This window comes from Alphaproteobacteria bacterium (genome assembly GCA_037200005.1).
Lineage (GTDB): Bacteria > Pseudomonadota > Alphaproteobacteria > UBA9219 > RFNS01 > JBBCGY01.
On the sequence record JBBCGY010000001.1, the window covers coordinates 955502 to 1012523 of the forward strand.

Sequence of the window (57022 nt, forward strand, 5' to 3'; positions counted from 1 at the left end):
GCATAGCGATTTATCATTCTCAACAGCGACAAAATGAAATCATTGCTAACATTGCGGGAGGAGATAATTATCCTTATGTGTTGCCTCTTAATATAGATATTCTGCCCTTTGCCTCGAAGTCGTTGAGACTAATAAACCCAGGCGATACACCGCTATTCGATATTGATTTGGCGGTTTTCAAAAAAGATGAATGTTGCCCTGCTCCATTAAAAAAACTCAAGATCGACATACTAAGACCAACCGATGTTTATCTCATTATGAGAGATGATATGCCTTCCAAAACTCTCGATTTAGATGAAGGAAACTACGATATATTCATGAAGGCAAGAAACGGTGATTTTATTCAAAACTTGACCCTAAAAAAGACAGATAGAGAGCTGATCCCTACTTTTACAGTATGGAAACATCCTCCTTATTCTCATCAAATGACACTTATTTATAGCAAGCCCCCGCTTGAGTTCACCTTACTACAAAGATTGGCACAGAGCATCGGTTTTGCTCCCCAATAGAGTGAACCAACCGTAATCCTAGCCTAATTGGAGTTTAGGACGGCTTCTTATAACGGCCTTAAAAGCAGAGTCGAGCTTGGCGACGGCATCATTCTGCATGGTATCGACCACATGGGAATAGAGGTCAAGAGTTGTTGTGATCGTGCTATGCCCTAAGCGTTCTTGAGCAATTTTAGGGTGTATAGCAAAGCGAATCTTCTCCGGCAATTCATAGCCAAGCTTGCTAAAATAGGGCCGCAGCTCATTCGTGGCCGAGCGCAACCAGCTCTCGCGCGTCGTATGTTCTCATATGCTTTCCTTTCTATGTGTGGGGGAGAAATTGCTTGGTGAATCGGCGCATGGTTAAGCGCCGCGTTGCCGTTGTCAGCGGCAAAGCGTTCGTAAGGGCATTGGCAATAAAAGCGTGGTGCAGCCTATGGCGCTGGGCTGCATTAAGGTGCGGGGGCAATGCCGCTATGCCGGGAAAAAGAAAACCCCCAAAGTTGATGTCCAACTTTTAGGGGCTAGTTCAAATTCTGACGGCAATTTCCGGTCGATGGGCTTTTCTTACACCTATCGCTACGATAACGAATTCATACCAAAAAACGTGGGTTCGGTCAACAAGAAAAATGCATTTTCTACAAAATAATTACATGTAATGTAACTCAATGTAATATCTGACATATTTACGCCAGCCTCCATAAATCGATCATTTTCTCCAGTCCGCGATGCAGGGTTTGCAGCTTGTAAAAGCCTCCTGCCCATTCATCGTGGCCGCAAACGGCGATGATAAGAGCCTTCTGTGAGGCTGAAAGAACGCTATATGCCTCGCGCAAAATTCTTTCGCTATAGATCGGTGTCAGGAATGCCATTTCGGGATCGCCGTGGGAACCGGAGTCTATATCCTCGACTCTGACTTTCAAGACCGCCCGCAGATAGGCATGGCGAAATTTCATTCCCGCCATATATTCGGTCTGGGTGAGAACGCCACGTTGAAAATAGGCGTCCAGGGCGCAATCAATAGCGGCCTTGAATCGGAACATCATGGCTTCGCCGTGATTGTCACGGGCGATGACTTCTCTGGCTATGCCGCCGTTCCGGCGCTGGCGTTCTGGAGTGGAGGCGTCTCCGGTGAGAATGGCCGGAATCTTCTTTCTGCGCTTATACTTAGCCATATGATTCCTCCCGAAAATCGCCTTTGAAAACGGCCTTAATGTCAAATATTGTTTATCTAAATACCAAATAGTGGTAGTTATGTCAAACATTATTGTACATTATGAGCAATATATTATTTACTTTCGGGCATTATGCTGTATAAAGGGGTATATTAATTGACGAAAGGCATGGTTTGAAAATGATTACAGGACGGCAAATACGCGCCGCGCGCAGCCTGCTGGAATGGACGGCTGACGATCTTGCCACCAAGACCGGCCTCACCCGCGCCACGGTAAGCAATATTGAGGCTGGTGCGGTGCAGCCTCATGAAAAGTCTCTCTCCGGCATTCTTGCCGCTTTCGATAAGCACGGCGTCGAATTTACGGAAGACGAAGGCGTGAAGCTGCGGAAACATCCGGTCAAGGTATTCAGCGGTAAATTAGGGTATCGGCAATTTCTCGATCACGTCTATGAAACCCTTAGCGAGGCAGGCGGGCGCATTCGCCAGTTCAATCTAAGCGATGCCAATAATCTGATTTTCGCCGATGATTACGGACAGGCGCACCTTATCCGCATGGCGACGGTCGATAACCTGGATGCCCGCGTTTTGACGGCGGAAGGCGATGCGACCTTCCCGGCCCCCTACTGCGAATATCGCTGGCTTAACAAGGACGCCAAGACCCTAGCTCCGTTTTATCTCTATAACGATTATGTGGCCCTGCCGATGTATGAATCCAACAAGAGGGAATTGCTGGTTATCCGTTCCAAGCTTCTGGCGGAACGCTATTGCGCCCAGTTCGATCCGATTTGGGATAAGGCGATTATTCCGCCTAAGAAAATTGTAAGCAAAAAGACAAAAGGCTCATTCTGATTGGACGATCACATTGAATTTCCGCGACAAGCTTATCCTTAAGCGCGACCGCAAATTGCCTGCGGATTTGTTCGCGCCACGTTCCATCAAAGGAACGGCGGAAATCGATCCCCGTTTCTTCGTCGATGGGCGCATACCGCTGTTGCTGCCCGATAAAGCGGCACTGCCCCGCCCGCTCTTTTCGGGCGGCGTGGAAAAAGACGGCGAAGGCGCTTTCGTCCGCCATGGCGCGGCCATCGATTTTGCGCTTCTAAACGATTTTCTGCCGTTCGTCGCCCGCCGGATGATCGTGCCGATTCTCGGCGAACTCATTCCCATCACGTCGTGGGGATCGAGCCTTGCCAATCTCCTGACCAAGACGACCTGGAACGACTTGCGCCGCCAGACTTTCTCCAAAACCGGCTTTCGCTGCGAGATATGCGGGACGGCGGATAAGCTCGAATGTCATGAGCTTTGGGAATATTACGAGCCGCTGCCTGATTTTGTGGCGAAAGGAGCCTGCGGCTTACAACGCCTTGTGCGCATGATGGCGCTCTGCGACGAGTGCCACGAAACGCAGCATCTCGGTCTTGCGAATGTAAAAGGAAGGCTTTCAATCGTCCAAGACCGCATTCGCGCCTATAACCGCTGGAATGCCGCGGAAATCGACCAATATTGCAATTTCATCAGCGCGCGCTGCGAGCGCCGCAGCGCATATGGCTGGGTGCTGGATGTTTCCCGCGTTTCTCATGCGCGTTTGGTCGTTAGTAATAAGTGGAAATCGCAAGACAATGGCTTTCTGCTTGCCAATACCGGCAGCGGGCCATCCGAAACAATGATCCTCGGCGCTCCATGGCAGCGCGATGGCGTGTCTTATCCCGCCATATCCCCCTTGCTGGCGCATTTCGAGAATGCAGCGCCGCTCGCCGCCGAGTGGAAATATGTCGCGGGCTGTTTGTCGGGATCGGCGACGGTTTTTCGGTGAAGCCGGATTATGTCTCCCCCATGTGCCGCCTGACGGCAATCTGCATCTGGACATTTAATTACAAATAAAGTAATGTTATGTTACACTAACATACTGATTCACCTGGAAAATAAAAATGCGGCATTTGTTGCTTGGAACGCATGAGAAAACTTTGGTAATATCCAGCAGTCATTTCATTCTTTCAAATCGCTTGAGGATCAAACACTATTATGAAAACCAAGATTCCAAAGAACAAAATCAGGGAACTCGCTGACGAGCGCGGCATATCGGGCCGTGAACTTGCCAAAATGATCGGCACCTCCGCGCCGCATATGAGCCGCCTTGAAAAAGGCCAAACCCCCTTGACGATTGACTGGATTTTGAAGACCGCCAAGGCGCTCAAGGTCAATACGCATGAAATCATCGATCTGCCGCTTGATCGGAAATTCACCGGCAGTTGCGACGATGCCCTCCTTGGCTCGATCCTCGGCTGGCTTCTCGAAGCCGCCGACAAGCATAAGGTCAAGCTGTCCCCTAAAGACCTCTCCAAATGGGCCAGCTATGTCTACAAGGAAGCCGTTGATCAGCCGCTGAATTTTAAGGAGACGCGGTATTTGGCTTCTATCGTAGTAAGAATTCTTTCAAAGAAATAAGGATATTCCTTGTCACGGCGCACACCAGCGGATATCGCAAGACAGCTTCGCCGAGAAGCAGGGTTCGGCTGTTGTATTTGCGGTAACCCCATCTTCCAATATCATCATATCATTGAATGGAAAGATGATCAGCATCATCGGCCAGAAGACATGATGGTCTTATGTCCAAATCATCACGATCAGGCGACCAAGGGGGCAATGACCGAAGCCGAGCAGCGGAAGTTCAAAGCCAGTCCCCGCAACATTCAAGATGGACTTGCAAAGGGACGATTAGCTGTTAGGCAGAATTATTGTGCCGCAAGCTTCGGATCAGTTACCGTTGTTGGCGAAGGGCCTTTCTTGCGGATGGCTGACGAAGACATAATCGAATTCTCTTTAGGAGAAGATGGAAACTTAGAGTTATCGATCAAGCTATATAGTGAAAATGATGACCTGCTATTGAAAATTGAAAGAAACGAGTGGACTTCCTGCTGCGTGAATGGTGGGGACGTGAGCACGATTTTCGGCCTATTGCGAACCGATACAATCAAACTCGAGTTAAATTGGACGGACTAGGGGGTTTTAGAGAAGCTAAAACTATCGATGCAGGTATCACCCATGCTGAAATAGAGATGGTTAAGATTATTCAGCCTTATGATAAATTCTAACTGTGTCTAGCAGGAAATCGGGAAACCGGAGAGTTATATATGCGTTTTGAAACTTTTGGCCCATTTCCAATAGAATTAAACGAATACGGCAACCTTCCTCGCCGAATGCGTTCTTTCTGGAACGATATTGAGAAAGGCGACGAAGGATTAAGTCATGCGCGTGGTTGTTATGTATTCGGAATTAAATCCAGCGGAGGTCCTAGTATCTTTCCTTGGTATATAGGAAGAACCCACCTTCAAGGCTTCCGAAAAGAATGTTTCGGATCACACCAGCGATCTCTCTATTTAGAGGCAATTAATCGCTACGACAGAGCGGTTCCCTATTTATATATAGCTGCACAAATAACTATGCAGGATCGATTCTATCAGGGAAAAAGTGGCGCATCTATAGCATTCCTTGAGACTTATTTGATTAGCTTGGGGCTTCAAGTAAATAAGAACCTACTGAATAAACAATCTACCAAAATGTACAGAGAAGTTATCATGCCTGGAATTTTAAATTCTAGCCTAGGGAATCCGGGCCGCCCAGCTATGGAATTGCGCCAAACTTTTAGATTCTAACTAGGTCTTCTGACCCCCAAATTGACCCCCAAATTAAAAAACATTGGGGGTCAGAGGCGAACAGCCAAAAACATGATTTGGAAAAACTCTTTTAGATCAATCAATTACGAACAATGGAGAATGACGGCAAACATGCGATTACGCATTTCGAGACCGCCGCATTCAACCGCTCTGCCACCTCTCCGTGCCGGAAACAGATAACAGAGGACGGGGGACAGATAAAGAGCCTTAATCTCTGTCAAAACAGGCCGATATCATGCGCCAAGTCAAAGACAGACTATACTATACAATAAGCTTATGACTACCAATAAATACATTTGTATGCAAGTAATACTACAATAGTATACACTACTATTATTATTTATACTTGTAAAATTTGCAGTTATGCGAGTAGAATTACATAAGAAACTTGCAACTATCCGGCTATATTTCGATTTCCGTTCCAGCATAGAGGGCACCCCTATGGTCATCGCATGCGCCAACCAACTGGAACCACATGCCTTCCGCGAACAACGCCCATCAGGCGCGCCGCAGCCTGCTTCGCCGCATCATGCGCCCGATCATGGCGGCATCATCACATCGCTTCATATATTCGCGCGCAACGAGGAAATTTACGGCGAGGGCGAGGACGCGCATTATTGGTACCGGGTGGTTTCAGGCACGGTGCGCTCCTGCAATCTGCTGGCGGACGGACGCCGCCATGTCGCCGAATTCTTTTTTCCAAACGATTTCTTCGGTTTCAGGGCGGAGGAGCGATACCTGACCTCCGCCGAAGCCGTGGATGAAGTGATTCTGACACGCTATCCCAGCGCAGCGCTTAAACATCTGTCTCAAACCAATCCCAATCTGGCGCGATGGCTGCATGAACTGGCCGCGAGGAATCTCGCCGAGACCAGCTCGCGGATGGTTCTTCTCGCGCGCAAGACGGCGCACGAGCGCGTGGCCTCGTTCCTCCTCGATCTGGCGGACCGGACCAATAGCGGACGCCGCGTCGCGCTGCCGATGGCGCGGCATGATATCGCGGACCATCTTGGGCTGACATACGAAACCGTCTGCCGCGTGATCTCGAAAATGAAACGCTCGGGCACGATCAAGGTGCTGGAAGACGCGCATCAGATCGAGCTTGTCGATTGCCTCTCTTTGGAAATCATGCGCGCGGGCGGCGGGCAGGCGCGCGACGCCGCCGCGGCGTGACGCGCGGCTGCATACGGCGGTTCCAAGGGCAACGCGGAAGCGTCGCGATCATGAGCGGTTTTCTGATCGTCGTCTTGATCGGCGCCGCGGCGCTCGGAACCGAGATCGTATTTCTGCTCACGGCGCACCGCCGGATGCAGGCGGCAGCGGATGCGGCGGCGCTGGGCGGCGCGGTAGCCATAGCGGCGGGGTATCCGGCCAATTTCCGCACCGAAGTTACAGCTATCGCCGCGGCCGCCGGATACACGTCCGGGGTCAACAGCGTCACCGTCACGATCAATCAGCCGCCTGCCGTCGGCCGTTACGCCGGCAACGCGACGGCCATAAGCGTCACGATCGCGCAGCCGCAAACATTGAGCATGGCCAAATTATTCCGGTCGGGCACTTTTGACGTCTCCGCAAGCGCGGTCGCCATATATGGCAGCGCGGCCGGTTATTGCGCGCTCGCAACCGATCCATCCGCCTCAGGCGCCATCAACGTTAATAACGACGCGATCGTGAGCAATTCCAAATGCGGGGTCGCGTCCAATTCAAGCAGCAGCTCGTCAATCGTGCTGACCAACAACAGCGCCATTAACGGTCCCGTGACGACCGTAGGCGATTGGGTGCTTTACAATACCTCTAAGCTTAACGGCAGCCCGAACAAAAATCACGCGGCGGCAACGCCGGATCCTTATGCCAATGTGCAGCTTCAATCCATCCCCGCCTGCACCAGCCAATCGGGCGTCGGCTACGGCACGAATACGCTCAATCTTTCGCCGGGGCATTTTTGCAGCGGATGGAGTTTCAGCGGCAATTCGACGATCAATCTCGCGCCCGGAACCTATTATGTCGATCAGAGCATGGTATTCGCCAACTACGCCGTCATCAACGGAACCGGCGGCGTCACGCTGGTCGTCAACGGGGATTACCGGCTCAGCATCAGTAATAACGCGAAAGTGAATCTGACGGCTCCCTCGGCGGGGGCTTATGCCGGTATCGCCATATTCGGCAAGCGTACCGGCACGCCAACGGTGAATCAGGAATTCGCGAATTTCGTGACGGCCAAAATTCTGGGGGCCATCTACTTCCCGAACCAGATCGTTTCGTTCGACAATGATGTGACGATCACCCCCAGCGGCTGCACGCAGGTCATCGCCCGCATCATCAACTTCAACAACGATGCGCAACTGGACAATAATTGCGCCGGGACGGGCGTATTGCCTATCGGCGGCACGCCAAGCCGTCTGGTCGAGTGACGGAAACTATGCGGGGCATCATGAAACCGACGAATCCCGTCTTTAGCCGAAAAGGCACCGCTGCGATCGAGTTCGCTTTCGTGTTACCGCTTTTTCTTCTGCTGCTGTCGGGCATTATCGAGGTGGGCTTTTCCGCCTATAATGCGATGCTCGTGGCGAATTCGGTGGAAGCGGGTGCTATTTACGCCGCCAAAAATGGCTGGAATGCCTCGGGCATTACCGCCGCCGTCGCCAATGCCACGGGCGTCAGCGGCATTTCCGCCAGTCCCGCGCCCGCATCTTTCTGCGGATGCCCGGGAAGCGGCGGCATTACGACCATCACCTGCACTTCCACCTGCACGGGCGGAATTTCGCCCGGACAATATATCCGGATCAGCGCAACAATGACCCGCCAAACGATTTTTTCCTATTCGGGACTGGTCGTCCCGGCAACATTCACCAGCCAGTCGATCGTAAGGGTGAAATAAATCATGCCGCGCCGTAACGGAAAGCAGCCTTCTTTTTCGAGCGGCGAGGTGATCGTCGAATATGCGATTTTGCTGCCCGTCCTGCTGATGTTCGTTCTGGGCATTACGGATACGGGGCGGTTGATATGGACGCAAGCGACGCTCGATCGCGCCGTCGACGCGGCCGCCCGCTGCGGAGCTATCAATAGCGCGGATTGCGGAACCGTGTCGCAACTCCAGAATTACGCCGTCGCCCAGGCTTATGGCCTGGTCATTGCCTCCACGGCGTTCACGGCTTCCACCGCAAGCTGCGGCGTGAAAATCGTCGCGAGTTTTCCGTTCACTTTTATCACGCCGTTTATCGGCCTCACCAACCTCACGCTCAGCGCGACGGCTTGTTATCCGGCCTAATTATTTCTGGTTCGGACGAGATCGAAAAAACGCAGATTTGTTTCGGTTTCGGCCGGGCTGAGATCGACAAGGTACAGCTCTTCGGCGCGCTCTCTTTCTCCCATGAGGCCATAGATCAGCGCGAGATTCTGCCGGGTGCGCGGCGTCGACGTGGTGGATCTCGCGATGGGCGTCATGATGCTGGAAGCTTCCTCGAATTTTCCGCTCAAAGCCAGCGAAAGCGCCAAGTTATTGCGCGCCGCCAGACTGTGCGGCTCAGACGCGATCACGGCGCGATAATAATCCTGAGCTTCCTCATGCAGGCCCAGCCGATCCAACGCCACGCCGCGTCCGATAAGCGCTCTGGCGTCATTCGGCGCCAAAGCCAGCGCCTGTCCCGCATAGTCGAGCGCCTTGCTGTTCTCGGCAAGCGCGAAATACGCCCGCTCGAGCCCAAGAAGCGCGCCAAGCCTCGCGCTCGATGTTTCCGGTATTTGCTTATAAACGTCGATGGCGTCGTCAATCGAGCCCGCGTCGACCATCGTGTCCCCAAGCTCCACCATGAGCGCGGGATCGGCCGGCTTCATCGCCGTGACGCCGCGATAAAGGTTGATCGACGAGGCAAAATCGCCCGCGGAGCGCGACGCGCGCGCGAGGCGCAATGCGGGCTCGCGCTGTTCCGGCGCAAATTGAGCCTGTTCCGTTTTCTGCTCGTTCGCCGCGCGGTTTTCCGCATAGGACTCGGCGCATCCCGCCAGCGCCAGCGCCGCGGGAATGATGACAAGCATAAGGCGCCCGCAAGATGTCTGCATACTGCCATACGTCCCCAAGTTAAGGTTCTGTACCGGCATATATCGCAAAGAACAATGACCTAGGTCATAGAGAAAAAAGCGCGAAATCGGCAGAATTCCCAGTGTTCAAAATTCTCCATCTTTCATGAGGTTCGCCATGAGTCAATTTGCCAATGCCGTCATTCGCTGGTTTTCGGTTAAATCGGAACGCGGCGTTACCGCCATCGAATATGGGCTGCTTGCCTCGCTGATCGCGGTCGCCATCATCGTTGCCGTCACGCTGGTCGGCACGAACCTCACGGCCACCTTCAATACCGTCGCCGGGAAACTCTGATCCCGTCCATACAAGCGATGGCCCTCTCATGGAAATCTTGTTTCGCAAAGACAGCGGCAAGCTTCTGGATTATCTGCCGCGTATTCAGTCATCGCTTAGGGAATGGCGCCTCATCGACGTCCGGCTCTTAAGTCCCGACAAGCATTTTACCCCGGCCGACGCGGCGAATTCGATCGACGCCTTATTCAAGGACAAGGACGGGAAAATCTATATATGCAACGACAACGAAGCGCTCGCATTGCTGCATTGGGGCGAGAATGGCGCGCTCGCCGAAATTACCGAAAACGTTCAGCGCTGCCTTCTTGCGGACAGGTGCGAAGTTCACGCGCGCGAGCCGACGCCGGAAGGATTAATCAAGCTCAAGACGCTGGCCGAATATAAGGAGCCTAATGGCCCGCCATCCATGGCGGATATACGCGGCACGCGGCGGCAGAACGTCATCCTGCTCGCCGACGACGATATGTTCATGCGCATCCTCGTGAAGAATGCCATTTCTTCCCAGGCCGCGACGCGCGAAGTGGAAGATGGAAATGAAATTATGGCGGCCTACATGCAATATGTGCCGGATATTCTCTTCCTGGACATCCATATGCCGAATAGAGAGGGCACTGTTGTTTTGGGAGATATTCTGGCCGCCGATCCGGCCGCGTATGTCGTCATGCTGAGCGCCGACGGCTCGCAGGAAAATATAGAGACGGCCATGCGGAAAGGCGCCAAAGCTTTCCTGACAAAGCCTTTCACGAAAGATCAATTGATGGAATATATTCAAAAATGCCCGACGATTTCTTAGGCTACGCCGCCATCAGCCCTATTTTTTTAAGATAGTCTTTCACGCGGCTATATTCGCCGTCGATCTTCTCGAAAAGTGCCGCCTGGTCTGCCGGCGCACCGCTGAAATGCTGGGCCTGGCTGCACAATCCGGCAAGCAGGCTCGCTCCTATGCCTGAAGAGCCGCCCTTGAACATGTGAGCGGTCTCATGCCACGCCCTGGCGCTCGTGTTCGTGCGGTTTTCGGCCAGAACCTTCAGATTCTTATCCGACTGGTCGATATAAGCGCCCACGAGTTTCTTTTCCACCTCCACATTCCCGTCCGAGAAGGTTTTCAGCACCGACAAATCCAGCGGATCACTGTCGCCCGGCGGCGGCGGCGCTTCATCCGCGCCATGCTCTACGGTATCCTTGAACGCGACCCACTGCCCCAAGACTTCCTTCAATTCCTCGATATTGACCGGCTTGCTGATATATTCGTCCATGCCGCAGCGCAGGCATTTCTCCTTATCCCCGGCCATGGCGTTGGCGGTCATGGCGATGATGGGGATATGCGTCCCGGTTCCTTTTTCGAGAAAGCGTATTCTTTCGGTCGTATCATAACCGTTCTTTTCTGGCATATGGCAATCCATGAGAATGACATCCCACGACGCTTCGCTGATGCGTTTGAGAACCTCTACGCCGTTTTCCGCGATCTCGAAACGGCCGATGCCGAAGCGTTCGAGCAGTTTGGTCATGAGCATCTGATTCAGGGGATGATCTTCCGCTACCAGGATGCGCGACTTCTCGGGAGGGATAACGCCGGAAAATCTCTTTTTCTTGCGGATGCGTTTCTCTTCGCTCAATTTATCGGCCACATCGAAAGGAATCGAAAACCAGAAGGTGGAGCCTACGCCCACCTCGCTGGTCATGCCCATCGTGCCCCCCATCAATTCCAGCAACTGCTTGGTGATGGCGAGTCCAAGGCCCGTGCCACCATATTTGCGCGTCGTCGATGTGTCGGCCTGAGAGAATTTTTCGAAAATTCTTTGCTGTTTCTCTTTCGGTATGCCGATTCCGGTATCCGATATTTCGCAATGAAATTCTATGTGCCTGTCGTCCACCGTTTTGAAAGAAGGGCGGATATCGATGCGACCCACGTCGGTAAATTTTATGGCGTTGCCGATGAGATTATTGAAAACGCGCCCGATGCGGGTCGGATCGCCCATCACATACGGCAGTTTCCCTTCTTCCTGATGCCGGATCAGAGGCAGGTGCTTTTCCCTGGCGAGATGATCCACCGCGTCGACGATGCTGTCGAGCACATAACCAAGATCCATGCCGAGAAGCTCGAGCTTCATCTCCCCCGCTTCGATTCTGGACAGATCGAGAATATCGTTGACGATATCCAGCAAATTCGTCGAAGAGCGGAACGCCATATCGACCAGGCCATGCTCTTCGTTCGCGATTCTTGATTCTTTCAGCAGCTGAAGCATGCCCAGAATGCTGTTAAGCGGCGTGCGCAGTTCATGCGACATATTGGCCAGAAATTCGCTTTTCGCGGCATTGGCTCTTTCCGCCGTTTCCCGGGCCGTTATGGCGTCGGATCGGGATTTTTCGATCTCCTCGATAAATTTCTGCAGCTGCCTTTCATTAGCCAATAGGCTTTTGCGCGTATTCTCAAGCTCTTCGCGCCATCTGCCTATGCTGCGGAACGAAGAATACCATGCGACGGGCAGGATAAGAATGACGATGAACCCCAGATACAGCGTATAGGATACCGTGCGGGCAAGAGATAGGAGGGTATGGGACAGGACGTCATTCGCGTCTTCGGCAAGCTGATGGACATTGTCCGAATAATCCTGCTTGCGCGCCGTATATTCCTGGCCGTCCAGCAAGGCGCGGGCATCCTTGAGGTTGCCGGCGCGCGCCAGGTCGAGGGCCTTGATCTCCAAAGCCCCAAGAAAGAAATCCGTGCTTTTGTCGATCTTCTGCACCCGATTATATATATTTATGTTTTCGCTTGCGTCGCGTATGTCCTGCTCGAACGTCATTACTTTCAATTTGCTGATCGTATCGTTCGCGAGTTGCGTATTATTCTTGTATGCGGCCTCCCATTTCGGATCGCCTGTCGTCGCGAACATTCTCAAGGCGCGGAAGATAACCGTGTCGAGATAAGCGATGCCATTCCCCATATGGCTGATTTCGAGATCCCTGCGGATGTCATCCTTCATCCTTTGGTTTATGTACAAACTATAGCCGCTGACCCACAGCACGATCGACAGCGTCAGCAGCAAGGCGGTCGTAAGAAGCCTGACGGGAAAAGGATAATCTCTCTCCGGAGAGACGGGATTTTCCTGGAAGCCGGGAGGGGAAATATCGAGCATGCCCATGTATGGCTAAGTGGAAGGGGCGCGTGACGGAAATGGCCAGGCCCATCGCCATTCAAACCTCGCGATGATTATATAATGGCGCATTATTAATCGAGCGCCATGACCTATCTCATATAAGGCGGTTGTCATTCATGCAATGTAGCGGGCTGCTTTTCCAAGAAGAGTCCCGGAATGAAACGGATGCGCTCCCCGAGCATCGCCTGCTCGCTGATGTTCTGCCTGCTTGTCGCGCGCCCTGTATGGGCGACCGACCAGCAGGATTTATCCGTGGCGCTTAAAACGCTTCCGCTGCTGACGAATAAAATGACGAGTCCCACGGCCATCGCCATCGTCTACAATCCGGCCAGCGCCGCGTCGAGGGAAGACGCGGAATCGATAAAATCCATCATCGACGGCGGTCTTGAAGCGCCCGGCGGCATCAAACTCCTGGCGCGGCTGACAAGCACGGAAGAATTGTCGGGACTCTCGGCGGTCAAGATAGCTTTTATGGCTCACGAACTTCCCGAAACGGACTACGGCCGTGTCAATGAGGCTGCGTCCAAGGCGGGCGTGCTGACAATTTGCACGGATATCGGCTGCGTCAAGGCCAACAAATGCGTGCTCGGCGTGGTCTCCAGGCCGCAGGTGGTGGTCTATTACAGCCCTGTCGCCGCCGAAGCCGCGAAAATCGGTTTCGCGGCCGCCTTCACGATGCTGGTGAAGCAAGTCGGTTCCATGTGATGGAGACAAATATGAAGAAATGCCTCTTCCTGGTTCTTGTGCCTGTCATCGCGGTCTGGAGTCTTGGGTTCAGCTTGCCGGTTCATGCGCAAGAGATAGATTACGACTCTCTGGCGTCGCTTTTCGGCGAACCGGTGACGACCGGCGCCACCGGGACGCCGCAACGCGCAAGCGACGTGCCCGGAGACATGACGATCATCACGGCGGATGAGATACGCCAGTCCGGCACCCGCAATATTCCGCAAATCATCGGAAATCTATGTGCCGGGCATCGACATATTGCAAAGCAGCAGCACGACATTCGATGTCGGCGTGCGCGGTTATCAGCAGCCCTACCAACCGCGCCTTCTGGTGCTGGTCGATGGAAGACAAGCATTTATCGACGACTATGCGCGCACCATATGGGACAATATTCCCGTCAATATCGATGACATTCGGCAGATCGAAGTGGTTAAGGGCGCGAGTTCAGCTTTGTTCGGCTCGAACGCGGCGGGCGGCGTCGTCAATATCATTACCTATAGCCCTCTTTACGACAACGACAACGTCGCCAGTCTTTCCTATGGAACGCAGAATACGCTGTCGGGCAGCGCGACGGCCACCGTCAAGCTGAAGAATTGGGGAGGAGTAAAAATCACTGCCGGCGGCATGAACGCCAACGAATTCAATACGCCCCGTTCGGCCGCCGACACTTCCCTCGCCATGGACCCTTCTCATCGTTATTTGATGGAAAATTCGGTATTCCAATTGACTCCCGAACTGCAGGCGCAAACGGAACTGACTTATTCCGAAAGCCGTGACATAGGGGCGGAGCTATTGAATTCTCTCGCGTCGCAGGTGGCCACGACCTACTCCGTGCGCGGCGGCTTGGGCTGGCAAACGCCCTACGGCTATATCACCAGCAACAATTACCTCAATCACACCCGCCTGCAGCTCCACTTCGGCAGATTCGGGACGCATCCCGCCCATTCCGCAGAGGTGATCATCAGCCAGTTGCAGGATCAGTTTAAGCTGGGCAACGATCATACGGTTCGTCTCGCGCTCGAATACCAGCATAGAACATTCAGAATGGACACGCCCTCCACGCCGATTCCGCAAATGCCCGTCACCGACCAGGACGACTATGCGGTCAGCGGAACATGGCTATGGCAAATCAGCGACAAATGGTCATGGACGAATGCGGCCCGCTTTGACCACCAAGATCAGGCGCAAACCGGAGAGCTGTCGCCCGATGACTTTGTCACCACCGCCGACTACAGCCACGCTCTTAACGCCTTCAGCGCCAATTCCGCGCTGATCTACGAGGCAACCCACATAGACACTTTCCGGCTCAGCTATGGCCGCGGTTTGCAGATTCCCAGTCTGGTTCAGGTCGGCTATATCACGAATGCATCCGTCGGGCCGCTCGTGTTCGGCAACGAAGGCAATCCGAAACTCCAGCCGACCGTCGTCACCAACTATCAACTGGGCTACGATCGCAAGCTCGCCGACATTTTCTCGACCGTCAAAGCTTCGGTTTTCTACGAAATGAACGAGAACGCGACGGCGATCAATCCGGTTTTCGCCACGCGCGTCGTCAACGGGCTGTTATACTCTCTTATCCAGGATATCAATGTCGGCGACAGCCAGGCATTCGGCGGCGAAATCGCCCTCAAAGGCAGCCATCCTTCGGGATTCCGCTGGGCCGCCAGTTGGAGTTATTCGCGAGTCTATGACTCGGCGCTGGTAGCGGCGACGCTCAATTACGCAGGCTCCGCGCCGCGAAGTCATTTCAGGCTTACAGGCGGCTATACCACCGGCCCCTGGGAGTTCGACGTCAATGCCCAGTTGCTGACATCCAGCAATATGCTGGGAACTTCCGCCGCCGGCGTGACCGGCCCCATGCATACCGACGGCTATGGCATCGTGGGAGGGCGCCTCGGCTATAACGTCAACGACCATTTTTCCGTCTCCTTGTCGGGCACCAATCTCAATCGCCGCGTTCTCGACATGAACCCCTACCCCGCCATCGAGCGGCAGGTTTTTCTGACGCTGACGGGGAAGTTTTAATGACGGGAATCCATGACGCAGATCATAGAAAGAAAATCCACTGTCGGCATAATTGCGTGCATCTGAAATTCCCTGTCACTTCATGAGGTCCGCGATGAGTCAATTTGCCAATGCCGTCATCCGCTGGTTTTCGGTTAAATCGGAACGCGGCGTTACCGCCATCGAATATGGGCTGCTTGCCTCGCTGATCGCGGTCGCCATCATCGTCGCCGTCACGCTGGTCGGCACGAACCTCACGGCCACTTTCAATACCGTCGCCGGGAAACTCTGATCCCGTCATGCTTAGGGCCTGACCAGACAATGAGCGCGGAACTTTTTGTTCGCCGCCATTTGCCCGATCTTGTCATCCGTTTGGCTCTGGGGTTGGCTTTCGCCATTATGGCGGGAATTTGCCTTAGAAGCGGCTTCGCCGAACTGCAAAAAATAGATTTCGACGATCCTCGGCCATATCAGATCAGCCAAATCCTCTCGATTTTCACGGTCACGCTATATACATTGATCATCGCCTGCCTTTACGTTCTGCGCCTGCGTCCCATCAGTCATTTTGCAGGATATATCCCCAGCGCTGCCGCTCTTCTGGGCGCGTTCTTGCTGTCGGCGTTGCTCCTGCTAAGCCCGCGCGAAGATTTGCCTGTTTGGGTACTGGTATTTGCCGACCTGCTGGTCGTCACCGGCAACATTTTCGCAAGCGTTATCCTCCTACGGCTTGGGCGTTCTTTCTCGATCTTGCCGGAAAGCAGGCGGCTGGTCACACACGGCCCCTATGCCGTCGTGCGGCATCCCTTATATCTGGCGGAAGCGGTGGCGACCATCGGCATAGCCATCATTTACTGGTCACCCTGGGCGATGTTTCTGGTCGCGGCGCAATTCGCGTTTCAGATTGTCCGCATTCATTACGAAGAAAAGATATTAAAGAAGCATTTCCCCGAATATGAGGCTTACGCCAGGAAAACGCGGCGATTGATTCCTGGTGTTTATTGAAACGAGAAGAAATCCGACGGGACTGTGATGCAAATCATGGAAAAACCACAACCGCCGCGAGATACTTGATTGCCCTGAATAATCTTTCATGTCCCTGGCGTCAATGAGGTTTGCGATGCGTAAAATCGCGGGGAAGCTATGACCCCGTTCCCTTCGCCGTCTCCGTTGATCATGGCGCTGCTATTCTCGGGCCTGGCTGGCTTGACCGTTGCCGCCGCCAGGGATGCGAAGAGCAGGATCATTCCCAACGGCATGGTCGTTTTTGTGGCTGGCGTCGGTCTGGCGCTCCGGCTTCCTTCGAGCTTGTTCTCGATTGGTTTGAGTCTGCTCGCCGCCGCGATCGTCTTCTCCGCCCTGGTCTTTCTCGTGCATCGCAACATGATCGGCGGCGGCGATGCGAAGATGATCGCCGTCGCGACGCTTCTTGTTCCTCCGGACCGGATCGTCCCGCTCTTGCTCAGCATCGCGCTTTCCGGAGGCCTGCTGAGCTGTTTTTACCTAGGCCGGTCGCTCATCGTGAAAAACGATCGCCGGGTGGCGAGGCATTTCACGATTCATTTGTTCGGCAAGAATGCCGACAGAATAAAAGCGCATAAGTCCATGCCTTACGCTTTAGCCATTCTCGGCGGCGCTGCCGCCTGCATACTCCCCGAGGTTTTTCGATGCTTCAACGCAATATCCTGCTCGTTATAGGAATCATCGCTCTTTTCTCCGGCGTCATGTTTTTGATGCTTTGGGTCGGCGAATCATCGCCCTCTAAGATTGAGAGCAGCAGGGCCGAGAAGGAGAAAAAATACATTCTAGTCGCCGCGCGTCCGCTCATCGCCGGTTCGCTGTTGCGCCCGGAAGATATGACATGGAAGGAATTACCGCCGGCGGAAATAATCGACGGCAATCTCGTGCGCGGCTCGGTATCCGAAACGGATTTCGTCGGAGGCGTCACGCGCCGCAACCTTGGGTCTCAGGAAGCGTTGAATCCAAACGCCATCGTCAAAGCCAAGGATCGCGATTTTCTTTCCGCCGTGCTGTCTCCCGGCTATCGCGCCGTATCGCTTACGATGGACGCGGCGCAAAGCATATCGGGCCTGATCATGCCCGGCGACTGGGTCGATATTGTCCTCACGCAAAACCTTTCCGCGGCGGAAGGCAACGCCGCGTATAAATCCGTCGGCGAAACCCTGCTGCGCAACCGGCGCGTTATTGCCGTCGATAAGATGCTTCCGCCACTGCCAAAATCAGCGGCATCGCCGGACCCGCCCAAGCAGGATCAGCCCCTTACCCCGCAGAACGCGTCGGATCCGAGAACGGTGACTCTGGAACTGATGCCGCGCGAGGCCGAACAAATTCTCGTGGCGGCGCAGATCGGTAAGGTCGCGCTTGCCCTTCGCGCGCTGGAAGGATCGGGAATGGATAGCGCCGACCCCGGAATGGAGGCCATGCCGGTCTGGGCCTCGGATGTCTCGCCAGCGCTGAAATCGGCGGAACGAACCTCACCGGAAAGAACGGCGGCTCCTGCCGGCCCCATTCAAAAGCCGCGCTCCTTAACCGAGATCATTCATGGCGACAAAGTGGAATTACGTTGATGACCATCCAACTCTCATACAAGCCCGGACAGATGCTCATGCTGGCCATGGCGCTGCTCGCGCAGGCAGGACTGACATCACAAGCGTCGGCGGGTGAAATCCGTCAGCACGCGGCGCTGACGGTCGAGACCGGTCAGGCGACTCTCGTTCAATTGACCGAGCCTGCCGCCACGATATTTGTGGCGAATCCCGACGTCGCCGATATTCAGATTCCGACGCCGGGCGCTTCCGGAACGAGCGCGACGCAATTTCTCGTTCTTGGAAAAAAATCTGGAACGACGACCGTCTATGCGCTCATGGGCAACGGCACGGGCACCAGCTACGCCGTTATCGTTACGCATCCCAACAAGGAAATCGGCGCGGCGATTAATAAGGAAGTTCCGAATGCGCATGTCGATGTATCGAGCGCGCCCAGCGGAATTACCCTTTCAGGCTCGGTCGCGTCGCCGCGCGCCGCCCAGCGGGCGAAAGAAACGGCGCGGCAATACATGGGCGAAAAAGATAATTTGAATTTCAACGTCTCGGTTGCCGCCTCGACGCAGGTCAATCTGCGCGTGCAAGTCGCCGAGGTTTCGCGCCAGACCAACAAAAATTTCGGCTTTAACTGGGGGTCTATATTCAATAACGGCACGATCGCCGTCGGCCTGCTTACAGGGCGGCCGCCTGTCACGGCTTTCGGCAATTTTGTTCGCAATGTATCGACGGACACTCTTAGTTCGATCGGCATCGGCTATAAGAACAATAGCGGGTCCGTCAATATCTCCGGCCTCGTCGATGCGCTGGAACAGGAAGGTCTCGTAACGATTCTGGCGGAACCCAATCTCACTGCAAGCTCGGGCAGAACGGCGAATTTTCTCGCGGGCGGCGAATTCCCCATCCCTATCTCGCAGGGCAACCAGCAGATATCCGTCGAGTTCAAGCGCTTCGGGGTCAGCGTCGATTTTACGCCTATCGTCCTCGACTCGAACCGGCTGAGCATCGAGGTCAGGCCGGAGGTAAGCGAACTGACCGACATCGGGTCCGTCGTCATCGACAGCATCAAGATTCCGGCTCTGGCGATAAGGCGGGCGGAAACGACGGTAGAGCTTGCAAGCGGGCAAAGTTTCGCTATCGCCGGGCTCTTCCAGAACAACGGAAGCAATCGGATAGAGCAGTATCCCTGGCTGGGCGACGTGCCGATTTTGGGCGCGCTTTTTCGCGCCAGCAGATTCCAGCGCAATGAAAGCGAGCTGGTGATCATCGTGACGCCTTATATCGTGCAGCCGGCCGCGCGAACAGCCGACCTTCATCTTCCAATACAAGGCGTCGTCTTCGCCAGCGACATCGAACAGGCGCTGCTGGGCCGGCTGACATCGTCCAAGGGCGCCGCGCCGCCGCAAAACATGCCTCGCCTGAACAGCGCGGCAGGATTCATGCTGGAGTAATGGATAACATGGCTGACGCAAAAAAAATAAAATCGCCCTGGCTTGCGTTCGCTCTTGGGTTCGGCATGGCCCTGACCTTGGCGAGTTGTGCCGCGGATGACGCCAAGCCCCATGGCGCGGCGGCGAACGACGCCAAACTCCCTAACCTGACAGAAGCGCGGCCTTGTCCGCCTTGGGCGGCAGTTCCGGCATTCCGTCACGGCAATGCCGACGCGCCTTATCTCGGCTGCGCAAACCACGTCAACCTTGCGAACATGCTTGAATCCCCTTCCGATCTGGATCAAGGACGCCCTCTCGGTTTCGCGGATGGCGAACGAGAGACGGTCGTTCTGAAGGACTACGATCAGAACAAGAGCACCGGCTTCAAAGAGACGAATGCGCCAAAATCAGCACTGGGCGCGCCGGCATCCACGACGGGAGGGAGCCCGTGATCGACTCTCCTCGAGCCTCTTTAGCCCCTGCCCCCGTCGCGATGGTCTTCGCGGGAGATGGTGAATCCGAAGGAATTATTCGCCAATGTCTCGGCGATACGGGCGTCCTGAGCGTCGAATTCAACCGCGGAACCATTAAAACCGCGATTGCGGAACTCGCGAAACGAACCTCTCCGCGATTGCTGGTCGTCGACATCAGCGGCGTCGACGATCCGATGACGCATATCCTGCATCTTGCCGAGGTGTGCGAGCCCGGGACGGGCGTTATCGTCATCGGCTCCAGCAACGATATCGCCCTTTACCGCGAATTCAAGGATTTCGGGATCGTCGAATATTTTTTCAAGCCTCTGGTGCGAGACCCTTTCGTGCGCGCCTGCCAGGAAATCCTGACCGGCAATGTCGAACAGCGCGGATCGCGCATAGGCAAGCTCATCTTCGTGCTGGGCATAAACGGGGGCGCGGGGGCGACGACGATCGCCGTCAATACCGCATGGAATCTGGCGGAAACGTACCAGCGCCTGGTCATTTTCGTCGACCTCGCCGTTCACACCGGCGATGCCGCGCTTCAGCTTAACATGACGCCGAACAAAGCGCTGCACGAAGCGTTGGAGCATCCGGAGCGGGTGGATAATCTTTTTATCGAACGCGGCGTTATCCATGCCAGCAAGAGATTGAACCTTCTTGCCTCTCTCGAACCTTTCGACGGGGCGATCGTCCCAGAAGAAAAAGCCGTTCTCTCGCTGCTCGAAACGCTGCTTCGCCGCTATCGCTATGTGTTCGTGGACATGCCCATGTTCCTCGCGCCGCAGCTTATGAAAGCGCTTTACCTGCCGAGCATATGCCTGCTGGTCAGCGATGCCAGCCTGACGGCGGTGCGCGACGTCATGCGCTGGCGCGAGAAGATCGGGCCGAATACGCCGGAACGCTCCACCCTGCACATCCTCAACAACAGCGGCGCCGCCAACGGCCTGTCGGAAAGCGAGTTCATACGCGCCATCGGGCAACCGCCGGATGTCGTCATCCATCACGACAGCGCGATCGGCACGGCGTCCAAGCTGGGAATAGCGGAAGTCACGAAAGTGGCGACGCTTCAGCGCGGTCTGGCGCCCGTTCTTCGCCTGCTGGCGGGCACGAACAGCGCCAAATCCCATTCCTCGTTTCTGGGGCGCATCTTCGGATGACGGTCACTTTCGGGAAAAAAGGCGGAAACGACGGCCAGCCTTCGCAAGCGTCCAAGGCCGGATCGGCGCTTCCCTCCCTTCTGGCTGCGGCGGACGCGGCGGCCTCTTCGCCTTCCCGAGACCCATTGATCTCACCACTGGATTTTCTCCGCGACGAAGTGCTGTTGCGGATCGATCCCGCCGTCGCGGTGCGGACGCCGCGAGACAAGCTGATGGCGCGCGTCGAGCAATTGATCGCGGAAATCGCGACGGAGCGAAAATTAATCTTCAATCAGAACGAACAGCGCTCCCTGACCGCCAATATCGTCGACGATATGCTCGGGCTTGGGCCTATAGAGCCCTTGCTTCGCGACGATACGGTGTCCGACATCCTCATCAACGGCCCGTCCGTGATTTACATCGAACGCCGCGGCAAGCTCGAGCTTACCAAGCTTCGTTTCCGCAGCAACGCCCATGTGCTGCATGTGGCGCAACGCATAGCTTCATCCATCGGACGCCGGGTGGACGAGTCGAGCCCGATGCTCGATGCGCGGCTTGCCGACGGCAGCCGGGTCAACGTCATCATCCCGCCGCTCAGCCTCAAAGGGCCATGCATATCCATCCGGAAATTTTCGCGCATTGCCGTGGAGCTGTCTAAATTCGTTCATCTCGGGACGGTTTCTCCCGAATTGGCCCGCGCCCTCGAGATCGCCGCCCGCTGCCGGATCAATGTCATCATTTCCGGCGGCACGGGATCGGGCAAGACGACGCTGCTCAATGCCATGTCGCATTTCATCGATAAGGGGGAGCGCATCGTAACCATCGAGGACGCCGCCGAATTGCAGCTTCAGCAATTGCACGTCATCCAGCTGGAAACGCGCGCGTCTAACCTCGAAGGCTACGGCCAGGTCACGCAGCGCGATCTCGTCACCAACGCGCTGCGCATGCGGCCCGACCGCATTATCATCGGCGAGGTGCGCGGCCCGGAAGCGTTCGATATGATGCAGGCGATGAATACGGGTCATAACGGCTCGATGTCGACGATTCACGCCAATTCCGCGCGCGACGCGCTGGCGCGCATCGAAAACATGATCCTGATGGCGAACGTGAATCTGCCGGTTCGCGCGATCCGCGGCCAGATAACCAGCGCGATCGACCTGATCGTGCATACCGAGCGCATGCGCGACGGCGTCCGGCGGGTCACCGAAGTCGTCGAAGTCACCGGACTCGAGGGTGATATCATATCGCTCGGGTCTTTGTTCTCTTACCGCTATATCGGCAATAATCCGGACGGCACCCTCGACGGCGTATTCGAATCGACGCACGGCCGCCCGCGATTCCTCCAGCGGCTGGAATATTTCGGACTCGGTAACGCCTTTCTCGAGGCTACCGGCTCGCTCGTCAAAACGACGGCGGCGTGACTTATGGTCATAGCGATCCTCACCGCTGCCTGTCTTATCCTTGGCTGTATCGCCCTGTTCGGCGCATTTATGGCAAGCCGCAAGGCGCGGCGCGTCGTGGAGCATCGCGTCAACCTCGTGCGCAAAGCGCCGCGAGAGAACCCTGCCGAAACCGTTCTTGCGCTGCCTCTGACCTGGGTCGGCAGAATCGGCTTGGGGCTGCGCCGCGTCTTCGTCATGAGAATTCCGCGCCAGTGGGGCATGCGTACCAATAACGGCGCGCTGTTTCTGATCGCGCTCCTCGCATCGGCGGCAATGTGGCTGCTGACTCATGCGGTGTTCGGATTTCCCTATGCGGTCGTCGCGCCTCTGGCCGCCGGCATATTCATCCTCGCGCCGCGTGCCTGCCTTCAGCATGAACAGAACCAAATGGAAAAAAAGTTCACGAATATTTTTCCCGATTCCATCGACATGATCGTTCGCATACTCCGCGCCGGGCTGCCGATCACCGCGGCGATCCGGTCGGTCAGCCGCGAAGCCATGCCTCCCGTGGATATGGTCTTTGGCATGCTCAACGAACAGATGGAGATTGGCGTTTCGCTCGAGGAAGCTCTCGAAGTCGTCGGAGGCCGGATAGGGCTTCCCGATTTTCGCTTCTTTGCCGTGGCCGTCTCGCTGCAAAGCGCGACAGGCGGCAATCTCGCCACCACTCTCGAAATCCTTACCGACATCATGCGAAAGCGGCGGGCGGTACGGCTCAAGATGCAAGCCGCGACCGCCGAAGTCCGGTTATCCGCCTATGTGCTGGGCGCCATGCCGTTTTTCGTCGTCGGCGTATTGCTCATCGTGAATCCCGTCTACCTTGCGCCACTGATTAAAGACCCGCGGGGCAATATGATCGTCGGCGTCGCCGCGCTCTGCCTCCTGACTGCCTTTGTCTCCATGCGGCAAATGATGCGCGGCATCACAAGAAGCTGATCGCGAAGGAGGGATACGTTTCGCCATGAGCCTGTTCGCCCCTCTTCTAGCGGCGCTTTCTCTCATCATGGGAGGACTGGCGCTTATTATTCATGGCGTTCGCATGAGGCGAGAGGCGTTGGGCAGGCGCGTCAGTCTCATTCATCCGCTGCCCATCGACAGAACTGGCACTATCGCCAGAAAAGCACGAGCCGAAGAGACGGAATTGGTCAGGCGCCCTTTTCATGGCCTGCCCGAACGGGAACGCCGCGAGATCGTGCGGCAATTGTCCCGGTGGGGCGTTCCGCGCCGATATGCGCGGGGATTTTTCAATGGATCGAGGCTTGTCATCGCCGCCGGCCTTGGGGCGCTGGGGTTTTTCACCGGCGCGCAGTTTTCCTTTGTCGAAAAACATTCTTTTCTGACGCTTGTGCTCGTGATTGCCATGGCGATCATAGGATGGATCGCGCCGATCGTCCTCATTCGTCTTTCGGCGAGAAGGCGCGCGCTGACGTCAGCGGCAGGATTTCCTGACGCGCTTGAACTTCTTGTCGTATGCGTCGAGGCCGGGCTAGCGCTCGAAGACGGGATCGACAGAATTGTGATCGAACTCAAGCATTCCCAGCCGGAACTCGTGGAAGAGCTGATCTTGACGTCGGCGGACCTCAAGATCCTCTCGAACCGCGACGTAGCGCTTGCCAATCTCGCGGACCGCATCGACACGCCTAGCGTCCGCTCGGTCGTCGCCACCTTGTCCCAGACGCTGCGTTATGGAACGCCGCTGGCGCAGGCTATGCGCGTGGTTGCCGCGGAAATGCGGAACAATTCATTATTTCAGCTTGAGGAACGGGCCAACCGGCTGCCGGTGCTGATGACGATTCCGATGATGTTGTTCATTATGCCGACCATCTTTCTCATCGTCGGCGGTCCGGCGGCCTTGAAACTTATGGATCATTTCCTGCAGTAGCGCCGAAGATTGACCTTTATGCGCCCATTACAGACATTATAGCATAATCATCTGGCATCCTCGCGGGCAACGGCTGTAAACACCCGCGAATGAATCCAGCCGTTCGGAGGAAAAAGCCATGCGCAAAAATCGGCTGTCTTGCTTGCTGACCGGCTTGATTGTCGCTCTGTGCTGCATCCCAGGCCCTGCTCAGGCACGCCGTACGGCGACGGCAGACTATGCCGGGCGCGAATATGCGCTCTATACGCCAGCCAGCGTGAAAGGCGCCGCGCCGCTGCTTGTGGTGCTGCATGGCGGCGGCGGCAACGCCAACTGGATGCATCGGCAACTGGATTGGGATTCCGTGGCCGACCATTATGGCTTTCGGATCGCTTTTCTCAACGGCACGGACGGCAAACGGTTTTTCACGCATAAAATGCGATCCTGGAACGCGGGGAACTGCTGCGGCCCAGCGGCTCAAAGCAACGCGAACGATAACGGCTATATCTCCGGTTTCATCGGCATGATGAGCCGTCAGGGCCTCGCCGACGCTCGCCGCGTTTATCTGATGGGGCATTCCAACGGCGCGATGATGATTTATCGCTTCGCTTGCACTTACAGCGACCAGATCGCGGCGGCGGTTGTCGTGTCCGGCTCGGTGCAGATTGAAGATATATGCAAGGCGCCGCGATTGCCCATGCTGCATGTTCACGGACTTGACGACGTGAATGTTCCCGTTGCCGGCGGCAAAGGCATAGGGAAATTTACCGGAGACCTTATGATGCGCTCCGTGCAGCAGTCCGATGATTTCATGAAAGCCGCTGGCGCATCCGTTCAAACCATTTTGCTGCCCAATACGCCGCACGCGCTGGCGATTATCAGCGAGAATATGGAAAAACAGACGGGCAAAACGCTTGCGGAGACGGCGGCGCAGTTTTTCCAAGGCAAAAGCGCGGCGGCGCGCTAACGCGCTACCCTGCTTTTAGCCCCCTTCCCTGCTTCTATAAGGCGAAACAGGAACGGATTGATGGCGATCGATAGCAAGGCGCTGGCAAGAATGACGTCATAAATATGCGGGGACAGCAGGCCTAGCTGCCGCGCCAGCCCCGTAAAAATGAAGGAAAATTCGCCGATTTGCGCGAGACTGACCGCCACCAGCAGCCCCACCTGCAGCGAAACGCCGAACATGCGCATAAGGCCGAAGGTGACGGCCAAGGTGCCGAGAGCGATGACTCCGAGCGCCAGCAGAACCAGGATCGGGTCGCGGATAAGGATCGAAGGATCGAACAGCATGCCCACCGATACGAAGAACAGCACGGCGAAAGTGTCGCGCAGCGGCAAGGCTTGATCGGCGACCTTATGCCCGATGGCGCTTTCGTTCAGCACGAACCCCGCCAGGAACGCGCCGAGCGCGAAAGACGCGTCAAACAGCGCATAGGCGACATAAGCGAAGCCCAGGGCGATCGCGACGATGCCCAGCGAAGACATCTCGCGCGATTTGGTTTTGACGATCATGACCAAAAGCGGCGGCAAGAGCCGTCTTCCCACGACGATCATCAAGGTCGCAAAAACGCTGATCTTCACTACCGACAGCAGCAAGTGGTATCCCACGGCCGGAAGGTCCACCGGCTCGCCGTGGCTCATCATCAGCGGCGCCAGAACCGGCAGCAACACGATGATGACGACGGCGACAATGTCCTCCACGATCAGCCATCCGACGGCAAGTATTCCCGCCTCGCTTTTCAGCAGGCCGCGATGATCGAGTCCGCGCAGCGCCACGATGGTGCTGGCGATCGACAGCGTGAAACCGAAACACAGGCTTTCCGCCAGCGTAAACCCGACCATCGTGCCGCAGCCGAAACCAAGCGCCGTGCCCGCCGTAACCTGGATAAGCGCGCCGGGAATAGCGATCTTGCGAACGCTCATCAGGTCTTTTAACGAAAAATGCAGCCCGACGCCGAACATCAGCAGAATTACGCCTACATCGGAAAACTGCGAGGCGATTTCCACGCTGCCGATGAAACCAGGGGTATGCGGCCCGATCAGCACGCCCGCGACCAGATAGCCAAGGATACTGGGCAGCTTCAGGCGCTTGGCGATCATCCCGAAAATGAAAGCTCCGAGCGTGCTGGCGACGAGGGTCGTAATCAGGGGAAAAGAATCATGCATGCGGCAACGGGAATCATGGGGTGAAGCGGAAAGATTGAATCCATAACAGAAAAAGCCGATCCAGGCTATTGCCGTAAAGCCTTCGCCACCGCCACATCTTCGGCGATGGCGGCGCGAAGCTCGTCGAGGCCGGAGAATTTGCGCTCGGGCCTGATGAAATCCACGAGCGCGATATCCCATTCCTGGTCATAGATGTCCGCCGCGAAATCGAACAGATGCGCCTCCAGCCATTCGCGCTCGCCGCCCACGGTCGGACGGCGGCCTATGTTGGCGACGCCCCCGATCCATTCTCCGCTCTCCCCTCGCCGATGCTGCCGGGCGCGGATGGCATAGACGCCGTATTGCGGGCGCAGATATTCGCCGAGCATGATATTCGCGGTCGGGAATCCCAGCGCCTGGCCGCGCCGGTCGCCGCGCCCCACGATGCCGCGGATCGCCCATTCGCGGCCCAGGATCGCGTTCGCGGCCCGCACCTGCCCGCTTTGCAGCAGGGCGCGTGCGGTCGAGGCGGCGTAGCGCTGCCCCTGCGCGTCGCGAACTGGCGGCAGCGCGACGACATCCACGCCATGCGGCTTCAGCCATCCGGCCATGCGCTCCATATCGCCGTGCCTGTCATGGCCGAAGCGGAAATCCTCGCCCGCGACGACAACCTTCGCGCCGCATTCGACCAGAATCTTTTCGGCGAAATCCTGGGCGGGAATGGCCGCCAGCGCGCCGTCGAAATTCATCACCTGGATGACATCCGCCCCCGCCTCGTCCAGAAATTCGGCCTTCTGCGCCGGGGTGGTCAAGCGGAAGGGCGGCAGGCCGGGGGCGAAGAACTGGCGCGGATGCGGCTCGAAAGTCAGCACGGCGACGGCCATATCCTTTCCCGCCCCCAGCGCGCGCGCATGCGCGATCAAGGCCTTATGGCCGAGATGCACGCCGTCGAAATTGCCCAGGACATAAATAGCGGGGTTAATCATACGGTAATCAGTTATCAGTTATCAGTGGTCAGGAAAAGCATGTCTTTTTAACCCGCCAGCGCCTATCTGATACCTGATTACCATCCTCTGATCATCGGAGTCCGCCATGCAGAAAATCAAGGTCAAAACCCCGCTCGTGGAGATGGACGGCGACGAAATGACCCGGATCATCTGGCAGATGATCAAGGACTGGCTGATCCTGCCTTATCTGGAAATCGACCTGAAATATTACGATTTGAGCATCCAGAAGCGCGACGAGACCGAGGACAAGATTACCGTCGATGCGGCGGAAGCGATCAAGCAATACGGCGTCGGCGTCAAATGCGCGACCATCACCCCGGACGAAGCGCGGGTCAAGGAATTCACCCTCAAGAAAATGTGGAAATCGCCCAACGGCACGATCCGCAATATTCTCAACGGCACGGTGTTCCGCGCCCCGATCCTGATGAAAAACGTGCCGCGCTATGTGCCGGGCTGGAAGCATCCCATCATCATCGCCCGCCACGCCTTCGGCGACCAATACAAGGCGACGGATTTCAAGGTTTCCGGCAAAGGCAAATTGCAGATCACCTTCACGCCCGATGACGGCGGCGCGCCGATCAGCCACGAGGTGCATCAATTCAAATCCGGCGGCGGCGTGGCGATGGCCATGTATAACGAGGACGAGTCGATCCGCGGCTTCGCGCATGCCTGTTTCACTTACGCCTTGCAGCAGAAATATCCGGCCTTTCTGTCCACCAAGAACACGATCCTGAAAGCCTATGACGGGCGGTTCAAGGATATCTTCGCCGAAATCTACGCAGCCGAATACAAGGCGAAATTCGAGGCGGCGGGCATTTACTACGAGCATCGCCTGATCGACGACATGGTGGCACAATCATTGCGCGGCGACGGCGGATATCTATGGGCCTGCAAGAATTACGACGGCGACGTGCAATCGGATTCCGTGGCGCAGGGCTTCGGCTCGCTCGGCCTGATGACGTCCGTGCTGCTCTCGCCCGACGGCAAATATGTCGAGACCGAAGCCGCGCACGGCACCGTCACCCGCCATTACCGCGAGCATCAGGCGGGCAAGGAAACCTCGACCAATCCCATCGCCTCGATCTTCGCCTGGACTCAGGCGCTCGTCTATCGCGGACGGATGGACAATACCCCCGATGTGGTGAAATTCGCCGAGACGCTGGAGAAGGTCTGCGTCCAGACCGTCGAAGGCGGCGCGATGACCAAAGACCTCGCCATCCTGGTCGGCGGCAATCAGCCCTATCTGAACACAAAAGCGTTTTTGGAAGAAATCAGCCGGGGGCTTAAGGCGGCGCTGGCGTAAAGCAGCAAGCGGCCAAGTCCGGCTACCCTATCATAAAAATCATTCCCCCCATCGATGCCATGATCGGCATCGGCGGCGGCGGATTGGCTTTCGCATGCGGATTGGATTCATGCGTCAGGTCGGGATTGAAATATTCGGCGGCCTTGACGATTTTGTTGGCCATCTTCCGGGCCAGAGGTTCGGTAAAAGTATTATCCTCGAGCAACTCCCCAAGCAGCGAATAAACGATCTCCGGCCGCTTGATGCGATCTTCCCACGCGCAAAAACTCTGATCCTCCATACCGAATCTCATGGCATCGAACGGATTGCCCGATCGCATCCTGCCTTGCAGTTCGTCCGACGAAACCGCCGAATGCCTGCCATCCTGCGCTTCCGAAATCAGGCGATATCGTATTTCCTTCGCGGCGCACGCGATGGAGGGAAAATCCGGCGGCATATTTCCGGCGTCAAGCGCGTCGAGGGCGGGCGCGATCCAGTAATCGGAAGAAGAGGTAATAACACTCAAGTGCCGCGCATGACGGCGGGCAATGCGCGTTTCATGCGGTAGTCCTGCTTCAGCATGCTTGTGGTCGGCATAAAAATCCGAATCGAGTTCTTTATAATAACCCGGAATAGACGGTGTGCAGGTCCCTATATGCACTTGGCGCATATGGCGCAATTCATGCGTTTCGGCATGCGTATAAGCATCGCTTCCCTTTGGATAATTCTTGATTCGGTCAGTGGTCAGCGCGGTCGACCTGGCCCATTGTTCCAATACCGGCTCATCGCGTGGCGTAAAAAATAAGAATCCGTTTTCCTTTAGCCCCAGTCTATGAAGGTGAACGGTTTCGTCGATCGCGAAAGGATAAGTCACCAGCCGCTTCCCGCCGGGAACGGCGCGATAGGTATTCTCGACACGCCCCGAAGCCAGAGCGGCGAAATGCCAGGCAGTAGAAGCGTAGTCCGCCCCCGCGATTTCTTTCGCGCAGTGTGCATATAATGATGCAATCGCCGGATCAAACGTCTTATCCTTGGTCTCCACATTAAAATACACGACTGTCGGGCTGCTCGTCGAGCCAATATTACACTCATACACATTCTCAAGAGTGACAGCCTCGGCGGTTGCGTTGGAGCGCTGCATGGCCGCCAGCATGGCGGCGGCGCGCTCTTCAACCTCCTGCTCGGAGAGAGGTTCGCCGCCCACCTGTTTCAGCTTATCCCAATGCGGAAAATCGGCATGAGAAAATACGGACACGGGATAACCGGCATAGGCGGAAAAATCCGCCGCCGTTAGTCCGTTTTGAATATGCTTTTTGGTTAATCTAAATTCCTTCATGCCCCACCCTATCATGAGGAATCATGAAAGCAATTCTGGAATCTATGGGCGTAATCTTGGTTAAAATTCCTCGAAAAACCGGGGGCGGAGTAGCCCTTACAGCTTCCCGCCGATATACTCCGCCAGCCGCGTCATATCCACCCGCTCCTGCTGCGCGGTGTCGCGATCGCGCACCGTGACCGCGCCTCCGGTCAGCGTATCGCCGTCTACGGTGAGGCAGAACGGCGTTCCCGCCTCGTCCATGCGGGCGTAGCGTTTGCCGATGGTCTGCTTGGCATCAAACTGCGCGGTGAATTTTCGCCGCAATTCCATATAAATCTTCTCCGCCACTTCCGGCATGCCGTCCTTGTTGACCAGCGGGAAAACACCGACCTTGAGCGGCGCCAGCGACGGCTTGAGCTTCAGCCATTCCGGCGAGGCGCGGCTCTCGTCATATTGATAAGCCTCGCACAGCAGCGCCAAAACGCCGCGCGTCAGCCCCGCGGCGGGCTCCACGACATGCGGCATATAGCGCCGGTTGGCTTCCTGGTCGAAATATTCGAGATTGGTCTTGCTGTGTTCCTGGTGCTGCTTCAGGTCGTAATCGGTGCGATAGGCGACGCCCTCAAGCTCGCCGAAGCCCGGCGCGGTGAAGGGATAGCGGTATTCGATATCCGACGTGCCCTTGGAATAAAACGCCAGCTCGTTCTCGGGAATGATATGGCGGTAGAGGTTATCCTTGCCGACTCCCTGCTCCTGCCACCAGCGCATGCGCTCGGCGACCCAGAATTCATACCACATCATGCCGTCTTCCGGTGGGCAGAAGAATTCCATTTCCATTTGCTCGAACTCGCGCGAGCGGAAAAAGAAATTGCGCGGCGTGATTTCGTTACGGAAAGCCTTGCCGATCTGCGCCACGCCGAACGGCACGCGCACGCGCGAGGAATCCAGGATCGCCTTATAATCCAGGAATATTCCCTGCGCGGTCTCGGGGCGAAGATAAACCTTGCTGTCTTCGTTTTGGAACACGCCCGCATGGGATTCAAACATCATGTTAAAGGCGCGAGGCTCGGTTAGCGTGCCGGGAGTTTCGGCGTCTGGGCCGATGAGCGAAGCGCGCTGTTCCGACGACAGAGAGGTAAACGGCACAGCCGCTTTCATGTCGAATGGAACCAAATCGCCGCCACCCGATTTCTGGATCAGCTTTTTCGCTTTCTTGGTCAGAGCCGCTTCGGCTTCGTCGCCATCCAAGGCGCTAAGAAAACCAGTGGTTTTTTTCTGGTCTGCTTTTTCGTAAAAGATTTCCAGGCAGATAACATGATCCGCCCGATACCGCTGCTTCGTCTCGCGGCAATCCACCATCAAATCCGCGAAGCCGCCGACATGGCCGCTGGCGACCCATGTTTTGGGATGCTGAATGATCGCGCTATCGAGGCCGACGATCGACAAAGGCTTGCCGTCCGGCCCGATGGGCGGGCATTCCACCATCGCCCGCCACCACGCGTCACGCAGATTGTTCTTGAGCTGAACGCCGAGCGGCCCGAAATCCCAGAAACCGTTGATGCCGCCGTAAATCTCGGAAGCCTGAAAGACGAAGCCGCGCCGCTTGCACAGCGATACCAGGCGGCTCATGACCGAAGTTTCGGGAGTGGACATGGGAATGTTCGTTCAGAAGTTGCGGGGCAATATCCATAACCTATTCAGCATTCCGGCGAAAGCGGGAATTCGCCTTCCGAACTTCCGTCCGGACCGGCAAATTGCCCCGCTGCCTGCGTTTTTGGCCTATTTTGCGGTAATACTTTCATCCTTTGTCTGTTAGAATATTCGATGGATAATGATGTCGAGAAGTTGTGATTATGGATATTGCCAACGCCGTTGTTGCCAAGCCCATTAAATATCTGTTCCGCCGCGCCGGAGCGGAGCTGGTCTATAACAAGCTCGTAGCCCCCTATTTCGCCCAAAAATCGCCGCGCCGCGCCATCGCCGGACTTGTGGCCCTGAACGCCGCCACGCTCGGCGGCGGCGTCGCCTTCAATTATCTGGGAAGGGATATCATCAACAGTTTCGCGACGAAGGATTTCTCCTCGTTCTCAAGAAATATGGTGCGTTTCGGCATATTTTCCGTCGGCATGATTGCCGTCAATGTCGCGCAATCCCATATCGCGAACAGACTGAGGCTGTCTTGGGGAAACTGGGCAAAAGAACGGGCGATCAGGGAATGGCTTTCGCCCGGCAACCGCGCGGGATCGAGCGCCGCGAAAGCGGAGTTGCAGCCCGAACAGCGGATTACGAACGACATCTCCAATCTGGTTCAGGCGTCGGAGCCGCTGACTTTCGGGCTCGCGCAGAATGCAGCGAATTTCGGAGCGTTTTCGCTCGTGCTGTTCAACCTGTCTCCGGCCGTATATGCGGGCACGCTGGCCGTGGGCGCCATCGGCACCTGGGCGCTGCACCGTGCCGGGAAAAAGCTGACAGCCTTGAATCATCAGGAGGCGGAAACGCAGAACGCCTATCGCAACGCGGTCGGCGACGCGAATACGCATACCGAAAGCATCGCGCTGTGGGGCGGCGAAGCGGCAACGCAGCAAAGCATCCTTGCGCGACTGGAGGATGCGAACGCCGTCAGCAAGAAAATTATCGGCACGCAAGCCGCCCTTACAGCCATCAGGTCCGCGTATAACCATGTCGCCAGCGTAGCGCCGCATCTGCTGATCGCGCCGGCCTATTTCAAGCCCGAAAGCACGATGAATGTCGGCGACGCCATGCTCAGCACTTCGGCGACTTTCAACGTGCGCAACTCCCTCGACTGGTACAGCCAAAATCAGAACACCATCGTGCAATGGAAAGCCTGCGCGAAACGGCTGACGGCGTTTCTCCAAGGCTGCGATCCCAGCAGCGGCCCCGCAGGCCAGACTCCATCTTACGATCCGGAAGGCCCTCTCGGGCTTTCCGTGAAGAATCTGGCCTTAAAAAAACCCGGCGGGAGCGGCCTTCTTTGCCGGGATATTTCTTTCGATCTCAAGCCGGGAAACCGCCTTGTCGTGCTGGGCGAATCCGGCGCCGGGGAAAAGCACTTTATTCCGCACATTGAGGGGAATATCGCCTTATGAAAACGGCCAGATCGCCTATTCCGGCGCTTCCGACAAGGTGGGCGATATCATTTTCGTTCCTCAAGACCCTTATATCCCCGACATGCCTTTGGCTCAGGTACTTTCCTATCCAAACAGCGGCGCGGTTTTTTCGGAACCGTCCATGCGGAATGCGCTCGAGAAAGTCGGCCTCGGGCATAAGGCCGAATATCTGGGCCAGAGCCCACATCATGGGGAATGCCCTCGGATTTTCCGGCGGCGAGAAACAGCGGCTGAACTTCGCCCGCCTTCCTCTTGCACAAGCCTTCGGTGATCGGCCTCGATGAAGCCACATCGGCCTTGCCCTCGGATGATGGGAATCAAGCTGCATGAGCTTCTGTTCCGCGAGCTTCCCCGCAGCATCGTCATAAGCATCGCGCACCGCGAGGAACTCATTCCTCTGCACAACATCACGGGAAGAATGACCCAAGAAAAACTATCGGTGCATCCCTATGCCCCTCTGCGCCCTTCCGAGTCCGGCGTGCGCAAGATGCCCGAAAAAGGCATCGCGCTCACGGCTTAAGCCGCGTTCGCCACTTCCGTCTGCCGGACTTTCTTCTTGATCAGCCACCAGGTGACGTGATTGACCACGCCCTGCAGCGGGGTATGGGGCTTGAGGCCGCAGGCCTTGAAGATCATGCCGACGCCGCGCTCGACATGGTGCGGACGGTAGAATTTATAGGCATGGCCGAGATAGGCTTGGCCGTATTTCTCGCGGTCGTAAGGCTCGTCCGGCGAGCCGTTGGCGGCGTAATAGGCATAGGCCAGCTCATCGTCCTCGGATTCCTGCACCCGGCCGAGAGCGAGCTTGATGCGCTCGAAACGGTTCAGGGCTTCCTTGTCGAGATATTGGCGCAAATGGGTATAAAACAGCTTGTAGTGCCGAAGCTCATCGGTGGCGATACGCTGGCAGATGGCCTTGAATACAGGCTCCTGCGCCGCCTCGCCGAGCGCGGCGTAATAGGAACTGGTAGCGGTTTCGACGATGCAGCGCGCCAGCAATTCGCCCGAGCGGGAGCCGCGCACCGATTCCTTGGCTTCAAGCGGAAGCTGATAACCTTCGCGGAACCTCTTGAAAGCGCCCTCGAAATCGAATGAAGGATCGGCGGCCTGCGCCCAGCGCCCCAGCGCCTCGCCATGCTGCACTTCCTCCAGCGCCCAGGCATGGGTGGCCGCCTTCAATTCCGGATCGTCAGCGAAGACATTCCCCAGATAGGCCGCGTAGTCGTGGCCGTTGTACTCGACCAGAGCGGCCGCCTTGGCCAGCTTGACGTGATCGGAATCGACTTTGGCGGGATCGAACGCCGCCCAAGGCAAGTCATCGACTTTCCAATGTTGATAGCTCATGACTCAGACACCATACTTTATGCTCCCTCAAGAGATAATAACCGCTCGCGCTCCGTGTCAATCCCCAATATAAATCATTGCGGTACAATAGCTTATGTTTTATTCATGAGTTTAAGATTTCAGATGGAACCGCAATGCGCATAGCCGTTACGGGCGCCGCCGGATTTATCGGCCAGGCTTTCAGCCGCCATGCCCTGGCCGCGGGCGCCCAGGTGCACGGCATCGATAAACTCACTTATGCCGCAAATCCGGTCACGGTCGCCGAACTGGAAGCCCAGCCCGGCTTTACGCTGCACCGGGCGGATATCGCCGAACCGGCGGCGATGCGCGACCTGATTCGCCGGATCGCCCCCCAGGCCGTCATCCATCTGGCGGCGGAAACCCATGTCGACCGCTCCATCGACCATACCGCGCCTTTCGTCGCCACGAATATCGTCGGCACCCATAGCCTGCTGGAAGCGGCGTTGGATTACTGCCGCGCCCTTTCCCCGGCGGAGAAAGCGCAATTCCGCTTTCTGCATGTCTCGACGGATGAAGTCTATGGCGCGCTGGGCGCGGAAGATTCAGCCTTCGCCGAAACCTCGGTCTTCGCGCCGAATTCGCCCTATGCCGCCAGCAAGGCGAGCGCCGAGCATCTGGCGCGCGCATGGCATCACACTTATGGGCTGCCGGTCATGATCGGCAATTGCTCGAATAATTACGGGCCTTATCAATTCCCGGAAAAGCTGATCCCCAACATGATCCTCAAGGCGCTGCATGGCGAACCGCTGCCGGTTTACGGGCATGGCAAGCATGTGCGCGACTGGCTCTATGTCGACGATCACGCCGAAGCGCTGTGGCTTATTCTCACGCGCGGAAAAATCGGGGAGAAATATCATATCGGCGGCAAAGCGGAGACAGCCAATCTCGCGCTGGTGGAAACGATATGCGCGATGCTCGATGCCGCGATGCCCGGCAGTTCGCATCGTCCGCACCGGAACCTCATTAACTTCGTCGCCGACCGCCCCGGCCATGATTTCCGCTATGCCATGAATATCGCGAAAATCGAGCGCGAACTCGGCTGGCGTCCGAAAACTTCCATGGAAGACGGCCTTCAACGCACGCTGGATTGGTATCTTGCCCGCCGCGACTGGTGGCAGGGCATCCGCGACAGCTATGCCGGAGAGCGGCTGGGGCTGGGACGTTAATTCTTGCACTGACTGCCTGCGCCGTTATGATGCAGCGCAGGAGAGAATCCCCATGGCCCCCAACAACGGCAACAAGGCAAAATTAAAAGGCATCGTCATGGCCGGCGGGGCGGGCACGCGGCTGTATCCGGCCACGCGCGCGATCAGCAAGCAATTGATGCCGGTCTATGACAAGCCGATGGTCTATTACCCGATCACGACGCTGATGCTGGCCGGAATCCGCGACATCCTGATTATCTCCACGCCGCGGCAATTGCCGGTCTTCCAATACCTGCTGGGTGACGGATCGCAATGGGGGCTGAATTTCTCTTATGCGGAGCAAAAGGAGCCTCGCGGCCTCGCCGACGCCTTTATCGTGGGGCGGAAATTCATCGGCAAGGACAATGTCGCGATGATCCTCGGCGATAATTTGTTCTACGGCCAGGGCCTGAACGATATCGTCAAAAACGCCGCCGACAAGAAAGAGGGCGCGACCGTCTTCGCCTATCGCGTATCCGATCCCGAGCGTTATGGAGTCGTTAAATTCGACAAGAAGAGCGGCGCGCCGGTCGAAATCACCGAGAAGCCGAAACGCGCATCGTCGAACTGGGCGATCACCGGGCTTTATTTCTACGACAACCAGGTCTGCGACATCGCGGCGGGGCTGCAGCCGTCGGCTCGCGGCGAGCTCGAAGTCACCGACATCATCCGCCATTATCTGGAGCAAAAGCAGCTCGATGTCTTCCAGTTCGGGCGCGGCTTCGCCTGGCTGGATACCGGGACGCATGAATCGCTCGACAACGCAGCCGAATTCGTCCGCATCGTCGAGCAGCGCCAGGGCCTCAAGATCGGCTGCCCGGAGGAAATCGCGCATACGCTCGGCTATATCGACGCCGCGCAAGTGCTGGCGCTCGCCGCCGAAATGGGCAAGACGCCCTATGGCGACTATCTCCTGCGCCTGGTCGAGGAGAGCGGGGAGTGACACGGTTTTATTTTTATTTGTTCGTGAGCGCGATCCTATGTCTGACCGCTTACGCAGGAATGTTATTTGTTCAAATACCATTGCACTCCTTATTGAAAGAACCATACCCTTTAGTTTTGGCTGCAGGCAGTGCCCTTTGCGGTTATTTCATGATCAAAGGACTGCGCATAGAATTGGTGCGCGTCGCCATTATGGACAATCCCAACCAGCGCAGCATGCACACTCAGCCCGTGCCGCGCGGCGGCGGCTGGAGCTTCGCTATTCCATGCGCGGCGTTTCTATGCCTTTCATCTCTTCTTCATTATATGGGGAGCGAGGGAGAACTTCCTTTTCCGGAAATATTATTATTGATAGGACTGCTTCTGCTAGCAGGCGTTTCTTGGGCCGACGATAGAGGCGGCGTCAAGGCACGGTGGCGGCTCTTGGCGCATTTCGCTGCCGCTGCGCTCGGTCTCTTGGCGCTGGGAAGTTTTCCTGCGCCCGACTGGGTGCCCAATTGGATTTTGTATGCAGGATTGGCCATCGCTTGGGTATGGTTCATCAATCTCTATAATTTCATGGATGGCATTGATGGCATCACGACTGTGGAAACAATAAGTATCGTTCTTCCTCTTACCTTTATTGTCCTCACGGCAAATGCCTTTCGTCTGCCCCCCGGATCATTGATATATTTGCCTTCTATCCTCCTCGGTTCCTCTATCGGCTTCCTGTTTTTCAACTGGCATCCCGCGAAAATATTCCTCGGCGACGTGGGCAGCGTGCCGATCGGCTATCTGGTAGGTTTCTGCCTGCTGGCACTGGCGCAAGCAGGGTTTTGGTATATCGCGCTGACGCTGCCCCTCTACTACCTCGCCGACAGCGGCATCACGATTGTCCGCCGCTTCCTGAAAGGCGAGAAAATATGGGAAGCGCATCGCAGCCATTTCTACCAGCGCGCGGCGCAGCGCGAAGGACGCCATGATGTCGTGGTCGTCAGGATCGCGCTATGCAACGTCGCCTTATGGGCTATCGCCGCCGCCGCGCTGCTGATTTCGCCCTGGATGACGCTGCTCGCCCCTCTCCCCGTCGGGCTGCTGTTATGGTGGATGGCAGGCCCGAAAACGCAGGCGCAAGTTACCGCTTGACGCTTTGCCGCCGGAGACGGAATATGGTTCCGTAATCAGGCGGAGAGAATTGATGAGTAAAATTCACGCCACCGCGGCAGACGCATTAGCCGGACTGCTGCGCGACGACATGACCGTCGCTGCCGGAGGCTTCGGCCTGTGCGGTATTCCCGAGCATATCATCGAAGCGATCAAAGCCTCGGGCGTCAAAGGATTGACCGTCGTCAGCAATAATTGCGGCGTGGACGGCTTCGGCCTCGGCAAATTGCTGGAGGGCGGACAGATCAGAAAAATGGTCTCGTCCTATGTCGGCGAAAACAAGTTGTTCGCCGAATTGTACCTGTCGGGAAAACTCGAACTGGAATTCACGCCTCAGGGCACGCTGGCCGAGCGGATGCGTGCGGGCGGAGCCGGGATTGCGGGCTTCTACACCAAGACCGGCGTGGGCACCATCGCCGCCGAAGGCAAGGAAACGCGCGAATTCGACGGCGAGAAATACGTGCTGGAGCGCGGCATCGTCTGCGACCTTGCCATCGTTAAGGCCACGGTCGGCGATCATGAAGGCAATCTCGTCTATCGCAAGACGACGCGGAACTTCAACCCGCTCGCCGCGATGTGCGGACGCGTTACCGTCGCGGAAGTCGAAGAACTGGTGGATGCCGGCGAAATCGATCCCGACGCCGTTCATACGCCCGGCATCTTCGTGCAGCGCATCGTCAAGGGCGAGCATTTCGAGAAGCGCATCGAGCAGCGGACGGTAAGGAAACCGGCTTAGGAGGCCATAGAATGCCCTGGACTCGCGAACAACTCGCCGCGCGCGCGGCGCATGAATTGCAGAATGGATTTTACGTCAATCTCGGCATCGGCATTCCGACGCTGGTCGCCAACTATATCCCCGAAGATATGCATATCGTCCTGCATAGCGAGAACGGCATGCTGGGCGTCGGCCCCTTCCCGCTCGAATCCGAAGTCGATCCCGATCTCATCAATGCCGGAAAGCAGACGGTCACGGAGCTTTCCTATACGAGCTATTTCGACAGCGCGATGTCTTTCGCGATGATCCGCGGCGGGCATATCGATCTCGCCATCCTGGGCGCGATGCAGGTCGCGGAAAACGGCGATCTCGCCAACTGGATGGTTCCCGGCAAGCTGGTCAAGGGCATGGGCGGCGCGATGGATCTGGTGGCGGGCGTCAAGCGCATCGTCGTCGTGATGGAGCATAACGCCAAGGACGGCGAGGCCAAGCTGGTCAAGCAATGCAGCCTGCCGCTGACCGGCGCGGGCGTCGTCGATAAGATCATCACCGATCTGGGAGAATTCGAGTTCCGGGCGAACGGGCTGGAGCTTATTGCTCTTGCGCCCGGCGTCGAGCTTGAAGAAATCAAGCAAAAGACCGAAGCAGCCTACACCGTCGCCAAGGATTTGGAAAAAGCGGCGGCGTAGAGCTGTCTTGTCTTACTCGCCGAAGCCCAGCTTTTGGCGCAGCGCCGGAGACATTTCAGTCTTCGATTTCGCCCGCTTCGGCTCGCGGCAAACATAGACGGCAAAACCATTGGTTCCCGCTACTGCAATTTCGCCCTGGGTGCCTGTGACAGGGGTGGCTACCTGCTTGCCTTGACAATCAGGCAGACCATCACCGATAGCACGCCCAACAGGATACTGCGTCTCATTAGCGCCAGCCTTATAGAGCGACAGATCCGTACAGATGATTTCAATGCCGCCATTGCCGTCGCTATAGGGCCTGGGGCGGATCGTGAGTTTTTCGTGACCCGATTTCGGGTTGCATTCCACCGAAAGAAGGCCGCCTGGAATTTCGCTGGCGAGTTTTGGAACACCTTCGTCAAGCGTAATGCCCTGTCCTGCGACAGCATAGCTGTCCTTATAGCTGCCAAGCGCAGCCGACTTTACAGAAACTTTGGCGGCAGGTTGTGCAGCAGGCGCTTCGGATGGCGCTTCAAAATTAGGAGAAGACGAAGTCACAGGCTTTGACGAAACAGTGGCTACCGGAGCTGCCGAAGGCGCGGGCTGCGGAGCGCCGGCATCCTTCAATTCTTCAACGGTTTTCGTCAAGGCTGCAATCTGGGCCGCCTGAGCCGATGCGGCGGCGGAGGCGCTAGCTGCGGATGCAGCGGCATCCTGTTTAGCAGTGTTACGCTGGACGAGAACCGCAGCTGCGGCGCCTGCCACGGCTAAAATGCCGACGCTGCCGACGACATACCCAACCCATGATTTGGAAGGAGCCTTCGGCGTAGGAGCCGGTTCACCAATGCCAGGATCAAAATCAGTCATAATATTCTACTCCCCAAGTTAAATTGATAAGCCAACCTACCAAACAATCTTGAAAGTAAAAACGGATTTTTACTTAACGATCGAGCCGTAAGCGGCAAAGACCGCCGTAGTGACCAAATCCGATACCGTCGCGCCCATTTGCACGATCTGCACCGGCTGGCTAAGCCCTTTCAGAATAGGGCCGATCACCGTTCCCCGGCCCATTTTATGCAGGATTTTAGCCGCGATATGCGCCGATTGCAGGTTGGGCATCACCAGGATATTGGCGGCATCCGACAGGCGGCTGAAAGGATACAGCCGTTTCATAAGCTCGATATCGAGCGCGACATCCGCCGACATTTCGCCGTCATACTCGAAATTAACCTTACGCTCGTCGAGAATGCGCATCGCCTGGCGGATTTGCTCGGCTCTGCCGCGCTGGGGCTGGCCGAAGCTGGCATAAGACAGGAACGCCACGCGCGGCTGGTGTCCCAAACGCTCCGCCCAAGCCGCCGTGCGAATGGCAATTTCCGCCATTCGCTGCGGGTTCGGCTCGATATTAACGGCAGTATCCGCCAGGAATACCGTGCGGTCGGGCGGCGCGATTGCCATCGAAAGGCCGAACGCGCCGCAATCGCCGTCGGAATCGATGACCTTGCGCATATCGTCGAAGCAAACCACGAAACTGCGCGTCAAGCCGGTCACGACCGCGTCGGCGTCGCCCATCGCCACCATGGCGGCGGCGAAGACGTTGCGGTTCTGGTTCACCATCCGCTGGCAGTCGCGCAGCATATAGCCGCGCCGCTGCAGCCGGCTATATATATAGCTGCGGTATTTTTCGTTGTGGCGCGAAAGGCGGGCGTTATGAATTTCCAGTTCGTCGCCGCCCGGCAATTGCATCTGCTCAAGCTTGGTTTTGATGATTTCCTCGCGCCCGACCAGAATCGGCGTGCCGAGTCCGGAGGCCTTGAATTGCAGCGCGGCGCGAATGGCCCGCTCCTCTTCGCCTTCGGCAAAGACCACGCGGCGCGGATTGCTTTGCACCTGCTCGAAAATCAATTCGAGGCTGTCCGCCGTCGGATCGAGCCGCGCGCGCAGTTCGCGCTCATAGGCGGCCATATCCGGGATCGGCTTGCGCGCGACGCCGCTATCCATCGCCGCTTTAGCAACGGCGGCGGGTATTTTGACGACCAGACGCGGATCGAACGGCACCGGGATGATATATTCCGGCCCATAGCGCAGCCTGCGGCCGCCATAGGCCGCATCGACTTCGTCCGGAACGTCCGCGCGGGCCAGTTCGGCCAGCGCGCGGGCGGCGGCGACCTTCATCTCGTCGTTGATCGTGGATGCGCGTACGTCGAGCGCGCCACGGAAAATATACGGGAAGCCTAAAACATTGTTGATCTGGTTCGGATAATCCGAGCGTCCGGTGGCCATGATCGCGTCGCGGCGCACGGCGCGAACTTCCTCAGGCGTGATTTCCGGATCGGGGTTGGCCATCGCGAATATGACGGGATTTTTCGCCATGCTCTTGATCATGGCGGGCGTGAACGCTCCCTTGGCCGACAGCCCGACCAGGATATCCGCTCCGTTCACCGCTTCTTCCAGAGTGCGGAATTCGGTCGGCACGGCATGAGCCGATTTCCATTGATTCATGCCTTCGGCGCGCCCCTCATACAGCACGCCTTTGGTGTCGCACATGATGACATTTTCATGGGGGATGCCCATGGATTTGAACAGCTCGACGCAGGCAATGGCCGAAGCCCCCGCTCCGTTGACGACGATGCGGGTATTCCTTGCTTTCCTGCCCGTAACATCAAGCGCGTTGATAAGACCCGCCGTGGCGATGATCGCCGTGCCGTGCTGATCGTCATGAAAAACCGGTATATCCATCAATTCGCGCAAACGCTGTTCGATGATGAAGCAGTCGGGCGCCTTGATGTCTTCCAGATTGATGCCTCCGAACGAAGGCCCGAGAAATCTCACGCAATTGACGAATTCATCGACATCGCGCGTGTCGACTTCGAGATCGATCCCGTCCACGTCGGCAAAGCGCTTGAACAAAACCGCCTTGCCTTCCATGACCGGCTTCGACGCCAGCGCGCCAAGATCGCCCAGTCCCAGCACCGCGGTGCCGTTGGAGATCACCGCGACCAGATTGCCCTTCGTCGTATAATCATAAGCCGCGGCCGGATCGGCGTGAATGCGCAGGCATGGCACGGCCACGCCGGGCGAATAGGCCAGCGACAAGTCTCTGGCCGTCGTCAGCGGCTTCGTAGGGGTTATTTGCAGTTTTCCCGGCCGTCCCGAAGCATGGAACGCCAATGCTTCGTCGTCAGTAGTCCGCCCGTCGTTTCTTTGGGTCATTTTCGTTCCTGAGTCGTAACGAATTGTCGAGTAATCAACGAGTTATTAAGATTCCGCCGTCACCATACGCACCAAATGCGGACATTTCCAGTTCCAACTTTACCGGCGCAAAAAAACGACTGTGCATCCGCAACAAAGGATGCCGTCGGGATTGGCAGCGCCGCGCCCATCGCCCTCCTGCTGCTGTTGATCGGCGCATCTTCTCCTGCCCTGGCGGCGAATAACGGCGTCATTCAGAATATCCTCGATTCCAAGGAAGTCTGGGGCAACGTCATTTTCGGGCTTTTGGCCGGCACGATGCTGACGGCTTGCTGTTATTTATTTTTCATCTGGATCGTCTTCCGAAATTTTAGCCAGCTGTTGCTTATTTTCATGCTGCTGCTGCTCACGAACCATATGGTGTTCGCCAACGACACGGTCATGTCCATGGTCGGCATGACCGACCCCGTGGTTCGCGAAATGACGCGCAATCTGTCGATGCTGCTGTTCTTTCTGGTCTGCATATTTTTTACCATCGACTTTCTCGATCTTGAATCGCACATGCCAACCATGCGGCAGGCCTTGTTCGGCCTCATGGTGCTGGAAATTGCGGCGTTGGCGGCAGGGGTTTTCTTCGCCCCCGCGCAAATCGACAAATTTCTTCCGCTCATGGGAGCGGCGACGCTGTCATTATTGTTGTTCGTCGGATTGAAAGGCATGTCTCTCGGCATTCCCGGCTCGATCACGCATATCGTCGCCTTTCTCGTTTTTCTCAGCGGCGCGCTCGTGCGTCCGTTGCAGGAATTGGGATACCTTAATATTCCGATCAATCTCGACAATATGATTTACATCGCCGCCGCCGTGGCGGCGATTGTTTTCGCGGCCGTGATTTCCGGTCAATTCACCGCCGAGCGCGAAATCAAGGAACGCGCCCTGCAGCAAAGCAACGAGCGCTTTCTGCTCGCGGCGCAGGCGGCAAACGAAGGCCTTTACGATTGGACATTGGCGAGCGGAAGGGTTTATTTCTCGGATCGCTGCAAACGGATCGTCGGCCACAATCTCAAAGGCAGCGTCAAGGGGCTTAAGCATCTGTGGCGGATGATCGACGCCGCCGATCGCCCGAAACTGCGCCAGACCTTGCGGCAATTCCGGCGAAGCGGAAAGAACACCTTGAGCGCCGAGTTCAGGCTCGCCAGACCGGATGGCCATACCCTATGGCTCTTCGCCACCGCCGTCGCCGTGCGCGACCACGAAAACGGCAAGATCATCCGCCTCGTCGGATCGATCGGCGATATTACCGCGAAGAAACGCAGCGAATGGGCGATGCGCCTCAGCGAGGCCAGATTCCGCAGCATCACCGAGGCGCACCCGGTGCCGGTCATGATCGTCAAGCTGGGAACCGGGCAGATCATGTATGCCAGCCCCGGCGCGGAACCTCTCATGGGCGTGCCGCCGTCCGGCTTGTTCGGCTCGAACATCCATAAGTTCTTCGCGGACGGCACGGCGGAAATGCTTGCTGAAATCGCCGCTCAGAAGCAGCTCAACATGAAAGAAATGGTGCTGCATCATCAAGACGGCCGCAGCACGCCGGTCGCGGTCTCCGCCCGCGTCATCGATTATCAGGGCGAAATGGCCGCCGTGCTCGGCCTGTATGATTTATCCGACCGCAAACAGGCGGAAGAGCAAATCGTCAAGCAGCAGGAAGCCTTGCAGCAAAGCGAAAAAATGGCGGCTCTGGGCGGCCTTCTGGCAGGCGTGGCGCACGAATTGAATAACCCGTTGTCGGTGATCGTCGGCCAGGCGACCTTGCTCAAGGAAAGCTCCAAGGAGCCCAAGACCATCAGCCGAGGCGAGAAAATATTCACCGCCGCCGAACGCTGCAGCCGCATCGTCAAAAGCTTTCTGGCTATCGCGCGGCGCAAGCCCCCGGAACACAAGCTCATGCAAGTCAATGAGGCGGTCAGCCAGGGGCTGGAACTCCTCACCTACCAGCTTCGCACCGAGAATGTGCAGCTTACGCTGGAGCTCGATCCCAACCTGCCGCAAATCATCGGCGACCAGGATCAATTCACCCAGGTGATCTCGAACCTTGTGCTCAACGGCGCTCAAGCCATGCAGGCGTGGACCGGCCCACGCAACATCACGGTGAAAAGCTATCTCTCCGGCTCGCCGCAACAGGTCTATCTGACCATTGCCGATACCGGCCCCGGCATTCCCAAGGAAATCCGGGCACGCGTGTTCGAGCCTTTTTACACCACCAAAGCCCCCGGCACCGGCACGGGAGTCGGGCTTTCGCTATGCCTGAATATCGTCGTGGCGCATAACGGTCATCTGGATTTGCAGGACACGCCCGGCGGCGGCGCTACTTTTGTCATCACGCTGCCGATTCCGGGGCAATCGCAGCAAATCGCAGCCGTCGAAAGCGCCGTTCCCGAAGCGGCGGCCGCCAAGAAATCCTTGCGGCTGCTTCTGGTCGATGACGAATTCGAACTCGCGCAAACCCTGGCCGACCTGCTGGCGGAACATGGGCATACATTCGATTTCGCCATCAACGGCCAGGTCGCGCTCGACAAGCTGCGCAGCAAGGAATTCGACCTGATCCTGAGCGATATGCGGATGCCGGTGATGGACGGGCCGACCATGTACCGGGAAATCTGCAAGGATTTGCCGCGTTACAAGAATCGCACTATCTTCCTGACCGGCGATACGCTGACGACTTTCGTAAGCGAGTTCCTGCAAGAAAATCCGGTGCGCTTCATCGAAAAACCCTACACCATGCCCGATGTCCATCGCGCCATCGCGGAACAATTAAAAGAAGTCGAGAGCGGCGCGCGCTCCGCGGATTCAGCGTAGAACAACAGGATAAAAAACATGCGCCTCCTCGCCATCGACGACGAACCCGACATTTGCGAACTGGTCGCGGAAATCGCCGTCGATCTTCATTACGAAGTGCGCCAGGCGCCGACCGCCGACGCCGTATTCGCCGAGCTGGCGGCCTTCACGCCGGACGTGATCGTCCTCGATTTGATGATGCCGGGCATGGACGGCGTGGAATGGCTGCGGGTGCTGGCGAACAAGGCGCGCAACGCGAAAATCTGCCTCATCAGCGGCTCCGACCTGCGGGTATTGAACAGCGCCCGCCGTCTGGGCAGCGCGCACGGCCTCGATGTCTTCGCCGTCTTCGAAAAACCGATCGATGTGCAGCAACTGCGCGCCGCGCTGCTGGAATTGCGCGGCGGCGAAGTGTCCGAAGTCGCCGGAGCGGATATCGCCCAGGCGCTGGCCGCCGGACAGCTGGTGCCGTATTTTCAGCCGGTCGTCAGCATCACCGAAAGAACCCTGTTCGGAACCGAGGCGCTGCTGCGCTGGCTGCATCCGAGCCGCGGCCTGCTCTTTCCGGGCGATTTCCTCGACCGCGCTCAGGAAGACGGGATGCTGCAGCCGATCACCCATTATGTGCTGAATCAAGCCGTCGCCGCCGTCGCCGCATGGCGCGAAGCCGGACTTACGATCACCGTGGCGATCAACGTCACCGCGAGCTCGCTGCTCGACCTCACCCTTCCCGACCAGATCGGCGATATGTGCGCGCGCGCCAAGGTTCCTCCCGAGCAGATCATTCTCGAAGTCACCGAAACCGAGGCCATGCGCGATACCAAGCGGACGATGGACGTCCTGCTGCGGCTACGGCTGCGCGGCTTCGGCCTCGCCATCGACGATTTCGGCACCGGCCATTCTTCCTTGCGCGAATTGCAGCGCATGCCGTTCAGCGAAATGAAGATCGACAAAAGCTTCGTCATGGACATGGCGACGAGCCGCGACTGCCGCGTGATCGTCAACGCCATCATCGATCTCGGCCATAATCTCGGACTCAAGATCGTGGCCGAAGGCGTCGAGGATATCCGCGCCTGGGGCATGCTGGCCGAAAAAGGCTGCGATCTCGCGCAAGGCTATTACATCGCCAAGGCCATGCCCGCCGAGCAGGTTCCGGCATGGTCGAGCAACTGGCAGGCCGGGCAGCGGCGGGGGTAATAATTGAAAATGCGGAATTCATTAATCCGGCTTGGGGTTTCCGCATAATAGACCTATTATATAAACTCAGCATTTGTTCCAATGGTTCCCATGAGCGACTTCGACCCCCGTAATCTTCTCTCCGATCTGCTGAAACGCGCGCGCACCAAAGGCGTTGATGGCGTCGACATCCTGTTCGCGCAAGAGCAATCGCGCAGCGTGCGGATGCGCCTGCGCCAGATCGAAAGCGTGGATCAGGCTGAAACGTCGCAAATCGGCCTGCGGCTGCTGATCGGCAAGCGGCAATCCATCGTCTCTACCACCGATTTTTCAGAGCGCGCTTTATCCGAAATGCTCGACCGCGCCGTCAACATGGCGAAGCTGGCTCCGGAAGACCCGTTCTGCGGCCTGGCCGATCCAGCCCAGATTGCCGTCAATCCTCCCGCGCTGGATATCAACGACCCCGCCGAACCGACAACCGAGGAACTGGTCGCCGCGACGCGGGCGATGGAAGAAGCGGCGCTGGCCGTCCCCGGCATTACCACCAGCGACGAGGCTTCGAGCGATTGGGGCCGCGTGGAAGTCTGCCTGCTGCAAAGCAACGGCTTCGAGGGCCATTACAAACGCAGCCAGTGGGGAGCCTCGACGGCGGTCATCGCGGGCGAAGGCACCGGCATGGAGCGCGATTACGATTACACCAGCGCGGTCTATCGCGCCGATATGAAATCCCCCGAAGCCATAGGCCGCGGCGCCGGAGAACGCGCCGTCAAGCGACTCAATCCCAGAAAAATGCCGACCGCCAGAATTCCGGTCGTCATGGAGCCGCGCATCGCGTCTTCCATACTCGGCCATCTGGCTTCGGCGATCAACGGCGCGGGGATCGCGCGCGGCACCAGCTTTCTGAAAGACAAGCTCGATCAGAAGATTTTTCCCTCCGGCTTCGCCGTGATCGACGATCCGCATCGCGCGCGCGGACCGCGCTCCCGGCCTTTCGACGCCGAAGGCATTCCGACGGCAAGCCGCCGCTTCATCGATGACGGCATGCTGACCTCATGGATTCTGGATCTGCGCTCGGCGCGGCAGCTTAAGTTGCAAAGCACGGGCCATGCCGGACGCGGCGCAAGCGGCCCGCCCGGCCCAGGAGCCAGCAATCTGCATATCGCCCCAGGCAAACTCTCTCCCACCGAGCTGATAAGCGACATTCGCGAAGGCCTCTATGTCACGGAATTGATTGGCATGGGCGTGAATGGCGTAACGGGAGATTATAGCCGTGGGGCGAGCGGCTTCTGGATCGAAAACGGCCGCATCGCCCATGCGGTCAACGAAATGACCATCGCCGGAAATTTGCTCGATATGTTTCAGCGGCTGACGGCGGCGAACGATCTCGAACTTCGCCTCGCTTATGAATCCCCTACGCTGAGAATCGAAGGCATGACAGTCGCTGGAATCTAGGCTATTCTCTTCCAAAGGAGAATCATGCCCGACGATCAGGCCTCCATACCGGACTCCGCGGGACATCGCGAATTGCGATTCCGCTCAATCTGGATATCCGACATCCATCTCGGCACGCGCGGATGCCGCGCGGATTTGCTGTTGGATTTTTTGCGCCACACCGCTTCCGAATATCTGTATCTGGTCGGCGATATCGTCGATGGCTGGCAGTTGCGCAAACGCTGGTATTGGCCGCAAGAACATAACGACGTCATTCAAAAGCTGCTGCGCCGCGCGCATAAGGGCGCGCAAGTCATCTTCCTTCCCGGCAATCACGACGAAGCCGCGCGGGATTATCTGGGGCTGAATTTCGGCGGCGTTCTGGTCACCAACGACATCATCCATACGACGGCGGACGGCAAGAAGCTGCTCATCATCCATGGCGACCAGTTCGACGCCGTCATGGGCTGCGCCAAATGGCTGGCGCATGTCGGCGACGCCGCTTACACGATGCTGCTCGGCTTCAATGTCGTGCTGAATTACATACGGCGCAAATTGGGATTTTCATATTGGTCGCTTTCCGCTTACCTCAAGCATAAAGTCAAGAATGCCGTGGAACATATTGGCGATTATGAGAACTTCATAGTCATGGAAGCCAGGCGCAAAGGGGCGAGCGGCGTCGTCTGCGGCCATATCCATCATGCCGAAATGCGCATGATCGGCGATATTCTATACTGCAACGACGGCGACTGGGTCGAATCCTATACCGCGCTGGTCGAGCATATGGACGGCAAATTGCAGATCATCAACTGGCCGCTGGAACGCGACGCGCTGCTGGCATCGATTCAGCCCGCCGCTTAAGCGCAGTGCGAGGCGCGCCCGGACGATCCCGAAAAATGGCGACTCTCACCTCCTGTTTTGAAATTGCGGGTTTCGCGGTTTTTTAGCGTCCGCACGCTCGTTTTTCCCAGAAAATCCGCCGCTTTCCGGCAAATTCCATGAGCGGGCAATTCGGTTTTTTCTTCGGCGAAACGGACAACAAAAAACCCGCCGGATTTTCATCAGGCGGGCTGTTCGAATTTTGGGCGCACCACGCCCTGGATTGTCAATAACAGAAACCGGGCAATTATATACTTGACTGAACGAGGGCTAAAGTGGGAAAAGAGGCGGGACAGGCCGGTGCTATTGATTTCAATTCTGAACACTGGCTGGCGGCGTTGCCGTCCAGTCAGGCATTGGGGGTAGATCGGGAAATGATGGCAGTGGCGGCAAAGATAGCCGAGCCTGCTGATGGGGAAGGAATTGAGCCGTGTAGGCTTGAATGGCTTGTGCGAGCGATTGTTTATTTGGCCGATCATCGCGAGAGGAATCCAGCGGGGCGGAACGATAGATTGTCCTGAAAATCAGAAACGCCAAAACAAGTTCTTCTCGCAACAGGGCGAGCCGATCATATAAGCCGGTTAGCGCTTCAACCGTGAGAAGCACTTCCTCCTGCTTGCCCTGTTTTCTGATTAATTCACCTATTCCATGGGCAGAATCCAGAACGCGGGCATGAACTACGGCATCACGATATTTCTTAAACTCCAGAATTGCATCCAATGATCTTCCAACATTTCTTACCGTCTCATCATCAATAAGCTTCATCCTGGCGTGAAGTTCTATGGATTTCCTGATAATTTGAACCTGTCCTTCGAGGCCATTTATTCGTGTTGTGACTTCTAAAACTAGTGGCCATGGAATCCAGGCGCACACGCACACGAGATAATTGATAAACAATTCCATCTCGTTCCATGCTATAGTAACCGCCCCAATAGCTGCTAATTGCTCTTGGCTCAAATTCTGCTTAACATCAGAGCCGCGTACTGTCAGTGCGTCGTGCTGTCTATTTCTTTTCATGGTGCAACAATGAAGGAAAATGAGAACAAGGAAATCGATAAGCGCATGAACGATGCGCTTAAACGGGCGCTTAATATGTCGCCCATGCTGCACAGAGAGTCGAGTCAGAAAAAATCCAAGGCTTTGTCTTCCAAAAAGAAGATCAAAAGCCCAAAATCATGATTCTATAAGCTTCCAGGAAACGCCGTCTTCTGATTTCCATATCTTTCTAGGAAGGACATTTTGCATGACAAACATGCCTCCGCTCGTCAACAATTTGCACGCTCCAGACGTATTCGCCGATGAAGCAACGGGCTTTGCCTTTGCGAATGGGAATGTCCACATCACGTTTTCCTCCTATAGAGTTGATCATAGTTCCGATCCCGGCCCCACTCATCGCGTGGTTATCGGGCGTCTGGTGATGCCGCTTGAGGCGGCAGAAGCTTTTCAATATGGGTTGGCGGATTTCATATCGCGCATGAAATCTCAAAAGGATTCTATCAAGCAAACGATGCAGTAATTCTAGTTAAGTGGAAGACTTCGTAGAAAAACCTTTTATTATCCATGCACCTAAAAACCAAATACAAATAGTTATCGTGGGAAATGATAATGCAAGGACGGCCTTTCTAGCAATTACGAAAATAGTGCGGGCTTCCTTGCCAGATTCACCATCCAAGGTCGCACCATTTTCTGGCTTATCGCTCATCATAAACTTATTAAATTCTTGGTCGGATATTTTTTCATCTTTTTGGGAAGATGGGATTCCCATAAGAATTTTCTCAAATTCATCTTCGTCGGACTTGGAATCTCTATTGATAGCTTTTATAGCTTTTTTCGTTAAAGTTATTGGGGGTTTTTCAAATTCTCTCGCTATTTCTTCATAAGATTCGCAACCAACGCCAATCGCCCACACTATAGACGCCACAATCCATATTCTAAAAAAGCCACGCCTGATGTTCATGTCGGCCTACCAGCAACGCTGAATGAAACCGCCAGCGCCGTTAGGCGTCATACTGCATTGCTGCGCTTTTTGCGTTGGCAGATTGTTGATGTAATTCTGCGACCACTGATAAGCGTTTTGAGACGGCTGCGAAACCGGGGCTGGCGGGATATAAGATGGCGCGGGTTGTGGAGGGGTATATGCTGGCTGATATGTATGTGTCGGCATCATGTATGGCTGCGGAGTATAGGATCGCTGCCTATTGGCGAGATATGACAAAGCCATTTGCTGCCGCTGCATGACCATCTGCTGGCATTGCGCCCGGTCTGATGCATTAAGGCATGGGTCTTGTTGCTGACATGCGCCTAGCGAAATGCCCAGCGCAATAAGCGAGATCATTTTATTCATATTCGGCTCCCCATCTGGTGATCGGGGAGTTAAGAAACCTATCAAACGAGAGGTCGCGCACATCTTTACCCATTTCTGGGCTGGACATACACATGCGCCTCCCCGACCATATGGTGGGGAGTGCGAATAACGGTCGCACAAAGACCGCGTTTGATAGGGGTTCTTACGCCCCAGCACTGGCATAGGCCAGCACCGAGGGTATGATCGAATCAATCGCCACAAGAGTCAACTACGGCGGCTTTTCCTGGACTTTTCAGACGTTAGCTTGTCGATACGTCAGGCGCTTGCCCTCTACGCCTTTAAGGGCAACTGCCGTCCGTTCTCCATCGGTTATCTTCCGAGTGTTGAAACGGAAATCAAACTCCGCGACATAGCGGGCCAAATGCTGCTGGCTCACATGATGAAACGTACCAGTGATGCCGCGCTTTAACAGGCTGAAATAGTTCTCCGCGCTGTTGATATGCGCTTCACCACGGCCATATTCCCCGGCGCTATGGTTGACGGTTTCATGACCGGCAAAGCCCGTCATGACACGCTTGGTATAGACCGTGCTTTCATCCGTCATGATGCGGGTCTTTTTGCAGACCTGGCTATGCAGAATAACGCCGACATTCTTAGCCGTAACTTCCGGCACATGGAAAGAACGGACGCGACCGTTACGCTCAATCAGGGAAACAACGGGAGCCTTGCGGACAAAGCCCTTTTTATTTTTGTGCTTATTGCCTTCTTTGCCGCCAACAAAGGTTTCATCGCATTCCACAACTTTGCCTTCGCCGCCCATGGGGGAGAAACTTCCGCCTTCGGCCATGCATTCCCTGATACGGTGCGCCATAAACCAAGCCGATTTGTAGGTGATTTCCAGCGTCCGGTGCAGTTGATGCGCCGATACGCCCTTCTTGCTCGATGCCATGAGGCGGAAGCCCATAAGCCATTTATGCAATGGGATATGCGACCGCTCGAAGATCGTGCCGACCCGGACAGTGAATTTCTTGCGGCAGTCATGACAATGATACCAGCCTTCGCCCATGGACTTGCCGCCCAGGGGCTTAACGGTTTCGGTCTGGCCGCAGAACGCGCAATGAGCGCCGTTAGGCCAGCGCATAGCTTCCAGATGCTTCCGGGCTGCCGTTTCGTCGTGAAAGATGGGGCTAGAAATCTGCATTGGCCGTTCTCCTATGGTTGGAGAATGCCATATTCCGTCCGTTCAGTCAAGTATATAATTGCCAGAAACCGGAGGGGAAGTCAAGGGAAATTTCCCACGCCGTTTATAGCGGCTGCGGCGGCGAGGCCGACGCGATGAGCTGATGAAAATCCCTGACGGCATGCGCGACGCCGTCTTCGGCTCTCAAGCGCTGTCCCGTCTCCGCGGCGCGGCTGATACATGCGGGCCGCAGCGCCTGATCGATGCCTCGCGCCAAGCGTTCCGCCGTCAGCCTCTCGCATGGGATCGGCTTGGCAGCGACTCCGAGCGCCGTGGCCCGCTTGGCCCAGAATGGCTGATCTCCGAAGAAAGGCACCGGCACTTGCGGCGTTCCCGCGCGCATCGAGGCCGCCGTCGTGCCCGCGCCCACATGATGCACCGTCGCCGCGACGCGCGGGAACAGCCAGTCGTGCGGCGCGGAAGCGACGGAAAATATTCGATCCGAGCTTGCCGCTTCCCCGCTCAGGCCCGACCATCCGGCAGCCACGACCGCGCGCGCGCCGGTCATGGAGATCGCACGCGTAATCGCCGTTTGAACGCCCTCGGGATCATCGACCGACATGCTGCCGAAGCCGATATAGACCGGCTTCTCGCCCGCCGACAAAAACCGCTCGAGCGCCGGTGGCGGCCTCCATTCCTTATGCGCATCCAGGAACCAGTAGCCGCCGGTGCGCGCCCATTCCGGCCACGAGTCGGGGCGCGGCACGATTTGCGTGCTGTAGCCATGCAGCATGGGCATGCGCTCGGCTTTCATTTTGGCGAAGATATTTTTATTGGAATCCGCGGGCATATCAAGCCGCCGCCGAATCCGCTGCATGCTGGGCTTGACCATCATCCATGCGGCCGCGCTGGCAAGCGAAGCAATCGGAAAAGGATAACCGCTGGCGGGATATATCACCGGCTGGAGAAACGCGCCCACGGCCTTGATCTTCAGCTTCTCCGCGATCAGATAGCCGTTAAAGCTCGCGGGCGAGAAGATGACGGCATCGGCTCCCCTGCACGCCTCAAGCGACGTCTCGGTGACATCTTCCATGAATGGCAGCATGACGCGCGCGGCCTGACGCAAATAGGCGACGGGATTGTTGCCTGTCTTCAGCCATTTTTGAGTCGCCGGCTGCTGCACGAAAGCCTCGGCATCGACGCCGAGATCGAAAAACTCCAGCCCATGCTCCGTAACGAGCGGACGAAAATTGGTGGGCGCCGCGAACAGCACGCGATGTCCGGCTTTCTGCAAGCCGTCAGCCAGCGGAATGAACGGCTGCACATCGCCGCGAAAACCATGAGCGAGAAAGGTGATGTTCATGCTGCTAAATACCGGTATATTCGCCGACAGTGAATCCCCTGTCATGCAGGATCATCCGATTCCTTAGATTGACCATAGTACCATTACGCACCCGAAACAATGAACTTGTGGCATCCCCTTTATCGCTTCGCAACGCAGTTTATGCTGCCGGGCGTGAGCATTTTCCTTTCCTCGCGCCAGCGGCAAGGCAAGGAAGACGCCGAGCGCCTGTCCGAGCGCTTCGGCTACGCTTCGCATGAGCGCCCGGAAGGCAAGCTGGTATGGATTCACGCCGCCAGCGTGGGCGAAGTCATGTCCACGCTGCTGCTGATCCAGAAACTCGCGGCGCAGCACGCCCACGCGCATTTTCTGATTACGACCGGCACCGTGACGTCGGCGCGGGTTCTCGCGACCAGAATGCCGCCGCGCACCGTCCATCAATTCGTGCCGGTCGACGTGCCGGAATGCGTCACCCGATTTATGGAGCATTGGCAGCCCGATCTCGCTCTATGGATCGAATCGGAGCTTTGGCCCAATCTTCTTTATGAAATCAGAAAGCGGAAGATTCCGGCGGCCTTCATCAACGCCCGCATGTCGGTAGAGTCGCAGCGTAACTGGCTGCGTTTCAAAAGCTGGATCGGCGACATACTGGGAACTTTTTCCGTGTGCCTGACGCAAACGGAAGCCGGGCAAGCCTCGTTGCGGGCGCTCGGCGCGAAAAATGTCGGCTATTGCGGAAATCTTAAATTCGCCGCGCTGCCCCTTCCCGATAACGCGGACAAGCGCGAGGCCCTGGCCGCCGCGATTACGGACAGGCCGGTCTGGCTATTCGCCCAGAGCCATGACGGCGAAGAAGCGATTGCGCTCGAAGTTCATCGCAGCCTCATCCAAGACTATCCGGCGCTGCTGACCGTCATCGCGCCGCGCCATCCCGTGCGCGCGCCCGCCATCGTCGCCGAAATCGCCAAGGCCGGATTTTCATCGGCGCAGCGCAGCCTCAAACAAATGCCCGCCGCCGAGACCGCCATCTATCTCGCCGATACGATGGGCGAGATGGGATTGCTGTACCGACTTGTTCCCGTCTGTTGTGTCGGGGGATCGTTCGTTCCCGTCGGCGGGCATAATCCCATCGAACCGGCCTTGCTCGGCAGCGCCGTAGCTTTCGGGCCTCTCATGGCCAACATCGCGGAAGTCGCGGAGCAAATGCTGGCGGCCAAAGCAGCCAAGCAAGTGGGCAACGCGGATGAGCTTGCCGCTTTCGTGAGTTCGATGCTGCAGGATAACGCGGCGCGCGACGCCATGGCCGAGAACGCCAAAGCCTTCGCCACGGCCCAAGGGCAGGTGCATGACCGCGTGATCGCCGCCCTCGCGCCGCTGATAGAGCAAGCAGGCCTGGCATGATGCGCCAGCCGCGCTTCTGGCAGGAAAAGGGCCACCCGGCTTCTACGATGCTTGGGCCGGTCGCTTTTACATGGAACGCCGCCGGAAAATTGCGCCGCTTGATCACGCGGCAGAGGAAAACCCCGATCCCCTCGATATGCGTCGGCAACGTGACGGTCGGAGGCGCGGGAAAAACGCCGGTGACGATCGCGATCGCCGAGATATTGCGGGAACTTGGCGGACTTCCCGCCATTGCCACGCGCGGTTATGGCGCGCGCATCGGGCATGGCGTCGTGCATGTCGATCCCCTGTATCATACGGCGGCGGACGTAGGGGATGAGCCGTTGCTGCTTGTCCGGGCCGCCCCCTGTTACGTCAGCCATGATCGTTACCAAGCCGCGCTCGCCGCCAAGATCGGCGGCGCGAGCCATGTCATCTTCGATGACGGGATGCAAAATCCCCGCCTTGCCTATGATGCCGTGTTTTTAGTAATCGACGGCGGTTATGGAATCGGGAATGGATTGATCCTTCCCGCGGGGCCGCTTCGAGAATCCCTCGCCGATGCGCTCAAACGCTGCCATGCCGTCGTGATCATCGGGGAAGACCTCCATGGCGTCGCGGCGCATATTCCCGCCGGGAAGCCGGTTTTCCGCGCCGCGGTCGTTCCGGAATTTCTGCCGGATTTGCCGCCGTCGGGGAAATTTCTTGCCTTTGCGGGCATTGCGCGGCCCGAGAAATTTTTCGAGACTTGCCGCAACGCCGGTCTGCATCTCGCAGGCACGGAAAGCTTTGCCGATCATTACCCCTATACCGCTACCGACATGGAAACGCTCGACAAGCAAGCCGTGGCGCTGAATGCCGGTCTTCTAACCACCGCCAAGGACGCCGTCAGGCTGCCTGCCGACTGGGCCGGCCGCGTCAAGACGCTTGCGGTCAAGCTCCAATTCGACGATCCGCGCACCATCCGCCAATTCTTACCGAACATTCATCATGCCTGGTCATTCGCTTCGTAAACTTCGTTATATTCTGGAGGCCATACCCGTTTATATATTTTACGGGATATGCGTCCTGCTGCCGCTCGACGCCGCGTCGGCATTCGGCGGATGGCTGGCTTCCGCCATCGGCCCGCTGATGGGCGTGTCGCGGCGGGCGGAGCGCAATCTGAGCCGCGCCCTGCCCCAGCTTACGGCGCGGGAACGAGCCAAGATCATTCGCGGCATGTGGAACAATCTCGGCCGGGTCGGCGCCGAATATCCCCACCTGCCCGATCTCGTCAAGCTTGACAGAATTTCCGGCGAGGGCCGGGCGATTTTCGAGGACATGGCGCGAAGCGGCAAAGGCGGCATCATCGTCGGCGGGCATCTGGCGAACTGGGAAATCGGGCCGCTGGTCGCGGGATGCCTGGGCATGCCGCTCGCGGTGATCTATCGCGCGCCCAACAACCCCTACGTAGACCGGCTGATTAAAAAGGCGCGGGAGAAAATCGCCTGCCTTGCGCTGCCTAAAGGCGCGGATGGCGCGATCCAGCTGATGCGCCATCTGCGCGGCGGCGGCTATGCCGGTATCCTGATCGACCAGAAGCTGAACGAAGGCATCGCCGTGCCTTTCTTCGGCATGGATGCGCGCACGACGCCCGCCCCCGCCGAAATGGCCATAAGATTCAATCTGCCTATCGGCGCGGCGCGGGTCGAGCGCGTCGGCGGCAAGGCCTATTTCCGCATGGAATTCGTTCCCTACACGCCGCCCGCGACAGGCAACCGCAGCGCCGACGCCGCCGAGTTGACGCGCATCATGACCGCGCAGCTCGAATCCTGGATCCGCGAACGCCCGGAGCAGTGGCTATGGCTGCATAATAGGTGGCCGAAGGGATAGACTTTCCCCCGCCCCGATGGCTGTGATCGCTCCC

59 protein-coding genes (2 of these 59 cut by a window edge) are annotated in these 57022 nt (G+C 56.9%); 42 read left to right on the forward strand and 17 right to left on the reverse strand.

What is annotated here, in order from left to right; genetic code table 11:
- Positions 1-509: the 3' portion of a hypothetical protein gene (locus WDO70_04940; protein ID MEJ0062545.1), read on the forward strand. Its footprint begins 142 nt before the window's first position; the window shows 509 of its 651 coding nt (coding positions 143-651); the start codon falls outside the window, past its left edge; its stop codon occupies positions 507-509.
- Positions 510-924: 415 nt separating this feature from the next.
- The gene (locus tag WDO70_04945; GenBank protein MEJ0062546.1) at positions 925-1137 is read left to right on the forward strand and encodes a hypothetical protein; all 213 of its coding nucleotides are present in this window, start codon (positions 925-927) and stop codon (positions 1135-1137) included.
- A 37-nt stretch (positions 1138-1174) separates the two neighbouring features.
- Here WDO70_04945 and WDO70_04950 read toward each other — a convergent pair whose 3' ends face one another.
- Positions 1175-1663, reverse strand: coding sequence for a hypothetical protein (locus WDO70_04950; GenBank protein ID MEJ0062547.1), 489 nt, complete (start codon positions 1661-1663; stop codon positions 1175-1177).
- Between the two features lie 179 nt (positions 1664-1842).
- Between WDO70_04950 and WDO70_04955 the strand changes: the two genes are divergently transcribed.
- From WDO70_04955 to WDO70_04995, 9 genes are all read left to right on the forward strand, one after another.
- On the forward strand, positions 1843-2514 hold the full coding sequence (locus WDO70_04955; GenBank protein ID MEJ0062548.1) for a helix-turn-helix transcriptional regulator: 672 nt from the start codon (positions 1843-1845) through the stop codon (positions 2512-2514).
- 13 nt (positions 2515-2527) lie between these two features.
- Complete coding sequence (locus tag WDO70_04960) at positions 2528-3478, forward strand: hypothetical protein (GenBank protein MEJ0062549.1); 951 nt, start codon at positions 2528-2530, stop codon at positions 3476-3478.
- A 209-nt stretch (positions 3479-3687) separates the two neighbouring features.
- On the forward strand, positions 3688-4110 hold the full coding sequence (locus WDO70_04965; protein ID MEJ0062550.1) for a helix-turn-helix transcriptional regulator: 423 nt from the start codon (positions 3688-3690) through the stop codon (positions 4108-4110).
- Positions 4111-4119: 9 nt separating this feature from the next.
- Positions 4120-4665, forward strand: a complete 546-nt coding sequence (locus tag WDO70_04970) for an HNH endonuclease signature motif containing protein (GenBank protein ID MEJ0062551.1) — start codon at positions 4120-4122, stop codon at positions 4663-4665.
- Between the two features lie 131 nt (positions 4666-4796).
- Complete coding sequence (locus tag WDO70_04975) at positions 4797-5318, forward strand: hypothetical protein (GenBank protein ID MEJ0062552.1); 522 nt, start codon at positions 4797-4799, stop codon at positions 5316-5318.
- 462 nt (positions 5319-5780) lie between these two features.
- Entirely contained in the window at positions 5781-6512 is a 732-nt protein-coding gene (locus WDO70_04980; protein ID MEJ0062553.1) for a helix-turn-helix domain-containing protein, read from the forward strand.
- On the forward strand, positions 6509-7750 hold the full coding sequence (locus WDO70_04985) for a pilus assembly protein TadG-related protein (protein ID MEJ0062554.1): 1242 nt from the start codon (positions 6509-6511) through the stop codon (positions 7748-7750). The genes WDO70_04980 and WDO70_04985 overlap by 4 nt, the downstream gene beginning before the upstream one ends.
- A 20-nt stretch (positions 7751-7770) precedes the next feature.
- Positions 7771-8217 (forward strand): TadE/TadG family type IV pilus assembly protein, encoded by a 447-nt coding sequence (locus WDO70_04990; protein MEJ0062555.1) that lies wholly within the window; start codon positions 7771-7773, stop codon positions 8215-8217.
- 3 nt (positions 8218-8220) lie between these two features.
- Positions 8221-8607 (forward strand): TadE family protein, encoded by a 387-nt coding sequence (locus WDO70_04995; GenBank protein ID MEJ0062556.1) that lies wholly within the window; start codon positions 8221-8223, stop codon positions 8605-8607.
- On the opposite strand, the gene WDO70_05000 is transcribed toward WDO70_04995, so the two are convergent.
- On the reverse strand, positions 8604-9374 hold the full coding sequence (locus WDO70_05000) for a tetratricopeptide repeat protein (protein MEJ0062557.1): 771 nt from the start codon (positions 9372-9374) through the stop codon (positions 8604-8606). The two genes, WDO70_04995 and WDO70_05000, sit on opposite strands and share 4 nt — an antisense overlap.
- Positions 9375-9534: 160 nt before the next feature.
- Here WDO70_05000 and WDO70_05005 point away from each other — a divergent pair, with 160 nt between their 5' ends.
- Positions 9535-9711, forward strand: coding sequence for a Flp family type IVb pilin (locus tag WDO70_05005; protein MEJ0062558.1), 177 nt, complete (start codon positions 9535-9537; stop codon positions 9709-9711).
- A 28-nt stretch (positions 9712-9739) separates the two neighbouring features.
- Positions 9740-10501 (forward strand): response regulator, encoded by a 762-nt coding sequence (locus tag WDO70_05010; protein ID MEJ0062559.1) that lies wholly within the window; start codon positions 9740-9742, stop codon positions 10499-10501.
- 1 nt (position 10502) lies between these two features.
- Here the strand turns inward: WDO70_05010 and WDO70_05015 are convergent, their stop codons facing one another.
- The gene (locus WDO70_05015) at positions 10503-12845 is read right to left on the reverse strand and encodes an ATP-binding protein (protein MEJ0062560.1); all 2343 of its coding nucleotides are present in this window, start codon (positions 12843-12845) and stop codon (positions 10503-10505) included.
- 186 nt (positions 12846-13031) lie between these two features.
- Here WDO70_05015 and WDO70_05020 point away from each other — a divergent pair, with 186 nt between their 5' ends.
- The gene (locus WDO70_05020; GenBank protein MEJ0062561.1) at positions 13032-13571 is read left to right on the forward strand and encodes a hypothetical protein; all 540 of its coding nucleotides are present in this window, start codon (positions 13032-13034) and stop codon (positions 13569-13571) included.
- 100 nt (positions 13572-13671) lie between these two features.
- Here WDO70_05020 and WDO70_05025 read toward each other — a convergent pair whose 3' ends face one another.
- The gene (locus WDO70_05025) at positions 13672-13800 is read right to left on the reverse strand and encodes a hypothetical protein (GenBank protein ID MEJ0062562.1); all 129 of its coding nucleotides are present in this window, start codon (positions 13798-13800) and stop codon (positions 13672-13674) included.
- 32 nt (positions 13801-13832) lie between these two features.
- On the opposite strand from WDO70_05025, the gene WDO70_05030 reads away from it, so the two are divergent.
- The 12 genes from WDO70_05030 (at position 13833) to WDO70_05085 (ending at position 25466) form a co-directional block, all read left to right on the forward strand.
- A complete protein-coding gene (locus tag WDO70_05030) occupies positions 13833-15617 on the forward strand; it encodes a TonB-dependent receptor (GenBank protein MEJ0062563.1) in 1785 nt (594 codons plus the stop codon).
- A gap of 94 nt (positions 15618-15711) precedes the next feature.
- The gene (locus WDO70_05035; GenBank protein MEJ0062564.1) at positions 15712-15888 is read left to right on the forward strand and encodes a Flp family type IVb pilin; all 177 of its coding nucleotides are present in this window, start codon (positions 15712-15714) and stop codon (positions 15886-15888) included.
- 29 nt (positions 15889-15917) lie between these two features.
- Positions 15918-16598 (forward strand): isoprenylcysteine carboxylmethyltransferase family protein, encoded by a 681-nt coding sequence (locus WDO70_05040; protein ID MEJ0062565.1) that lies wholly within the window; start codon positions 15918-15920, stop codon positions 16596-16598.
- Positions 16599-16736: 138 nt separating this feature from the next.
- Positions 16737-17291, forward strand: coding sequence for a prepilin peptidase (locus WDO70_05045; GenBank protein MEJ0062566.1), 555 nt, complete (start codon positions 16737-16739; stop codon positions 17289-17291).
- The gene (gene cpaB, locus WDO70_05050; GenBank protein MEJ0062567.1) at positions 17261-18181 is read left to right on the forward strand and encodes a Flp pilus assembly protein CpaB; all 921 of its coding nucleotides are present in this window, start codon (positions 17261-17263) and stop codon (positions 18179-18181) included. The genes WDO70_05045 and cpaB overlap by 31 nt, the downstream gene beginning before the upstream one ends.
- A complete protein-coding gene (locus tag WDO70_05055) occupies positions 18181-19605 on the forward strand; it encodes a type II and III secretion system protein family protein (protein ID MEJ0062568.1) in 1425 nt (474 codons plus the stop codon). Before cpaB ends, WDO70_05055 begins: the two co-directional genes overlap by 1 nt.
- A gap of 8 nt (positions 19606-19613) precedes the next feature.
- Positions 19614-20036: a CpaD family pilus assembly lipoprotein gene (locus tag WDO70_05060; protein ID MEJ0062569.1), complete on the forward strand. Its 423-nt coding sequence runs from the start codon at positions 19614-19616 to the stop codon at positions 20034-20036.
- A complete protein-coding gene (locus WDO70_05065) occupies positions 20033-21217 on the forward strand; it encodes a response regulator receiver protein (GenBank protein ID MEJ0062570.1) in 1185 nt (394 codons plus the stop codon). Before WDO70_05060 ends, WDO70_05065 begins: the two co-directional genes overlap by 4 nt.
- Positions 21214-22617 carry a CpaF family protein gene (locus tag WDO70_05070; protein ID MEJ0062571.1) on the forward strand — a complete coding sequence of 468 codons (1404 nt, stop codon included), beginning with the start codon at positions 21214-21216 and terminating at the stop codon, positions 22615-22617. Before WDO70_05065 ends, WDO70_05070 begins: the two co-directional genes overlap by 4 nt.
- A 3-nt stretch (positions 22618-22620) precedes the next feature.
- A complete protein-coding gene (locus WDO70_05075; GenBank protein ID MEJ0062572.1) occupies positions 22621-23574 on the forward strand; it encodes a type II secretion system F family protein in 954 nt (317 codons plus the stop codon).
- 25 nt (positions 23575-23599) lie between these two features.
- The gene (locus tag WDO70_05080; GenBank protein ID MEJ0062573.1) at positions 23600-24520 is read left to right on the forward strand and encodes a type II secretion system F family protein; all 921 of its coding nucleotides are present in this window, start codon (positions 23600-23602) and stop codon (positions 24518-24520) included.
- A gap of 118 nt (positions 24521-24638) precedes the next feature.
- Complete coding sequence (locus WDO70_05085; protein ID MEJ0062574.1) at positions 24639-25466, forward strand: PHB depolymerase family esterase; 828 nt, start codon at positions 24639-24641, stop codon at positions 25464-25466.
- On the opposite strand, the gene WDO70_05090 is transcribed toward WDO70_05085, so the two are convergent.
- On the reverse strand, positions 25463-26668 hold the full coding sequence (locus WDO70_05090) for a cation:proton antiporter (protein ID MEJ0062575.1): 1206 nt from the start codon (positions 26666-26668) through the stop codon (positions 25463-25465). The two genes, WDO70_05085 and WDO70_05090, sit on opposite strands and share 4 nt — an antisense overlap.
- Positions 26669-26733: 65 nt before the next feature.
- Entirely contained in the window at positions 26734-27633 is a 900-nt protein-coding gene (gene ribF / locus WDO70_05095) for a riboflavin biosynthesis protein RibF (protein ID MEJ0062576.1), read from the reverse strand.
- A 106-nt stretch (positions 27634-27739) separates the two neighbouring features.
- Here ribF and WDO70_05100 point away from each other — a divergent pair, with 106 nt between their 5' ends.
- Positions 27740-28957, forward strand: a complete 1218-nt coding sequence (locus tag WDO70_05100) for an NADP-dependent isocitrate dehydrogenase (GenBank protein ID MEJ0062577.1) — start codon at positions 27740-27742, stop codon at positions 28955-28957.
- Between the two features lie 22 nt (positions 28958-28979).
- On the opposite strand, the gene WDO70_05105 is transcribed toward WDO70_05100, so the two are convergent.
- Complete coding sequence (locus WDO70_05105) at positions 28980-30272, reverse strand: hypothetical protein (GenBank protein MEJ0062578.1); 1293 nt, start codon at positions 30270-30272, stop codon at positions 28980-28982.
- Positions 30273-30368: 96 nt separating this feature from the next.
- Entirely contained in the window at positions 30369-31907 is a 1539-nt protein-coding gene (locus tag WDO70_05110; protein ID MEJ0062579.1) for a glycine--tRNA ligase, read from the reverse strand.
- 200 nt (positions 31908-32107) lie between these two features.
- On the opposite strand from WDO70_05110, the gene WDO70_05115 reads away from it, so the two are divergent.
- On the forward strand, positions 32108-33361 hold the full coding sequence (locus tag WDO70_05115; GenBank protein MEJ0062580.1) for an ABC transporter transmembrane domain-containing protein: 1254 nt from the start codon (positions 32108-32110) through the stop codon (positions 33359-33361).
- A 328-nt stretch (positions 33362-33689) separates the two neighbouring features.
- Positions 33690-33902 carry a hypothetical protein gene (locus tag WDO70_05120; protein MEJ0062581.1) on the forward strand — a complete coding sequence of 71 codons (213 nt, stop codon included), beginning with the start codon at positions 33690-33692 and terminating at the stop codon, positions 33900-33902.
- Here the strand turns inward: WDO70_05120 and WDO70_05125 are convergent.
- Positions 33899-34726 (reverse strand): ferritin-like domain-containing protein, encoded by an 828-nt coding sequence (locus WDO70_05125; GenBank protein ID MEJ0062582.1) that lies wholly within the window; start codon positions 34724-34726, stop codon positions 33899-33901. The two genes, WDO70_05120 and WDO70_05125, sit on opposite strands and share 4 nt — an antisense overlap.
- A 134-nt stretch (positions 34727-34860) precedes the next feature.
- Here WDO70_05125 and rfbB point away from each other — a divergent pair, with 134 nt between their 5' ends.
- The 5 genes from rfbB (at position 34861) to WDO70_05150 (ending at position 39420) form a co-directional block, all read left to right on the forward strand.
- Positions 34861-35913, forward strand: coding sequence for a dTDP-glucose 4,6-dehydratase (rfbB, locus tag WDO70_05130; protein MEJ0062583.1), 1053 nt, complete (start codon positions 34861-34863; stop codon positions 35911-35913).
- Between the two features lie 52 nt (positions 35914-35965).
- Positions 35966-36874 carry a glucose-1-phosphate thymidylyltransferase RfbA gene (gene rfbA / locus WDO70_05135; GenBank protein MEJ0062584.1) on the forward strand — a complete coding sequence of 303 codons (909 nt, stop codon included), beginning with the start codon at positions 35966-35968 and terminating at the stop codon, positions 36872-36874.
- 149 nt (positions 36875-37023) lie between these two features.
- Positions 37024-37998, forward strand: coding sequence for a glycosyltransferase family 4 protein (locus WDO70_05140; GenBank protein ID MEJ0062585.1), 975 nt, complete (start codon positions 37024-37026; stop codon positions 37996-37998).
- A gap of 52 nt (positions 37999-38050) precedes the next feature.
- Positions 38051-38752 (forward strand): CoA transferase subunit A, encoded by a 702-nt coding sequence (locus WDO70_05145; protein ID MEJ0062586.1) that lies wholly within the window; start codon positions 38051-38053, stop codon positions 38750-38752.
- An 11-nt stretch (positions 38753-38763) separates the two neighbouring features.
- The gene (locus tag WDO70_05150; GenBank protein MEJ0062587.1) at positions 38764-39420 is read left to right on the forward strand and encodes a CoA transferase subunit B; all 657 of its coding nucleotides are present in this window, start codon (positions 38764-38766) and stop codon (positions 39418-39420) included.
- A gap of 12 nt (positions 39421-39432) precedes the next feature.
- Here the strand turns inward: WDO70_05150 and WDO70_05155 are convergent, their stop codons facing one another.
- Positions 39433-40266 (reverse strand): hypothetical protein, encoded by an 834-nt coding sequence (locus WDO70_05155; GenBank protein MEJ0062588.1) that lies wholly within the window; start codon positions 40264-40266, stop codon positions 39433-39435.
- A 69-nt stretch (positions 40267-40335) separates the two neighbouring features.
- Positions 40336-42612 carry an NADP-dependent malic enzyme gene (locus WDO70_05160; protein MEJ0062589.1) on the reverse strand — a complete coding sequence of 759 codons (2277 nt, stop codon included), beginning with the start codon at positions 42610-42612 and terminating at the stop codon, positions 40336-40338.
- A 75-nt stretch (positions 42613-42687) separates the two neighbouring features.
- Between WDO70_05160 and WDO70_05165 the strand changes: the two genes are divergently transcribed.
- The 4 genes from WDO70_05165 to WDO70_05180 all read left to right on the forward strand — a co-directional run bounded on the left by WDO70_05165 (position 42688) and on the right by WDO70_05180 (position 48891).
- Complete coding sequence (locus WDO70_05165; GenBank protein MEJ0062590.1) at positions 42688-45444, forward strand: ATP-binding protein; 2757 nt, start codon at positions 42688-42690, stop codon at positions 45442-45444.
- An 18-nt stretch (positions 45445-45462) separates the two neighbouring features.
- Positions 45463-46620: an EAL domain-containing response regulator gene (locus tag WDO70_05170; GenBank protein MEJ0062591.1), complete on the forward strand. Its 1158-nt coding sequence runs from the start codon at positions 45463-45465 to the stop codon at positions 46618-46620.
- A 90-nt stretch (positions 46621-46710) separates the two neighbouring features.
- Positions 46711-48051, forward strand: coding sequence for a TldD/PmbA family protein (locus WDO70_05175; protein ID MEJ0062592.1), 1341 nt, complete (start codon positions 46711-46713; stop codon positions 48049-48051).
- A 24-nt stretch (positions 48052-48075) separates the two neighbouring features.
- Positions 48076-48891, forward strand: a complete 816-nt coding sequence (locus WDO70_05180) for a UDP-2,3-diacylglucosamine diphosphatase (GenBank protein ID MEJ0062593.1) — start codon at positions 48076-48078, stop codon at positions 48889-48891.
- 330 nt (positions 48892-49221) lie between these two features.
- Here the strand turns inward: WDO70_05180 and WDO70_05185 are convergent, their stop codons facing one another.
- Positions 49222-49926 carry a hypothetical protein gene (locus WDO70_05185; protein MEJ0062594.1) on the reverse strand — a complete coding sequence of 235 codons (705 nt, stop codon included), beginning with the start codon at positions 49924-49926 and terminating at the stop codon, positions 49222-49224.
- 226 nt (positions 49927-50152) lie between these two features.
- Between WDO70_05185 and WDO70_05190 the strand changes: the two genes are divergently transcribed.
- The gene (locus WDO70_05190; GenBank protein ID MEJ0062595.1) at positions 50153-50425 is read left to right on the forward strand and encodes a hypothetical protein; all 273 of its coding nucleotides are present in this window, start codon (positions 50153-50155) and stop codon (positions 50423-50425) included.
- Between the two features lie 6 nt (positions 50426-50431).
- Here the strand turns inward: WDO70_05190 and WDO70_05195 are convergent, their stop codons facing one another.
- From WDO70_05195 to WDO70_05210, 4 genes are all read right to left on the reverse strand, one after another.
- Positions 50432-50866 carry a hypothetical protein gene (locus tag WDO70_05195; protein MEJ0062596.1) on the reverse strand — a complete coding sequence of 145 codons (435 nt, stop codon included), beginning with the start codon at positions 50864-50866 and terminating at the stop codon, positions 50432-50434.
- Between the two features lie 6 nt (positions 50867-50872).
- On the reverse strand, positions 50873-51253 hold the full coding sequence (locus tag WDO70_05200; protein MEJ0062597.1) for a hypothetical protein: 381 nt from the start codon (positions 51251-51253) through the stop codon (positions 50873-50875).
- A 253-nt stretch (positions 51254-51506) separates the two neighbouring features.
- A complete protein-coding gene (locus WDO70_05205; GenBank protein ID MEJ0062598.1) occupies positions 51507-52415 on the reverse strand; it encodes an IS1595 family transposase in 909 nt (302 codons plus the stop codon).
- 103 nt (positions 52416-52518) lie between these two features.
- Positions 52519-53802, reverse strand: coding sequence for a glycosyltransferase (locus WDO70_05210; GenBank protein ID MEJ0062599.1), 1284 nt, complete (start codon positions 53800-53802; stop codon positions 52519-52521).
- A 108-nt stretch (positions 53803-53910) separates the two neighbouring features.
- On the opposite strand from WDO70_05210, the gene WDO70_05215 reads away from it, so the two are divergent.
- The 3 genes from WDO70_05215 to WDO70_05225 are packed head-to-tail and all read left to right on the forward strand — an operon-like array spanning position 53911 to position 56988.
- On the forward strand, positions 53911-55137 hold the full coding sequence (locus WDO70_05215; GenBank protein ID MEJ0062600.1) for a 3-deoxy-D-manno-octulosonic acid transferase: 1227 nt from the start codon (positions 53911-53913) through the stop codon (positions 55135-55137).
- Positions 55134-56129, forward strand: a complete 996-nt coding sequence (lpxK, locus tag WDO70_05220) for a tetraacyldisaccharide 4'-kinase (GenBank protein ID MEJ0062601.1) — start codon at positions 55134-55136, stop codon at positions 56127-56129. Before WDO70_05215 ends, lpxK begins: the two co-directional genes overlap by 4 nt.
- Entirely contained in the window at positions 56107-56988 is an 882-nt protein-coding gene (locus tag WDO70_05225) for a lysophospholipid acyltransferase family protein (protein MEJ0062602.1), read from the forward strand. The genes lpxK and WDO70_05225 overlap by 23 nt, the downstream gene beginning before the upstream one ends.
- Here the strand turns inward: WDO70_05225 and WDO70_05230 are convergent.
- A protein-coding gene (locus WDO70_05230) for an NlpC/P60 family protein (protein ID MEJ0062603.1) crosses the window boundary here: on the reverse strand, positions 56956-57022 show its 3' end. It continues 824 nt past the right edge of the window; only the last 67 of its 891 coding nucleotides appear in the window; its start codon lies beyond the right edge, outside the window; its stop codon occupies positions 56956-56958. The two genes, WDO70_05225 and WDO70_05230, sit on opposite strands and share 33 nt — an antisense overlap.

Coding starts and splice junctions, on each gene's coding strand:
- WDO70_05010 (MEJ0062559.1), top strand. CDS start 9,740: ATGGAAATCTTGTTTCGCAAAGACAGCGGCAAGCTTCTGGATTATCTG.
- rfbA (MEJ0062584.1), top strand. CDS start 35,966: ATGGCCCCCAACAACGGCAACAAGGCAAAATTAAAAGGCATCGTCATG.
- WDO70_04980 (MEJ0062553.1), top strand. CDS start 5,781: ATGGTCATCGCATGCGCCAACCAACTGGAACCACATGCCTTCCGCGAA.
- WDO70_05140 (MEJ0062585.1), top strand. CDS start 37,024: ATGATCAAAGGACTGCGCATAGAATTGGTGCGCGTCGCCATTATGGAC.
- WDO70_05165 (MEJ0062590.1), top strand. CDS start 42,688: ATGCGGACATTTCCAGTTCCAACTTTACCGGCGCAAAAAAACGACTGT.
- WDO70_05045 (MEJ0062566.1), top strand. CDS start 16,737: ATGACCCCGTTCCCTTCGCCGTCTCCGTTGATCATGGCGCTGCTATTC.
- WDO70_05060 (MEJ0062569.1), top strand. CDS start 19,614: ATGGCTGACGCAAAAAAAATAAAATCGCCCTGGCTTGCGTTCGCTCTT.
- WDO70_05115 (MEJ0062580.1), top strand. CDS start 32,108: ATGGATATTGCCAACGCCGTTGTTGCCAAGCCCATTAAATATCTGTTC.
- WDO70_04945 (MEJ0062546.1), top strand. CDS start 925: ATGGCGCTGGGCTGCATTAAGGTGCGGGGGCAATGCCGCTATGCCGGG.
- WDO70_05015 (MEJ0062560.1), bottom strand. CDS start 12,845: ATGCTCGATATTTCCCCTCCCGGCTTCCAGGAAAATCCCGTCTCTCCG.
- WDO70_05110 (MEJ0062579.1), bottom strand. CDS start 31,907: ATGTCCACTCCCGAAACTTCGGTCATGAGCCGCCTGGTATCGCTGTGC.
- WDO70_05175 (MEJ0062592.1), top strand. CDS start 46,711: ATGAGCGACTTCGACCCCCGTAATCTTCTCTCCGATCTGCTGAAACGC.
- WDO70_05190 (MEJ0062595.1), top strand. CDS start 50,153: ATGACAAACATGCCTCCGCTCGTCAACAATTTGCACGCTCCAGACGTA.
- WDO70_04995 (MEJ0062556.1), top strand. CDS start 8,221: ATGCCGCGCCGTAACGGAAAGCAGCCTTCTTTTTCGAGCGGCGAGGTG.
- WDO70_05205 (MEJ0062598.1), bottom strand. CDS start 52,415: ATGCAGATTTCTAGCCCCATCTTTCACGACGAAACGGCAGCCCGGAAG.
- WDO70_05100 (MEJ0062577.1), top strand. CDS start 27,740: ATGCAGAAAATCAAGGTCAAAACCCCGCTCGTGGAGATGGACGGCGAC.
- ribF (MEJ0062576.1), bottom strand. CDS start 27,633: ATGATTAACCCCGCTATTTATGTCCTGGGCAATTTCGACGGCGTGCAT.
- WDO70_05180 (MEJ0062593.1), top strand. CDS start 48,076: ATGCCCGACGATCAGGCCTCCATACCGGACTCCGCGGGACATCGCGAA.
- WDO70_05185 (MEJ0062594.1), bottom strand. CDS start 49,926: ATGAAAAGAAATAGACAGCACGACGCACTGACAGTACGCGGCTCTGAT.
- WDO70_05120 (MEJ0062581.1), top strand. CDS start 33,690: ATGATGGGAATCAAGCTGCATGAGCTTCTGTTCCGCGAGCTTCCCCGC.
- WDO70_05125 (MEJ0062582.1), bottom strand. CDS start 34,726: ATGAGCTATCAACATTGGAAAGTCGATGACTTGCCTTGGGCGGCGTTC.
- WDO70_05170 (MEJ0062591.1), top strand. CDS start 45,463: ATGCGCCTCCTCGCCATCGACGACGAACCCGACATTTGCGAACTGGTC.
- WDO70_05155 (MEJ0062588.1), bottom strand. CDS start 40,266: ATGACTGATTTTGATCCTGGCATTGGTGAACCGGCTCCTACGCCGAAG.
- cpaB (MEJ0062567.1), top strand. CDS start 17,261: ATGCTTCAACGCAATATCCTGCTCGTTATAGGAATCATCGCTCTTTTC.
- WDO70_05070 (MEJ0062571.1), top strand. CDS start 21,214: ATGACGGTCACTTTCGGGAAAAAAGGCGGAAACGACGGCCAGCCTTCG.
- WDO70_05225 (MEJ0062602.1), top strand. CDS start 56,107: ATGCCTGGTCATTCGCTTCGTAAACTTCGTTATATTCTGGAGGCCATA.
- lpxK (MEJ0062601.1), top strand. CDS start 55,134: ATGATGCGCCAGCCGCGCTTCTGGCAGGAAAAGGGCCACCCGGCTTCT.
- WDO70_05075 (MEJ0062572.1), top strand. CDS start 22,621: ATGGTCATAGCGATCCTCACCGCTGCCTGTCTTATCCTTGGCTGTATC.
- WDO70_04990 (MEJ0062555.1), top strand. CDS start 7,771: ATGAAACCGACGAATCCCGTCTTTAGCCGAAAAGGCACCGCTGCGATC.
- WDO70_05040 (MEJ0062565.1), top strand. CDS start 15,918: ATGAGCGCGGAACTTTTTGTTCGCCGCCATTTGCCCGATCTTGTCATC.
- WDO70_05160 (MEJ0062589.1), bottom strand. CDS start 42,612: ATGACCCAAAGAAACGACGGGCGGACTACTGACGACGAAGCATTGGCG.
- WDO70_05200 (MEJ0062597.1), bottom strand. CDS start 51,253: ATGAATAAAATGATCTCGCTTATTGCGCTGGGCATTTCGCTAGGCGCA.
- WDO70_05055 (MEJ0062568.1), top strand. CDS start 18,181: ATGACCATCCAACTCTCATACAAGCCCGGACAGATGCTCATGCTGGCC.
- WDO70_05145 (MEJ0062586.1), top strand. CDS start 38,051: ATGAGTAAAATTCACGCCACCGCGGCAGACGCATTAGCCGGACTGCTG.
- WDO70_05105 (MEJ0062578.1), bottom strand. CDS start 30,272: ATGAAGGAATTTAGATTAACCAAAAAGCATATTCAAAACGGACTAACG.
- WDO70_05080 (MEJ0062573.1), top strand. CDS start 23,600: ATGAGCCTGTTCGCCCCTCTTCTAGCGGCGCTTTCTCTCATCATGGGA.
- rfbB (MEJ0062583.1), top strand. CDS start 34,861: ATGCGCATAGCCGTTACGGGCGCCGCCGGATTTATCGGCCAGGCTTTC.
- WDO70_04950 (MEJ0062547.1), bottom strand. CDS start 1,663: ATGGCTAAGTATAAGCGCAGAAAGAAGATTCCGGCCATTCTCACCGGA.
- WDO70_05090 (MEJ0062575.1), bottom strand. CDS start 26,668: ATGCATGATTCTTTTCCCCTGATTACGACCCTCGTCGCCAGCACGCTC.
- WDO70_05020 (MEJ0062561.1), top strand. CDS start 13,032: ATGCGCTCCCCGAGCATCGCCTGCTCGCTGATGTTCTGCCTGCTTGTC.
- WDO70_05150 (MEJ0062587.1), top strand. CDS start 38,764: ATGCCCTGGACTCGCGAACAACTCGCCGCGCGCGCGGCGCATGAATTG.
- WDO70_04955 (MEJ0062548.1), top strand. CDS start 1,843: ATGATTACAGGACGGCAAATACGCGCCGCGCGCAGCCTGCTGGAATGG.
- WDO70_05210 (MEJ0062599.1), bottom strand. CDS start 53,802: ATGACAGGGGATTCACTGTCGGCGAATATACCGGTATTTAGCAGCATG.
- WDO70_05000 (MEJ0062557.1), bottom strand. CDS start 9,374: ATGCTTGTCATCATTCCCGCGGCGCTGGCGCTGGCGGGATGCGCCGAG.
- WDO70_05195 (MEJ0062596.1), bottom strand. CDS start 50,866: ATGAACATCAGGCGTGGCTTTTTTAGAATATGGATTGTGGCGTCTATA.
- WDO70_05005 (MEJ0062558.1), top strand. CDS start 9,535: ATGAGTCAATTTGCCAATGCCGTCATTCGCTGGTTTTCGGTTAAATCG.
- WDO70_04965 (MEJ0062550.1), top strand. CDS start 3,688: ATGAAAACCAAGATTCCAAAGAACAAAATCAGGGAACTCGCTGACGAG.
- WDO70_04975 (MEJ0062552.1), top strand. CDS start 4,797: ATGCGTTTTGAAACTTTTGGCCCATTTCCAATAGAATTAAACGAATAC.
- WDO70_05035 (MEJ0062564.1), top strand. CDS start 15,712: ATGAGTCAATTTGCCAATGCCGTCATCCGCTGGTTTTCGGTTAAATCG.
- WDO70_05085 (MEJ0062574.1), top strand. CDS start 24,639: ATGCGCAAAAATCGGCTGTCTTGCTTGCTGACCGGCTTGATTGTCGCT.